Origin of the sequence: Methylovirgula ligni, from assembly GCF_004135935.1 — a bacterium.
In the GTDB taxonomy this organism is placed as follows: domain Bacteria; phylum Pseudomonadota; class Alphaproteobacteria; order Rhizobiales; family Beijerinckiaceae; genus Methylovirgula; species Methylovirgula ligni.
This window is the reverse complement of record NZ_CP025086.1, coordinates 1,375,380-1,433,050: the sequence shown is the minus strand read 5'-3', so window position 1 is coordinate 1,433,050 and position 57,671 is coordinate 1,375,380. Positions and strand designations below refer to the sequence as shown.

General features: G+C 59.6%; 52 protein-coding genes and 1 tRNA gene (2 of these 53 cut by a window edge). 19 read left to right on the top strand and 34 right to left on the bottom strand.

What is annotated here, in order from left to right:
- Window positions 1-1,127, top strand: the 3' portion of a protein-coding gene (locus CWB41_RS06950; RefSeq protein WP_115834964.1) for an MFS transporter. The gene continues 253 nt to the left of window position 1, outside the view; the window shows 1,127 of its 1,380 coding nt (coding positions 254-1,380); its start codon lies beyond the left edge, outside the window; the stop codon is at window positions 1,125-1,127.
- 61 nt (window positions 1,128-1,188) lie between these two features.
- On the opposite strand, the gene leuD is transcribed toward CWB41_RS06950, so the two are convergent.
- The 3 genes from leuD to CWB41_RS06935 form a co-directional block, all read right to left on the bottom strand.
- Complete coding sequence (gene leuD, locus CWB41_RS06945) at window positions 1,189-1,836, bottom strand: 3-isopropylmalate dehydratase small subunit (protein WP_115834965.1); 648 nt, start codon at window positions 1,834-1,836, stop codon at window positions 1,189-1,191.
- Window positions 1,833-3,239 carry a 3-isopropylmalate dehydratase large subunit gene (locus tag CWB41_RS06940; RefSeq protein ID WP_115834966.1) on the bottom strand — a complete coding sequence of 469 codons (1,407 nt, stop codon included), beginning with the start codon at window positions 3,237-3,239 and terminating at the stop codon, window positions 1,833-1,835. The genes leuD and CWB41_RS06940 overlap by 4 nt, the downstream gene beginning before the upstream one ends.
- Window positions 3,240-3,408: 169 nt before the next feature.
- Window positions 3,409-3,981, bottom strand: a complete 573-nt coding sequence (locus tag CWB41_RS06935; RefSeq protein WP_245411115.1) for a hydrolase — start codon at window positions 3,979-3,981, stop codon at window positions 3,409-3,411.
- Between the two features lie 318 nt (window positions 3,982-4,299).
- Between CWB41_RS06935 and CWB41_RS06930 the strand changes: the two genes are divergently transcribed.
- Window positions 4,300-5,847 (top strand): long-chain-fatty-acid--CoA ligase, encoded by a 1,548-nt coding sequence (locus tag CWB41_RS06930; RefSeq protein WP_165204098.1) that lies wholly within the window; start codon window positions 4,300-4,302, stop codon window positions 5,845-5,847.
- 4 nt (window positions 5,848-5,851) lie between these two features.
- On the top strand, window positions 5,852-6,643 hold the full coding sequence (gene paaG / locus CWB41_RS06925; RefSeq protein WP_207206646.1) for a 2-(1,2-epoxy-1,2-dihydrophenyl)acetyl-CoA isomerase PaaG: 792 nt from the start codon (window positions 5,852-5,854) through the stop codon (window positions 6,641-6,643).
- A 43-nt stretch (window positions 6,644-6,686) separates the two neighbouring features.
- Here the strand turns inward: paaG and CWB41_RS06920 are convergent, their stop codons facing one another.
- The 7 genes from CWB41_RS06920 to CWB41_RS06890 are packed head-to-tail and all read right to left on the bottom strand — an operon-like array spanning window position 6,687 to window position 13,209.
- Complete coding sequence (locus CWB41_RS06920) at window positions 6,687-7,556, bottom strand: HTD2 family dehydratase (RefSeq protein ID WP_115834970.1); 870 nt, start codon at window positions 7,554-7,556, stop codon at window positions 6,687-6,689.
- A 6-nt stretch (window positions 7,557-7,562) separates the two neighbouring features.
- A complete protein-coding gene (locus CWB41_RS06915; protein WP_115834971.1) occupies window positions 7,563-8,672 on the bottom strand; it encodes a CaiB/BaiF CoA transferase family protein in 1,110 nt (369 codons plus the stop codon).
- A gap of 8 nt (window positions 8,673-8,680) precedes the next feature.
- On the bottom strand, window positions 8,681-9,853 hold the full coding sequence (locus CWB41_RS06910) for an acyl-CoA dehydrogenase family protein (RefSeq protein WP_115834972.1): 1,173 nt from the start codon (window positions 9,851-9,853) through the stop codon (window positions 8,681-8,683).
- 36 nt (window positions 9,854-9,889) lie between these two features.
- Window positions 9,890-10,672, bottom strand: a complete 783-nt coding sequence (locus CWB41_RS06905) for a citryl-CoA lyase (RefSeq protein ID WP_115834973.1) — start codon at window positions 10,670-10,672, stop codon at window positions 9,890-9,892.
- Window positions 10,673-10,707: 35 nt separating this feature from the next.
- On the bottom strand, window positions 10,708-11,637 hold the full coding sequence (locus CWB41_RS06900) for an electron transfer flavoprotein subunit alpha/FixB family protein (protein WP_115835471.1): 930 nt from the start codon (window positions 11,635-11,637) through the stop codon (window positions 10,708-10,710).
- Window positions 11,638-11,656: 19 nt separating this feature from the next.
- Complete coding sequence (locus tag CWB41_RS06895; RefSeq protein ID WP_115834974.1) at window positions 11,657-12,406, bottom strand: electron transfer flavoprotein subunit beta/FixA family protein; 750 nt, start codon at window positions 12,404-12,406, stop codon at window positions 11,657-11,659.
- A gap of 2 nt (window positions 12,407-12,408) precedes the next feature.
- Window positions 12,409-13,209, bottom strand: coding sequence for a MaoC family dehydratase (locus tag CWB41_RS06890; protein WP_207206635.1), 801 nt, complete (start codon window positions 13,207-13,209; stop codon window positions 12,409-12,411).
- A 303-nt stretch (window positions 13,210-13,512) separates the two neighbouring features.
- Here CWB41_RS06890 and CWB41_RS06885 point away from each other — a divergent pair, with 303 nt between their 5' ends.
- Entirely contained in the window at window positions 13,513-14,949 is a 1,437-nt protein-coding gene (locus CWB41_RS06885) for an FAD-dependent oxidoreductase (RefSeq protein ID WP_115834976.1), read from the top strand.
- A 33-nt stretch (window positions 14,950-14,982) separates the two neighbouring features.
- Window positions 14,983-15,729: an SDR family NAD(P)-dependent oxidoreductase gene (locus tag CWB41_RS06880; RefSeq protein WP_115834977.1), complete on the top strand. Its 747-nt coding sequence runs from the start codon at window positions 14,983-14,985 to the stop codon at window positions 15,727-15,729.
- 34 nt (window positions 15,730-15,763) lie between these two features.
- Here the strand turns inward: CWB41_RS06880 and CWB41_RS06875 are convergent, their stop codons facing one another.
- Window positions 15,764-16,522: a GntR family transcriptional regulator gene (locus tag CWB41_RS06875; protein ID WP_165204095.1), complete on the bottom strand. Its 759-nt coding sequence runs from the start codon at window positions 16,520-16,522 to the stop codon at window positions 15,764-15,766.
- Between the two features lie 430 nt (window positions 16,523-16,952).
- Between CWB41_RS06875 and CWB41_RS06870 the strand changes: the two genes are divergently transcribed.
- Together CWB41_RS06870 and CWB41_RS06865 are read left to right on the top strand one after the other, a co-directional pair.
- Window positions 16,953-17,735, top strand: coding sequence for an enoyl-CoA hydratase-related protein (locus CWB41_RS06870; protein WP_115834979.1), 783 nt, complete (start codon window positions 16,953-16,955; stop codon window positions 17,733-17,735).
- A gap of 245 nt (window positions 17,736-17,980) precedes the next feature.
- Window positions 17,981-19,624, top strand: coding sequence for an electron transfer flavoprotein-ubiquinone oxidoreductase (locus CWB41_RS06865; RefSeq protein ID WP_245411116.1), 1,644 nt, complete (start codon window positions 17,981-17,983; stop codon window positions 19,622-19,624).
- An 84-nt stretch (window positions 19,625-19,708) separates the two neighbouring features.
- Here CWB41_RS06865 and CWB41_RS06860 read toward each other — a convergent pair whose 3' ends face one another.
- The 9 genes from CWB41_RS06860 to CWB41_RS06820 form a co-directional block, all read right to left on the bottom strand.
- Window positions 19,709-20,587: an alpha/beta fold hydrolase gene (locus CWB41_RS06860; RefSeq protein ID WP_165204092.1), complete on the bottom strand. Its 879-nt coding sequence runs from the start codon at window positions 20,585-20,587 to the stop codon at window positions 19,709-19,711.
- Window positions 20,588-20,609: 22 nt separating this feature from the next.
- Window positions 20,610-21,800 (bottom strand): acyl-CoA dehydrogenase family protein, encoded by a 1,191-nt coding sequence (locus tag CWB41_RS06855; protein ID WP_115834981.1) that lies wholly within the window; start codon window positions 21,798-21,800, stop codon window positions 20,610-20,612.
- A 12-nt stretch (window positions 21,801-21,812) separates the two neighbouring features.
- Window positions 21,813-22,595, bottom strand: a complete 783-nt coding sequence (locus CWB41_RS06850; protein WP_165204089.1) for an enoyl-CoA hydratase/isomerase family protein — start codon at window positions 22,593-22,595, stop codon at window positions 21,813-21,815.
- A 10-nt stretch (window positions 22,596-22,605) separates the two neighbouring features.
- Window positions 22,606-24,774, bottom strand: a complete 2,169-nt coding sequence (locus CWB41_RS06845) for an acetate--CoA ligase family protein (protein WP_115834983.1) — start codon at window positions 24,772-24,774, stop codon at window positions 22,606-22,608.
- 22 nt (window positions 24,775-24,796) lie between these two features.
- Window positions 24,797-25,927 (bottom strand): acyl-CoA dehydrogenase family protein, encoded by a 1,131-nt coding sequence (locus CWB41_RS06840; protein ID WP_115834984.1) that lies wholly within the window; start codon window positions 25,925-25,927, stop codon window positions 24,797-24,799.
- A complete protein-coding gene (locus CWB41_RS06835; protein ID WP_165204083.1) occupies window positions 25,924-26,469 on the bottom strand; it encodes a nuclear transport factor 2 family protein in 546 nt (181 codons plus the stop codon). The genes CWB41_RS06840 and CWB41_RS06835 overlap by 4 nt, the downstream gene beginning before the upstream one ends.
- Window positions 26,470-26,634: 165 nt before the next feature.
- Window positions 26,635-27,543, bottom strand: coding sequence for an SDR family oxidoreductase (locus CWB41_RS06830; protein ID WP_115834986.1), 909 nt, complete (start codon window positions 27,541-27,543; stop codon window positions 26,635-26,637).
- Window positions 27,544-27,580: 37 nt separating this feature from the next.
- Window positions 27,581-28,480 carry an isocitrate lyase/PEP mutase family protein gene (locus CWB41_RS06825; protein WP_115834987.1) on the bottom strand — a complete coding sequence of 300 codons (900 nt, stop codon included), beginning with the start codon at window positions 28,478-28,480 and terminating at the stop codon, window positions 27,581-27,583.
- A gap of 273 nt (window positions 28,481-28,753) precedes the next feature.
- Window positions 28,754-29,335, bottom strand: a complete 582-nt coding sequence (locus CWB41_RS06820; RefSeq protein WP_115834988.1) for a flavin reductase family protein — start codon at window positions 29,333-29,335, stop codon at window positions 28,754-28,756.
- A 532-nt stretch (window positions 29,336-29,867) separates the two neighbouring features.
- Here CWB41_RS06820 and CWB41_RS16490 point away from each other — a divergent pair.
- Both CWB41_RS16490 and CWB41_RS06810 read left to right on the top strand, forming a co-directional pair.
- Entirely contained in the window at window positions 29,868-30,023 is a 156-nt protein-coding gene (locus CWB41_RS16490) for a hypothetical protein (RefSeq protein WP_342633294.1), read from the top strand.
- Between the two features lie 239 nt (window positions 30,024-30,262).
- Complete coding sequence (locus CWB41_RS06810) at window positions 30,263-32,512, top strand: FAD-dependent oxidoreductase (protein ID WP_115834989.1); 2,250 nt, start codon at window positions 30,263-30,265, stop codon at window positions 32,510-32,512.
- Between the two features lie 1,008 nt (window positions 32,513-33,520).
- On the opposite strand, the gene CWB41_RS06805 is transcribed toward CWB41_RS06810, so the two are convergent.
- Window positions 33,521-34,117, bottom strand: a complete 597-nt coding sequence (locus tag CWB41_RS06805; RefSeq protein WP_129396428.1) for a MarR family winged helix-turn-helix transcriptional regulator — start codon at window positions 34,115-34,117, stop codon at window positions 33,521-33,523.
- Between CWB41_RS06805 and CWB41_RS06800 the strand changes: the two genes are divergently transcribed.
- A complete protein-coding gene (locus tag CWB41_RS06800; protein ID WP_115834991.1) occupies window positions 34,095-34,895 on the top strand; it encodes an SDR family oxidoreductase in 801 nt (266 codons plus the stop codon). The genes CWB41_RS06805 and CWB41_RS06800 overlap by 23 nt on opposite strands.
- A gap of 515 nt (window positions 34,896-35,410) precedes the next feature.
- Here CWB41_RS06800 and CWB41_RS06795 read toward each other — a convergent pair.
- Window positions 35,411-36,307 carry a LysR family transcriptional regulator gene (locus CWB41_RS06795; RefSeq protein WP_115835473.1) on the bottom strand — a complete coding sequence of 299 codons (897 nt, stop codon included), beginning with the start codon at window positions 36,305-36,307 and terminating at the stop codon, window positions 35,411-35,413.
- Between the two features lie 341 nt (window positions 36,308-36,648).
- Here CWB41_RS06795 and CWB41_RS06790 point away from each other — a divergent pair, with 341 nt between their 5' ends.
- Complete coding sequence (locus CWB41_RS06790) at window positions 36,649-37,383, top strand: SDR family NAD(P)-dependent oxidoreductase (protein ID WP_115834993.1); 735 nt, start codon at window positions 36,649-36,651, stop codon at window positions 37,381-37,383.
- A 207-nt stretch (window positions 37,384-37,590) separates the two neighbouring features.
- The gene (locus CWB41_RS06785; protein WP_115834994.1) at window positions 37,591-38,193 is read left to right on the top strand and encodes an NADPH-dependent F420 reductase; all 603 of its coding nucleotides are present in this window, start codon (window positions 37,591-37,593) and stop codon (window positions 38,191-38,193) included.
- 367 nt (window positions 38,194-38,560) lie between these two features.
- On the opposite strand, the gene CWB41_RS06780 is transcribed toward CWB41_RS06785, so the two are convergent.
- Together CWB41_RS06780 and CWB41_RS06775 are read right to left on the bottom strand one after the other, a co-directional pair.
- Window positions 38,561-39,301: a 3-oxoacyl-ACP reductase family protein gene (locus CWB41_RS06780; RefSeq protein ID WP_181902934.1), complete on the bottom strand. Its 741-nt coding sequence runs from the start codon at window positions 39,299-39,301 to the stop codon at window positions 38,561-38,563.
- 70 nt (window positions 39,302-39,371) lie between these two features.
- A complete protein-coding gene (locus CWB41_RS06775) occupies window positions 39,372-39,995 on the bottom strand; it encodes a TetR/AcrR family transcriptional regulator (RefSeq protein ID WP_245441076.1) in 624 nt (207 codons plus the stop codon).
- 168 nt (window positions 39,996-40,163) lie between these two features.
- Here CWB41_RS06775 and CWB41_RS06770 point away from each other — a divergent pair, with 168 nt between their 5' ends.
- From CWB41_RS06770 to CWB41_RS06755, 4 genes are all read left to right on the top strand, one after another.
- Window positions 40,164-40,583 carry a MarR family winged helix-turn-helix transcriptional regulator gene (locus tag CWB41_RS06770; protein WP_115834996.1) on the top strand — a complete coding sequence of 140 codons (420 nt, stop codon included), beginning with the start codon at window positions 40,164-40,166 and terminating at the stop codon, window positions 40,581-40,583.
- Window positions 40,584-40,682: 99 nt separating this feature from the next.
- Window positions 40,683-41,843, top strand: a complete 1,161-nt coding sequence (locus CWB41_RS06765) for an alpha/beta fold hydrolase (RefSeq protein ID WP_115834997.1) — start codon at window positions 40,683-40,685, stop codon at window positions 41,841-41,843.
- A gap of 150 nt (window positions 41,844-41,993) precedes the next feature.
- Complete coding sequence (locus tag CWB41_RS06760) at window positions 41,994-42,353, top strand: DUF302 domain-containing protein (RefSeq protein WP_245411119.1); 360 nt, start codon at window positions 41,994-41,996, stop codon at window positions 42,351-42,353.
- A gap of 167 nt (window positions 42,354-42,520) precedes the next feature.
- On the top strand, window positions 42,521-43,075 hold the full coding sequence (locus tag CWB41_RS06755) for a hypothetical protein (RefSeq protein WP_129396427.1): 555 nt from the start codon (window positions 42,521-42,523) through the stop codon (window positions 43,073-43,075).
- 39 nt (window positions 43,076-43,114) lie between these two features.
- Here CWB41_RS06755 and CWB41_RS06750 read toward each other — a convergent pair whose 3' ends face one another.
- The 3 genes from CWB41_RS06750 to CWB41_RS06740 all read right to left on the bottom strand — a co-directional run bounded on the left by CWB41_RS06750 (window position 43,115) and on the right by CWB41_RS06740 (window position 45,024).
- Window positions 43,115-43,738 (bottom strand): TetR/AcrR family transcriptional regulator, encoded by a 624-nt coding sequence (locus CWB41_RS06750; RefSeq protein WP_115834999.1) that lies wholly within the window; start codon window positions 43,736-43,738, stop codon window positions 43,115-43,117.
- Window positions 43,677-44,495 (bottom strand): SDR family oxidoreductase, encoded by an 819-nt coding sequence (locus tag CWB41_RS06745; protein ID WP_115835000.1) that lies wholly within the window; start codon window positions 44,493-44,495, stop codon window positions 43,677-43,679. Before CWB41_RS06745 ends, CWB41_RS06750 begins: the two co-directional genes overlap by 62 nt.
- 454 nt (window positions 44,496-44,949) lie before the next feature.
- A tRNA-Gln gene (locus CWB41_RS06740) sits at window positions 44,950-45,024 on the bottom strand.
- 226 nt (window positions 45,025-45,250) lie between these two features.
- Between CWB41_RS06740 and CWB41_RS06735 the strand changes: the two genes are divergently transcribed.
- The 3 genes from CWB41_RS06735 to hisG all read left to right on the top strand — a co-directional run bounded on the left by CWB41_RS06735 (window position 45,251) and on the right by hisG (window position 49,357).
- Window positions 45,251-47,134 (top strand): feruloyl-CoA synthase, encoded by a 1,884-nt coding sequence (locus CWB41_RS06735; RefSeq protein WP_115835001.1) that lies wholly within the window; start codon window positions 45,251-45,253, stop codon window positions 47,132-47,134.
- Between the two features lie 88 nt (window positions 47,135-47,222).
- Complete coding sequence (locus tag CWB41_RS06730; protein WP_115835002.1) at window positions 47,223-48,380, top strand: ATP phosphoribosyltransferase regulatory subunit; 1,158 nt, start codon at window positions 47,223-47,225, stop codon at window positions 48,378-48,380.
- Window positions 48,377-49,357 carry an ATP phosphoribosyltransferase gene (hisG, locus tag CWB41_RS06725; RefSeq protein WP_115835475.1) on the top strand — a complete coding sequence of 327 codons (981 nt, stop codon included), beginning with the start codon at window positions 48,377-48,379 and terminating at the stop codon, window positions 49,355-49,357. Before CWB41_RS06730 ends, hisG begins: the two co-directional genes overlap by 4 nt.
- An 11-nt stretch (window positions 49,358-49,368) precedes the next feature.
- Here the strand turns inward: hisG and CWB41_RS06720 are convergent, their stop codons facing one another.
- From CWB41_RS06720 to hflK, 7 genes are all read right to left on the bottom strand, one after another.
- Window positions 49,369-51,483 (bottom strand): ABC transporter ATP-binding protein/permease, encoded by a 2,115-nt coding sequence (locus CWB41_RS06720; protein WP_115835003.1) that lies wholly within the window; start codon window positions 51,481-51,483, stop codon window positions 49,369-49,371.
- A gap of 219 nt (window positions 51,484-51,702) precedes the next feature.
- A complete protein-coding gene (locus tag CWB41_RS06715; protein WP_115835004.1) occupies window positions 51,703-52,050 on the bottom strand; it encodes an integration host factor subunit alpha in 348 nt (115 codons plus the stop codon).
- A gap of 211 nt (window positions 52,051-52,261) precedes the next feature.
- Window positions 52,262-53,905 (bottom strand): chaperonin GroEL, encoded by a 1,644-nt coding sequence (gene groL, locus CWB41_RS06710; protein WP_115835005.1) that lies wholly within the window; start codon window positions 53,903-53,905, stop codon window positions 52,262-52,264.
- A 44-nt stretch (window positions 53,906-53,949) separates the two neighbouring features.
- Window positions 53,950-54,237, bottom strand: coding sequence for a co-chaperone GroES (gene groES / locus CWB41_RS06705; RefSeq protein WP_115835006.1), 288 nt, complete (start codon window positions 54,235-54,237; stop codon window positions 53,950-53,952).
- Between the two features lie 247 nt (window positions 54,238-54,484).
- Entirely contained in the window at window positions 54,485-55,930 is a 1,446-nt protein-coding gene (locus CWB41_RS06700) for a Do family serine endopeptidase (protein WP_245411120.1), read from the bottom strand.
- Between the two features lie 157 nt (window positions 55,931-56,087).
- Complete coding sequence (hflC, locus tag CWB41_RS06695; RefSeq protein ID WP_115835008.1) at window positions 56,088-56,993, bottom strand: protease modulator HflC; 906 nt, start codon at window positions 56,991-56,993, stop codon at window positions 56,088-56,090.
- A protein-coding gene (gene hflK / locus CWB41_RS06690; RefSeq protein WP_115835009.1) for an FtsH protease activity modulator HflK crosses the window boundary here: on the bottom strand, window positions 56,990-57,671 show its 3' portion. 431 nt of this gene lie beyond the right edge of the window; 682 of the gene's 1,113 nt are visible here — the last part of the coding sequence; the start codon falls outside the window, past its right edge; it ends in the stop codon at window positions 56,990-56,992. Before hflK ends, hflC begins: the two co-directional genes overlap by 4 nt.

Below are 57,671 nucleotides of genomic sequence, written 5' to 3'. Positions count from 1 at the left end.
CCGCCGCAGGTGTGGCTTTATGGGGCGCCGCAACAAGCTTCTGCGGGCTTTCGGGCAGCTTCGCTTCATTGCTCCTGAGCAGGATCGGCGTGGGCATAGGCGAGTCCACGCTCACCCCTGCGGCGCATTCGATGATCGGCGAAAGTTTTCCGCGAAAGATGCTGGCGACCGCTGTTTCGGTATTTACAACCGGTTCTGTTCTTGGGGCGGGTATTGCGCTCGTCGCTGGCGGCGCGATCATCAATCTAGTCAAAAGCTATAGCCATATTTCGTTGCCTCTGATCGGCGACATACGACCGTGGCAATTAGTATTCCTCATCGTCGGGCTCGTAACCCTTGTGGTCACACCGCTGATCTTCATCGTCCCTGAGCCTCCGCGCGCTACCGGAAAAGCCGGCGTGTCAACAGGTGACACAAGGGTAGGATTCGTCCCGCTTTTGAAGCGCCACTGGGATCTCTATCTCGCGTTGCCGGTTGGATTTGGCTGCACCAACATTCTCGTGCAATCGTACAACGCTTGGATGCCGACATTCCTCATGCGGACCTACGGCCTCAATGCGGCGCAAGCTGGTATGGCGCTCGGACTCTTGACCGTTTTCGCCGGTGTAGTCGGGCAGATCGTCAGTGCAGTCCTGACCGACAAGCTTTACGCGCGTGGAATGGGAGATGCGCACGTTCGCTTCCATTTGCTTGCGGTGACTGTCTCGCTGCCGCTTATGCTTATTGCACTGACGCGCGCGAACGTTTGGGAGTTCATCGCGGCGAGTTCTGTCTTCTATTGTTTTACCTGGACCTTCGTCGGCTGTTCCGGAGCGGCGCTGCAGCTCTATACTCCCTCCTATCTGCGTGGCCGCGTATCAGCGCTCTATCTCGCCATAATCACGCTGATAGGAACGCTCATCGGACCGCCAGCGACCGCCTGGATGACCGATCATTGGTTTGGCCGCGCGAGAATCGGTTCGTCGCTGATCGTCATGACAATCGCCACGCTCCCCCTGATATGGCTAGTGCTTTTGAGGGTCTGCAAAGCCATGCGCGTGCTTCACGCGAATCCCGTAATAGAGATCGTCGCGCCCGATTTGACTTTCACATCGCGGACAGGATCGGCCCACAACGTTTCCTCCTGACGACAGCAGAATTGGCCCGGCCACGTGCCGGGCCAATTCACCCCGTCGAGCTATCTTATTTTCACTCAAATTTACCTGACAGCCACAGTGCGTCATAGACCCATGGTCTCGCACGGCGATCTTGCTCGCGAAACGCCTCAATTTCTGCCTGCCGGAGGAGCGTAAGTTCAATTTCGTCGGCTCCGCTCAGCAACATCTCGCGGTCACGTTCGGCTATTTGGAAGTCGAACACGAGTCCGGTTGAGGTAATAACCGAACATGATTTCAAATCGGCCGTAAGCGTCGCATTTGCACTATTCAACTGGCTAATCTCTTCCAAAATCGTCTTTATTTCATTTTCTGCCAAGGTAATTGGCAGCAGGCCATTTCGTATCGCGTTGTTACGGAAAATAGCGCCATAACTTTCGCTGATGACGCAGCGAATGCCGAATTGAACCAATGACCAAACCGCGGCCTCGCGCGACGAACCGCAACCGAAATTCTGTCCTGCGACGAGAATCTCGGCGCGATCGTATGGAGCCTGGTTTAAAATAAAATTTGGATTTACTTCGCGGGTGCCCGGACGGTATCGCCAGTTTGCGAAGAGCTTCTCGCCATAACCGAATCTCGCTACGGACTGAGTTTCCCGCGATGGAATGATGGCGTCGGTATCGATATTGTCGATTGGCAAAGGGGCCGCTATGCCGCGGAGACTGACAAAAGACTTCACAGATTAAAACCCAATGCGCGCGGGTCGGCGATCGCGCCCCTAACGGCCGAAGCCGCAACAGTTACAGGGCTCGCCAAGTGCGACCGGACATTTGGGCCTTGCCGATTCTCAAAATTTCTATTTGTCGTCGTGATAACCCGCTTGGCGGCTCCAAAACTGTCGCCCCCCGCGAAGAAGCAGAGCGAACAGCCGGCCTCGCGCCACTCGAAACCAGCAGCCTTGAATACGTCGTCCAGGCCTTCCGATTCCGCCTGATGCTTGACCTGCGTAGATCCCGGGACGCAGATCGCTTTCAAACCCGGGGCAACTTTACGGCCAGTCAATATACCAGCAGCGAGCCTCAGGTCTTCGATACGGCTATTCGTGCAAGAGCCAATGAAAGCCGCCTCAATGCCGAGTCCGAGCAGAGGATCACCCGGTCTGAGATCGGCGTATTTGAGCGCCTTCTCCATCGAAGCGCGGGCGATATCGCTTCCAGCTTGCGCAGGGTCTGGTACTTGACCGGTAATGCCCATCACGTGCTCGGTGCTCGTTCCCCAGGAGACCTGCGGTTCGATGTCCTCACAGTCAACAACGATCTCGCTTTCAAATTTTGCATCGTCATCGCTCGCCAGATTACGCCAATAAATCTCGGCAGAATCCCAGCAAGTTCCTGTCGGGCGGTAAGGCCTTCCCGCCATGTATTCGATCGTCACATCGTCGGGGGGAACGATTGCAGTCCAGGCGCCGAATTCGACCATCATATTGCAAAGCGTCATTCTGCCCTCGACAGAGAGAGAGCGAATAACCGGCCCAACCATTTCGACGACACGGCCCTTTCCGCCGTTTGCGCCATAACGGCCGATAAGCCACAAGACCATGTCCTTAGCTGTAACGAACGGCGCGAGGCGGCCTTCAAAGCATACACGCATCTGCCCTGGCCGGCGGACAGCAAGACATTGAGTGCTCAGGACATGCTCGCCCTGCGTAACGCCAATTCCCCAAGCGAGAGCGCCAACGCCTCCAACGGTCGGCGTATGGCTGTCGCCACAAACTAACGTCATGCCCGGAGAAACGATGCCAAGTTCGGGCGCCATAACGTGGACGATTCCCTGTCGCGCGTCGCCGATGTCAAACACCTGAACCTCGGCAAGCGCTGCGCTATCACGAAAAGTCTTGATGAACTCGGCGCCGCCTGCAAAGAGCGTGCGGTCGCCCCGACCGGGCGTCGTGTCGATGATGTGATCAAGCGTGCCCACGACCATCGAGGGGTCATAGACGGTGCGGCCGGCATCCAGCACACCCTTCAGCATGCGGCCGCCTGAACGCTCATGCAGCATCAAGCGGTCAATGTGAAGCAAGGTCGTCGCGTCGCCGAGCTCGGCGACGCTATGTTGTTGCCAGATCTTTTCAGCGACGGTCATAGGCACGACAGAATCCTTCCTCCAGGTCTCCCCACAGAAGCGATATTGTATGTAATATATTTCACATACGACGATTTCGGGCAATCATAAAGGGATATTGCATACAACACCACGACGAAGCCCGACGCACAAAGATCGCGACTCCGCACCTATCAATCCCAAATCAGGCCTAGATGACGGCCAGCAATTCCGCAGTCGTGCGAAGCCTGCCTATGCGCGGAAAAATATTTGCGACAGCATAGGCATGCCCGTCGCCTAATGCCGACATCGCGTCCTCGACAAAGATCTGATCAAAGCCGCGTTCATAAGCATCGCGTGCGGTCGATTCCACGCCGATGTTGGTCGCGATACCAGTGACGATCAATGTTTGTATTCGACGCCGTCGCAGATGCAGATCGAGGTCGGTGCCGTAAAATGCACCCCATTGCCGCTTTGTTATTACGATGTCGTTTGGCTCTCGGTTGAGCGCAGGCACAAGCTCCGACCAGTCGGCTGGTCGCGAAGTGGGAGCCTTTACCTTGATGTCAACGCAAGGTGCGAGGGCATCGGACCCGTCGGGGAGATTCGCGACCCTGACGAAGATCACCGTACCGCCAGCAGCACGGAGCTTTTCGGCAATTTGCGCCGTTCGCTGAACGACGTCCGGGGCCGCGTGCGGACCAACTGGCAAGCCCACGATGCCATGTTGAAGATCGATCGAAACCAGCGATGTCGTTTTTGGATCAAGAAGGCGTTCGCTCACAAACTGTCTCCACTTCATTCCCGCAAGGCCATCTCGAAAGACCCCATCGACTAACGATATGCAATATCGCATGCAAAATTGCAAAACTAATTGGCGTGGCAGCATCTCCGTCGTTCGGCACATCATAGTTATTAACATCAAAATATCTAGCATAATCAGTAGTCTATGTGATAAATAATCGGGCCATTTCTGTTCCTCATAAATTTTCGCTTCAAAAATATTACATGCAATATTAGGTTGACCCTCATTCTGGGCAGCGGATTGCGCTGCCTTGCTTGATTTGGGGCCGCCCTAATGGCGCTACGATTGACACAGTCTTTGATCCGCGCCCGCGAGAGCCGGCGTCGAGACATCGGCCTGATCGACGGGCCAAATCGATTACAGTGGGAAACACTTTTCAATCGTATCCAGCATTTAGCCGGTGCATTGCGCAGCCATGGCATTAGAAACGGCGAACGCGTCGCGATTCTCGCTGTCAATAGCCACCGCGTTTTCGAATGCTTTTACGCTACGATTTGGGCGGGCGGGATCCTCGCCCCGTTAAACCATCGCCTGTCTGGGGCGGAACTCGCCGGGCAGATAGCCGACTCTGAACCTGATATTCTTTTCGTCAGTCCCGAATTTCTGTCTTTGCCGGCCGAGGTTCGCGCGGCCGCGCGTGACATTCCCATTATCGTATTCGACGACGTTGCGGCACCGGAGCCCTTCCTTTCGTATGAGGCACTCATCGCATCCGCGGACACCTGCGAAGAAACGCAGCGACAAGGGGACGACGGGGCGCTGCTCTTTTACACTGGCGGGACAACGGGCGAGCCTAAGGGTGTTCTGCTGAGCCACGAAAATATGGTCGCCAACTCCCTCAACTTCATCAGCCATATCGGCATGGACGAGCGAACTGTCCATCTCCATTGCGGGCCGCTCTTTCATGTCGCTGCCGCTGCGCGCCTGTTTTCCGTGACGCAGGCCGCCGCTACGCATGTGGTCCTGCCGCGTTTCGTGGTCGCCAACGTGCTCCAAACCATCGCCGCCGAGCGCGTCACCCTCGCGACCTTCGTCCCGACAATGATCCGCGCCCTTCTCGACGTGCCTGATCTCGACGATTTCGACCTTTCGAGCCTTCGCTACATCACCTACGGAGCGGCCCCCATTTCCGAAGCGCTTGTGCGCGAGCTGATGCGCCGCCTCCCTGACGTCCGGCTCGTGCAATCCTACGGCATGACGGAGACGTCGCCGATCGCCACCATGCTCGGCTACCGCGACCATATCGTCGATGGAGCGAACGCCGGGCGGTTGCGCTCGGCTGGCCGCGCGGCGCTTTTGGCGGAGGTCCGTGTCGTCGATAGTGACGGGAATGCGCAGCCTATCGGAGCTACCGGCGAGATCATCGTTCGCGGCCCTATGGTCATGCGCGGTTATTGGCGCAACGATGCAGCAACAGCTAAAGTGCTACGGCAGGGCTGGATGTATACCGGCGACATTGGCTACCTTGACGAAGACGGATATCTTTTCGTTGTTGACCGGCTAAAGGATGTGATCATCTCCGGCGGAGAAAATGTCTATTCGCAAGAAGTCGAAAACGCGATCAGCACCCATTACGCCGTATGGTCCTGCGCGGTGATTGGGCTGCCACACGAGAAGTGGGGCGAAATGGTTCACGCCATCGTGGTTCCTCGGGCCGGCCTCAACATCACGGCGGCGGAGATCATTACCTATTGCCGGAGCAAGATCGCGGCATACAAATGCCCGAAGTCGGTCGAAATTCGCTTTGAGGAATTGCCGATCAGCGGCGCGAACAAAGTGCTGAAATCCATGCTGCGCGCCGAAACCATGCGCCGCTCGACTGTCGGCGCGCCGGCAACGGACTAATCCCATCATGCAGTTTGAGACGATCTTATTTTCCCTTGAAGCGAGCGTCGCCCGTCTCGTCCTCAACCGACCGCAGCGGTTAAATGCTTTTACCGTTACGATGCATCACGAGGTCGCCGTGGCGCTCGACTCTCTGCTCGACGGCCACGACGCCCGCGTGCTTTTGCTCACTGGCTCGGGGCGCGGTTTCTGCGCCGGCCAAGACCTTTCCGAACGCAATCCCGAGTCTGCGGAAGCGCTGGACCTCGGCGCCAATATCGACGCATTCTACAACCCTTTGATTAAACGCCTAACCGAATTGCCGTTGCCTGTCGTCTGCGCCGTCAATGGCGTGGCGGCCGGCGCAGGGGTCAATATCGCGCTCGCCTGCGATATCGTTGTGGCGAGGAAATCGGCGCAATTCATTCAATCCTTCGCCAACATTGGGCTTTTACCGGACAGCGCCGGAACATGGATCCTGCCCCGCCTCATCGGGCCCGCGCGTGCCACGGCACTGATGATGACGGGCGATCCCCTTAATGCAGCGCAGGCCGCGGACTGGGGCATGATCTGGCAAGCGATCGACGATGAGGCGTTCGAAGAGCACGTCGAGTCGCTCGTCAGACGGCTCGCTGTCGCCCCGACGCGCGCGATGGTGGCGATCAAGAATGCGATTAAAGCCAGCAGCACCGCGTCGCTCGCGGATCAGCTCGATCGCGAACGCGACTTGCAGCGTATGCTGGGACGGACAGAAGACTATCGCGAAGGCGTCAGCGCGTTCAAGGAAAAGCGCAAGCCGAACTTTGTTGGGCGGTAGGCGGCGCCCCTCGCGCGCATAACTTCTCACCTGGAAGTCTTCCTCAGGCGAGATGCGTGACATTTGACGTGAGGCCGTCTGCCGCATCAGCGCACCAGAGTTGGCGCGCCCCTCGACCTCCAGCCGCGTTCAGTGTGAAATCAGAACTTGCGAACAAGGGCGCGATGCTTCGATGAATGATGCGCCGCGGCGGCCTACCGTCGAGACGCGCCGCGAAGTGCAGCAAGAGAGTCACCTGCAATGGACCGTGCACGACAATATCCGGATAGCCTTCCGCACCGCGCGCATAGTCGCGATCATAGTGTATGCGATGGGCGTTGAATGTTAGAGCCGAAAACCGAAACAAGAGGACGCTGGAGACTTTGACTGATTGCGTATGCTCCGCATGCGCGACCTCGCATGCACATGGCTCTTCGCGCGCGGAGGCGCGGTTGCTGCTTTCGTGCGTATGCAATGCGCTAATCTCGCCCTTGTAGACGATGTCCTGACGCTCGACGATTGCCACGCCGCGCGGCGTCGTAAGCTCATGCGCGACGTTCACGAAAACCAGTGGCCCCTGGCGGCCCGTTTTCGCGACTACGTCAATGACTCGTGACGTGCGTGTCACCACGTCCCCGGTCCGAAGCTGCTGATGGAATTCCAACTCTCCGCCAGCCCACATGCGTCGGGGAAGCGGCACCGGCGGTAAGAAATCGCCGCGCGTCGGATGACCGTCCTCGTCGAGATCCTCCTGCGAGACGGCAGCAGGCGCCAGACACCAGTGAATCGCAAGCGGCGCCGCGTCAGGCTCGTGATATACAAAGCTGCCAAACGTCGCCATAAACCGTTCAACAAGGCCGGGGGTGACGACATCCGTCGCCATTTTCGCGCGACCGATCCAGTTGCGAAGATAACCTATGTCGATTACAGCCATCGCTCGCTACCTTGCGAATTCCCGCCGTACAATTTCGGTTTGCGCACCAAGTTCTGGCACCGCGCCAATCTTGATTTTCTGCCGTACCGGAGAGCGCACCATACGGATTTCGCCGCCCGGTGTTTCCACCGGTATGCGGCGAAGCGCCGGGTGAGCGGAAAGATCGGCGACCGTCGATACGCGCGACCACGCGAGACCGTTGGCCTCAAGCCTCGTGATCGCTTCCGATCTGGTCAGGCGTCCGAATGCGTCCCGGATGATTCCAGCAAGTGCCTCGCGGTTGGCAACTCTCAGAGAATTGCTAGCGTATCGCGTATCGCTGATGATCTCCGGTCGCCGCAGAACCCCCAAACAGAACCTCTGCCATTCATCGGGGTTCTGAACCACGATGATTATATCGCCATCCAGACACTCCACCCGCCCGTAAGGATAAATGGATGCATGGGCGAGCCCCGTGCGCGGCGTTTCCCAGCGCGCGTAATCGTGGTGCAACAGCGGCACGCTCATCAGGTCCGCCACGGCATCGAACATCGCGATCTCCAACGCTTTACCACGCCCACTTTTCGTGCGCCCGATCAATGCTTCGAGCACCGCCATGTAAGCGTTCATTCCGGTCACCACGTCGGCGATCGATACGCCAACCTTAACCGGCTCTTCCGGTGTCCCCGTCACTGTGCACAATCCGGTTTCCGCCTGGATCAGCAGATCATAGGCACGCATATTCCGGTAGTCCGTATCTTGTCCGTATCCGACGATGTCGACAGCGGTCAGACCGGGATAACGTTTCACCAAATCGGTCGAGCCGAGCCCGAGCCGCGCGGCTGCTCCCGGCGCGAGGTTTTGGACAAAGACATCTGCGCGTGCCACCATGCGTTCGACAAGCCCGCGATCATCCTCATTTTTGATATCGAGGACGATGCTCTCCTTGCCGCGGTTGAGCCAAGCAAAGTACGCGCTCGTGCCCTTCACGGCGGAGTCATAATGGCGCGCGGTCTCCCCTTCGGCACGCTCGATCTTGATAACGCGCGCACCGGCGTCGGCGAGACGGAGCGTACACTGAGGTGCTGCGACCGCTTGTTCGATAGAAACGACGAGGAGGCCTTCCAGCGGAAGCATGTTTGTTCTCAATAAGAGCGCGGCAGATCGAGCACGTGCTCGGCGATGTAGCTAAGGATGAGATTCGTGGATATCGGCGCGATCTGATAGAGCCGCGTTTCGCGAAACTTGCGTTCGACATCGTACTCCTCGGCGAACGCGAACCCTCCGTGCGTCTGCATACAGGCTTCGGCGGCAGCCCACGACGCCTCCGCCGCGAGCATCTTCGCAATATTGGCCTCTTCGCCACAGCTTTCGTTGGCTTCGAATAAACTCGCGGCGTGGCGTACCATCAGCTCGGCGGCGCGCATTTGCCCGTAGGCTTTGGCGAGTGGAAACTGCACGCCCTGGTTTTGACCGATCGGGCGACCAAAGACCTTACGCTCACGCGCATAGCTGGAGGCTTTCTCGGTGAACCATTTGGCATCGCCGACGCATTCCGCCGCGATCAAGATGCGCTCGGCATTCATTCCGGAGAGGACGTAGCGAAAGCCTTTTCCCTCCTCGCCGATCAGATTTTCGGCGGGGACGGCGACATTGTCGAAGAAGACCTCGGTCGTCGAGTGGTTCATCATGGTACGAATCGGCTTGATCATCATGCCGGCCTGTTTGGCTTCGCGCATGTCGACAATGAAGATCGAAAGGCCGTCCGTGCGTTTAGCGATTTCTTCCCGCGGCGTTGTCCGCGCCAGCAAGAGCATGAGGTCGGAATATTCGGCGCGCGACGTCCACACCTTCTGCCCGTTGATGAAATAACGATCGCCTTCCCGCCGAGCGAAAGTCTTGATAGAGGAGGTATCAGTTCCGCTGGTGGGTTCAGTCACGCCGAAGGCCTGCAGCCGCAGGGCACCGGAGGCGATCCCGGGCAGGTATTTGCGTTTTTGTGCGTCGCTCCCGTGCCGCAGCAGCGCGCCCATAATATACATTTGCGCGTGACAGGCGGCGCCGTTCGCTCCGGCGCGCTGGATTTCCTCAAGCACGGCGGCCGCCGCCGAAAGCGGCAAGCCGGCACCGCCATATTCCTCCGGAATGAGCACGGAGAGATAGCCGCCACTGGAAAGCTTCTCGACAAACTCTGACGGATAGGCATGTTCACGGTCGAGCACGCGCCAATATTCAGGCGCGAATTCGGCGCAGAGCTTCCGGACGCTGGTTTTGATCTGGGCGATTTCGTCGCTGTCTGGGAGTTCTTTGAGGGGCATTTCGGCTGTCGTTTCGCGCGCTACGTGGCTATGCGGCTATGTGGCTTCGGGACGAATATGGCGGGTCGCCTCGTCTTCGACGCGCTGCCAGATCTCAATCGCCATCGGGTGTTCCGATTCTTCGAGGATGTGCCCAACAAGACCGATCGCGCGCGCCATCACTCCGAATCCACGTACGATCTTCCAGGGAAAGCCCAACTCGCAGCAGAGCGCGGCGATTGCGCCGGTCGCGTTGATCGGCAGCTCCTTACCGGAGGATTGCTCGGCCTCGCGCTCGATTTTCTTCATCAGCGTGACGTAACGTCCCGAATATCCGTTCTCTTCCGCGATCTGGAACAACCTTGGCGTCCGCGGGTCGACAGGCTTGTGAACCGGGTGCCCCAGTCCGGGGATGATGCGGCCATCGAATTCGGTCATTACGTGTTTCGCGAGCTGATCGAGATCGGCGTCCTGCGATCCATAAGGCAGCGCCTCTGTCAGCATGCGGGCCGCGCCCTCCATGCTGCCGACAAAAACGCTGCCCAAGCCGCAGAGGCCCGCCGCGACGGCGGCCTGCAACGCTTCGGGAGCGCCGACATAGGTCATGCGCGCGGCGATGGCCGACGGCGTAATCCCGTGCTCGACCAACGTGATCAGAATTGCATTGAAGACGTTCGATTGTGCCGGCGTCGGGACTTTCCCCGTCAATTGCAGGAAGGCGACATCGCCGAGATTGAAATGACCCAGAATCTCGTCAGGCAGGCTTCTGCCCCGCACCTCGATCCTGTCGCGTGTGCTCCAGGCGATGTCGGAGCGGATTTCCTTGGCTTGGCGCGTCATCTGGCTTCCTCTGGTGGCGTTTACGACGCGCTGATTCAAAGCGCTTTTTGAAGTTCTGGAAGGAGGACAAATAGATCGCCGACGAGACCGTAATCAGCGACTAGGAATATCGGCGCGTCCTCGTCCTTGTTGATGGCGACGATAATTTTTGAATCCTTCATACCCGCGAGATGTTGTATGGCACCTGAAATCCCAACGGCGATATAGAGCTCCGGCGCGACGATCTTTCCGGTTTGCCCTACCTGACAATCGTTTGGCGCATATCCGGCGTCGACTGCGGCGCGCGAAGCGCCGACGGCTGCGCCAAGCCGATCCGCAACCGGAAAAATCAATGCCTCGAATTTCTCCTGAGAACCTAGCGCCCGGCCGCCCGATATGATGATTTTTGCGGAGGTTAGCTCTGGCCGGGCGCTGTCGGAAAGGCGGTTCTCGACGAAGACCGACAGGCCGGGGTCGTCCGCCGCCTCGGCAAGTTCGACAGACGCCGTGCCGCCGACAGCGGTAGCGGGAAACGCGGCGGTGCGCACGGTAACCACCTTTTTCGTGTCGTTCGATTGAATGGTTTGGATAGCGTTTCCAGCATAGATCGGACGCTTGAACGTATCCGGAGACACCACGTCTATGATTTCGGAGATCTGCATGACGTCGAGCAGCGCAGCGACGCGTGGCATCACGTTCTTGCCAGTTGTCGTCGCGGCGGCGACGATCGCCTCATAGGCTTCCGCCAACGCGACGATCGTGGCCGCCATTGGCTCAGCGAGTTGATTCTCCAGAGAAGGCGCCTCAGCGAGCAGAACCTTGCGCACACCCCTCAACTTCGCCGCGGCGGCGGCGGCAGGCTGCGCCGCGCTACCGGCAACTAGAACATCTACAACGTCATCGATCCGCAAAGCCGCCGACAGCACTTTCGCCGTCTGATCCGAAAGAGCTGAATTGTTGTGTTCCGCGACGAGAAGAACGGCCATCTGCATCATCCTTTCTGCGTCAGAGCACACCGGCATCGTTTCGGAGCTTGTCGACAAGCTCCGAAACACTCTTCACCCTCACACCGGCTTTGCGACCGCCGGGCTCTTCAGTCCATAAAATTCTCAACCGGGGGGTAACATCGACGCCCAGATCCGCCGGAGTTTTTTCCTCCAGCGGCTTTCTTTTTGCCTTCATGATGTTCGGCAACGAGGCATAACGCGGCTGATTGAGCCGCAGATCGACAGTTATGACCGCGGGGAGCTTCAGTTTCACTGTCTGCAGTCCGCCGTCCACTTCGCGGGTGACCTTCGCGTGAGCGTTCTCGACAGCGAGCTTCGAGGCGAAGGTTCCTTGCGGCCAGCTGAGCAATGCCGCGAGCATCTGGCCCGTCTGGCTGGCGTCGTCGTCGATCGCCTGTTTACCCAGGATGACGAGACGTGGTTCTTCTGTCTCCGCTATCCGCTTGAGTATCTTGGCGACACCCAGCGGCTCGACCGAAACGTCGGTCTTGATCAGAATCGCCCGATCCGCGCCCATGGCAAGCGCCGTCCGCAGCGTTTCCTGCGCCTGTACAGGCCCGATCGATACGGCGACGATCTCTTGTGCCACGCCAGCTTCCTTCAGACGGATAGCTTCCTCAAGAGCAATTTCGTCGAAAGGGTTCATCGACATTTTCAGATTGACCAGCTCGACGCCGGATCCGTCGCCGTTCACGCGGATCTTTACGTTGAAGTCGACGACCCGTTTAACTGGGACAAGGATCTTCATTTTCATTGACTCCAGTCGGCCGGGCGGATTTCCGCGCGTCCATTGGTGACGGCCACGAGATCGCGCTCGATGGCTCGAAGGCGAAAGCTCGCGACGTCGCCATCCTGCCAGATTTCAGCTTGCAACGTGTCGCCGGGAAAAACCGGTGCGCTGAAGCGGCAGCTCAAACTGCGCAGCCGGCGGCCATCATAGCCGCAGACCGTCTTCAAGATCGCGCGAGCGGCGACGCCATAGGTCGCGAGCCCGTGAAGAATCGGCCGCGGGAAACCTGCTTTCGCAGCGACGTCCGGATCCGCGTGCAAGGGATTGAGATCGCCGTTGAGCCGGTAAAGAAGCGCAGCTTGCGGAGATGTCGGCATTTTGACGGTCATATCTGCCGGGCGTTCGGGCAAATAATGTACCGCCGGCGCGGGCCTTTGTGTTCCTCCGAAACCGCCGTCCGCCCGGCAAAAGATCGTCTGGCTGATCGTGGCGATGAGTGCACCGCTCGATTTATCATGAAGCATTCGCCGCGTGATCAGAAGCGCGCCTTTGCCCGCACCTTTATCGATAATGTCGACAACATTCGTTTTGCTGACGACCGTCCCCTCGGACGGAAGCGACCGGTGCATGACAAGACCTTGCTCGCCATGGACGACCTTCGAATAATCTATGCCGGTGGGGAGCTGCTCGATCCAGCGGCTGGGCTGCGCCAGTACGACAGCCATGGTCGGCACCGCCTGCAAATCCCGTTCGTAAACATAGCCGAGTTCCCGCCGCTCGTCGGGGTCGAGACCCATGCCGATGCTGAGAGCGTAGAACATGGTTTCACGGGGCCCGAAAGTTGCCTCGGTCCGGGGTATCTCCAATTTGAGGAGTGCGTCGTAATCGATTGGCATCGTTCGTCGTGTCAGACCGGGTCTGGGCAAATGCAAACGCTGCTGCGTTGCCGAAGACGCGGCGCGCTGTTGTTTGTGTCCTTCGACGGCGGAAGGGTTATCACCGCTTCTGCCGAAAATCAAATGTTGCATGCAATCATTGGCGCAGCTAAGGGATTAGCGGGCGACGGACGAGCGCTTCTGTCGTAATTTGTATGTAATTAGAAAAAGTGCAAGGGAGATCGATTCATGACCTTCGATGTGGCGGTCATAGGATGCGGCGTGGCGGGTCTCTCGGCGGCCGTTTCGGCCGTCGAAGCCGGAGCATCGGTTGTTCTGCTTGAGAGGGCGCCGAAGGCCGAGCGTGGCGGAAATTCCCGGTATACCGAAGCCTGGATGCGCATGAAGGACGAAACCGCCGTCGCCGATGATTTCGTCGACCGCATGCTTGCGGGGCACGGCGCCATCGGACCGGAAATGCTGCGCGAGGTCTCGCGCGACTACGACAACTGGCCGCCGAATGTAAAGGCTTACCCCTTCAACGATCCGGAACTTGTCCTGGCACTCGCCGAGGAAGCGCCGCCGGCGATGGCCTGGCTCAAAAGCCATGGGGTCAAATTCACCTTTCACAGTCCGATGCTGCTGCAAAAGGGGCCGGAGCGCATGGGACCCTCGGGCGGCGGCCTCGCTATCGTCGAGGCGCTGGCACAAAGCGCCGAGCGGCTTGGCATCGACATACGCTATGAAACAACCGGCCGGGCTCTCATCCTCGACGATGTGGGCACAGTTCGCGGCTTGCGATGCTGGGCACCGGAGAAGGGCCTTTTCGTGATCGCCGCCAATAATGTCGTCGTCGCATCAGGCGGATATCAGGGAAATCTCGAGATGATGACCCGTTACGTCGGCGCTAACGCGCATCTTACGCGACCGGTTTCTCCCGGCGGAGTCTACAACAAGGGTGAGGGCATCGAGATGATGCTGGCCGCAGGGGCCGCGGCGGCCGGCCAATACGACATGTTCCACGGCGAGCCTGTCGATCCTCGCTCGCCGCGCCACGAAGCGCTGATCGCTGTCGTCAACTACGGCATTCTCGTCAACAATCAGGGCGTGCGCTTCTTCGATGAGGGGACCAACCGGTACGAATTCATCTACGACGACATTTCCTGGACCATCATGCGCCAGAAGATGGGGATAGCACATCTTCTGTTCGACAGCCGTCTTTATGAGATCCCTAACATCAAAACGCGCATCAAGACGGACCAGGATCCCATCCGGGCAACATCGGCGCGTGAAATGGCGCAAAAAATTGGCGTGCCACCTGCGTCGCTCGAGGCGACACTGAGGAAATACAACGCCGCTGTGCGCGAAGGCCTCTATGACACCGCCGCTCTCGACGGAAAAGCCACCGAGGGCATCGTTCCGCCCAAGTCGAATTGGGCCCGCGAAATAAACGAGGCCGATCTTTACGCTTTCCCGATCATGTGCGCCAATACCTTCACCTGCGGCGGCGTGAAAGTGAACAGCAAGGCGCAGGTCGTCAACCGCGACGGATATCCCATTCCCGGCCTCTACGCCGCCGGCGAAACCGTCGGTCTCTTTTATAATCTCTATGTCGGTGCGACGTCGGTCCTCAGGGGGATCACGCTCGGACGTATTGCCGGACGGACAATCGCGTCCTCGAGATAAGGCAGCGGACGCGGCGATAAAAGGATACAATCTATGGCTGGGAACGGCGTGCGTCTGGCGGGCAGGAAGCTTCTCATTACCGGCGGCGGATCGGGGATCGGGGCTGCGACCTGTCACCTTTTCGCAGCTGAAGGCGCCCGGGTTGCCGTGCTTGACCAAAACGGCGACGCAGCGAACACGATCGCCGAGGAAGTTAATGGGATTCCGATAACCGTGGACGTTCGCGACGAAGCGAATGTGACCAGTGGCGTGCAAGCGGCCGCAAAAGCCCTGCAAGGCCTCGATGGCGTGGTCAATGTCGCGGGAATCAGCATTGCCAAGCCGTTCGAGGATACCGATCCCGCGCTTTGGGCTCTCGCTCTCAGCGTCAATCTCACCGGCCCTTACCTTGTTTGCCGTGCAGCACTTCCCTTTCTCCTCGAAAGCGGGAACGCAACGATCGTCAATATCGCGACCGGCGCCGCGCTCCAGCCTCTTCCCAACCGGAGCGCCTACGCGGCCTCTAAGGGGGGGCTTATCGCTTTTTCCAAAGTGCTTGCGGTCGAGCTCGCGCCAAAAGTTCGGGTCAATGTCGTATGTCCCGGCGGTGTCGATACGCCTTTTGTCCGCAATGAGTTTAAGACCGAGGAAGCGATAACCCGCATTACGTCACGCTATGCCCTGCGACGCCTCGCCAAGGCCGAGGAAATCGCGGCCGCCATTCTGTTCCTGACAAGCGACGAATCAAGCTATGTCACCGGCTCAACACTCAGCGTCGACGGTGGGCGGACGTTCCATTAGAACGGGAGACGGCACAGCATCTGGAGGTCGCTCGTTATGCCTCCGCTTTTCGACGCCGCTTCTTCTTGGTTTGCTCCAGAGCGCCGACTTCGGCTCCAAACATCTCTTCATAAGTCTTTCGCAGGAGATCGCGATTGACATAGACATGCTCGCGCATCAAAGCCTCCGCGCGCAACGCGTCGCGCACTCTCAGCGCTTCGACGATCTTAGTATGCTCACGATGCGATCTTTTTCGCTCTTCGTGCGTATAGACGCTGCGGAAGAAATCCGTATTGGGGCTCAGGCGGCTGTCGAACATGCGCGGGATTCGGCGCACCTGCCGCAAAATCTCCTCAAGCGACTTATTCCGCGTTGCGACGGCGATCGTTGTGTGAAACTCCGTATTGAGTTCGCTCCACGCCTGATGCTGGCGCGGCCCCCAGTCTGGCCCGTTAACGATCTCTTCCCCACGAGCGATCAATTTATCGAACTGCGCGAGCAAGGCGTCAGATATACCGCGCTCCGCGAGCAGGCGGCAGGCTAGCCCCTCGAGATTGGCACGCACGTCGTAGGCGTCGATAACATCCTGAAGAACAACATTACGCACCGCGTAGCCGCGGTTGGGCGCGTAAATGAGAAGCTCCTCGCTCGCAAGGACCCGCAGCGCGTCGCGTATCGGCGTCCGGGATACTTCGAGATCATTCGCCAGCGCAAATTCCTGCAAACGCGCGCCGGGCGCATAGGTGCCGTCGAGCACGCGCTCGCGCAGCCGGGCGATGACGTTCTCCGTGACGGTAACTGCTTCGCCCAACATAGAAAGATTTTCCTTAGGCAAATTCGTTGTTTCGCTATCGCATATTGCAAATGATCGCGTCATTCGGCGGGATTAGATAGAATCGGCAGGCGGATTTTGGCGCCTTTTCCAAAGATATCTCCGCTGCTCGATCGCGCATCTCCAGCCAGTCGCCGAAAGAGAGGCTTTCCGCTTGTTAGCATACAAAATATGCTGGAGATTCCCACTTGTCGAGACGGCCGGGACGTATATACACATATTGCATGCAAGCTCATCTTTTATAGCGCAGCGCCTGAAGGACGCTAGGTACGGCGTGCCGTGCTGCATCTATGAAAGCGCCGGCGCATGAAGCCGCACATGCGCGTCAGTCCGCTGGCGCATCAGTGTCACCGCCGCGCGTCAATAACGACGAACTGACGCGATACGTCCTCAACCACGCCGGGGAGCACAGATGTCTGCGAATATCGATGCGGGCGAGCTACTCGTCGAGACGCACGACAACATCCTATTATTGCGGATAAACCGGCCAAAAAATCGAAACGCGCTGAGTGCGCATTTGCGCAGATGCATGGTCGACGCAGTTGAAGGGGCGGAAGCGGACCAAGGGATACGCGCGATCGTCCTAACGGGAACAGATGATTTCTTCTGCGCCGGCGGCGACATCAATGAGTTCCAAAGCGTCACGGCCTCCACGCACCATGACCAGGAAAACTCGATCTGGAAGGTTTTGGCGGAGCGCAGAAAGACCATCATTGCTGCGGTCGAGGGATATGCACTGGGCGGTGGGCTTGAACTTGCTCTAATGACGGACATAATAGTTGCGGGTGAGACGGTAAAATTTGCTTTCCCCGAAGTCAAACTCGGTATTTTGCCCGGCGCCGGCGGCACGCAACGCTTTCCCCGGCATGTCGGCATGCCCCGCGCGCTGCGCTACCTGCTCACCGGCGACCGTTTCTCCGCGGTTGAGGCGCAGACGATGGGCCTCATCTCCAACCTCGCGCCCGCTGGCAAGGCTTTGGAAACTGCGCTTGGCATTGCCAGAACAATCGCCCGACATCCGCCGCTCGCGGTCGAGCAGATCCGGCGTGTTGTCCTCGACGGCGACGCGCTGCCCCTGCCTCGCGCGCTCGAGATCGAAGCCGCGGGATTGCGCCTGCTGCGCCAGACGCAGGATCATCGAGAGGGCGTCCGCGCTTTTCTCGAGAAACGGCCGCCCCACTTCTCCGGGCGCTGAACGATGCCGACCGGGGCTGTAACCAACGATGTCGGGGCGCGCCGATGTTCCCCGCGCATCCCTCGTTCTTTTATATTGCATGGAATATATCCTTAGTTTGTTTTGGCCATATTGCCATATGCCTCGGGCTGGTCGGCATTGGAGCGCGAGAATTTCTTCGTTTTAGCTGTATATTAACATCTGTCATGGGCCACGGCTGGCCGCCTCGGCGCTCGTTGCGCAATCGTCGAATATCTGATAATTGCATGCAAATTGCGCTCAACCGGGATTCGGACCGCATGAAACGTGAGTCAATGGACTTTGACGTCGTCATCGTCGGTGCAGGCCCGGCGGGCCTCTCGGCAGCGATTCGTGTCAAGCAGCTTGCACCCGAAATAAGCGTGTGCGTGATTGAAAAGGGCTCCGAGGTCGGCGCCCATATTTTATCCGGCGCAGTCTTCGAAACTCGCGCCCTGGACGAGCTTATTCCCGACTGGCGGTCGCGTGGCGCGCCGATCAATGTCGACGTCGAGCAGGACCGCTTTCTTTTTCTCACCAAGACGAAAGCATTCCCCTTGCCCGTGCCGCCGCAGATGAACAATCACGGCAATTATATCATCAGCCTGGGAAATTTGTGCCGCTGGCTGGCGAAGCAGGCCGAGGAACTCGGTGTGGAGATTTTTCCGGGTTTTGCCGCCGCCGAAGTTCTTTATGGAGAGAGGGGCGCGGTCGCAGGCGTGGCGACAGGCGATGTGGGAATCGGCAAGGACGGCAAGCCGACGGCACGTTTCGCGCCGGGAGTCGAATTGCGCGCGAAGCAAACGATTTTCGCCGAGGGTTGCCGCGGCTCGCTGAGCAAGGGCCTGTCCGCACGCTTCGATCTGCGCCGCGAATGCGATCCGCAGATTTACGGACTTGGCATCAAGGAGCTGTGGCGAATCGACCCGGCGCAGCACCGCCCGGGCCATGTTGTCCATACCATCGGCTGGCCGCTTGATAATAAGACCTACGGCGGCAGTTTCTTGTACCATCTCGACAATAATCAGGTATCCGTCGGCTTCGTGGTCGGACTAAATTACGCGAACCCTTATCTTTCACCGTTCGAGGAATTTCAGCGCTTCAAGACCCATCCGCGCGTGCGGGCCGTATTCCAAAACGGGCAACGCATTGCATATGGCGCGCGTGCGATTTCGGCGGGCGGCTTCCAATCGGTGCCGAAGCTCTCCTTTCCCGGCGGCGTACTGGTCGGCGACTCTGCGGGCTTCTTGAACGTGCCAAAAATCAAGGGCAGCCACACCGCGATGAAATCGGGGATAGTGGCAGCCGAAAGCATCGTCGCTCTTTTAAGAAAAAGCGGCGCCGAAGGGAAAGTAGCCGATCTCTACCAACCCGCGCTGGCGAAGACTTGGCTGTGGGATGAGCTCTATCGCGCGCGAAACATCAAGCCCGCATTCAAGTGGGGCCTGTGGAAGGCTGTCGGTTATGCGGCCTTGGACACTTTCATTTTTCGCGGCAACGCTTCATGGACTTTCCATCACAATCCCGATCACAAAGCGCTTAAGCCAGCGGCCAAATGCCAGCCAATCGTCTATCCGAAGCCGGACGGAATCATGAGTTTCGACAGGCTTTCCTCCGTCTTCCTCTCCAACACCAGCCACGAAGAAAACCAGCCGCCTCATCTCCGGCTAAAGAGCATGAGAACGGCGATCGACGTCAATCTCGCGCTCTATGACGCGCCCGAGCAACGCTATTGCCCCGCCGGGGTCTACGAGATCGTCGATGGCCCCGCATTGCGGATCAACGCGCAAAATTGCGTCCACTGCAAAAGCTGCGACATCAAAGATCTGACGCAGAATATCGACTGGAGCGTTCCCGAGGGCGGCGACGGGCCGAATTACCCGAATATGTAATTCAGCGAAGCCGCGTGATGCGACCGCTCGGCGACCGACATCGCCACGGTCACGGCCGGTTGGACGCGAACGGCAGGCCGCCGTTCATGCCGTTCCGCTAACAAAATCACGCAATATGGAATTAAAGCTATTCGCCTGCTCATACATGGCCCAATGACCGGCCCGCGCAATAATAGACGCCCGCGCGGACGGGCAGCGGCCGCGAAGCTCATCGATGCGTCGTGGGAGCACTCCTTTATGATACACATCTTCCTCGCCCCATATTGCCGCGATGGATCCGCGACGTGTCCTGAGCGCATTCCAGAATTGCGCATGAGCTGGCGCCCGCACGGCGATGGCAGCAAAAAATGTGTTTTTCATTTGTATGTAGATTGCGGCATCGTCGATCGCGGCGGGTGAGGCGAACATGATCGCGGCGAGGTTGTGCTTCTGCGCCGAGATCATTTCGTCAAGGTCGCGGATGGCGCGCCATGATCGTGGCTTCATCTGAGGCTCGACCCGCTCGGCGAAGGCATGCGGCCCAACAAGAACGAGATCACGCACGCGTGCGCCCAGTTCCGACGCCATATCCGCGGCAATCCTGGTCCCAAAAGAAAACCCAGCGATGGAAATTTCGCCTTCGCCGCCGGCGATCTCGCGGAACCCCCTGGCCAGAGAGACGCCCACTCCGTCCAAGGTCCGGTTCGCGGGATCACGTAATATCGAATCGCCAAATCCCGGCAGATCGGGAACCCAGACGGAATTCGCCGATGCAAGAGGCGCGATATTACGAAGCCAATGCAGCCACGAGCCATAGGCGCCGTGGAGCAGGACGACGGCGGGCCCGGCGCCCCACTTTCTCCATGTGATGCGTGCCGCCATATCTTCGCTCGTGAAATGCGTGGCCAAGCCCTCGATCACACCGATTTCCGCGCGGGCGGCGCCGAATCGTTCCGATTCGAGCATTTCCGTGAAGGTCAGCATCGTCAGAGCGTCGCGGCGGACTTCAGCGCGGTAGCCCGAGCACGCGCTCGGCGATGATGTTTCGTTGGATTTCCGACGTACCCGAATAAATGGTGGCCGAGCGCGAAAGCAGAAACTCGGCCTGAAACGAGCCATCGTCGATCGCATGGGGATCGTCGCGGACATAATTTGCCGCTGGCCCTTCGATCTCAAGGGCGAGTTCGGTCAGGCGCTGATACATGTGGCTCCAGTAGAGCTTGGTGAAGGTCGCTTCCGGCCCCGGATCCTTGCCTTGCAATACGCGGCTGAACGCACGTAGGAGATTTAGGCGCATCGCCTCCACGTCGATGTATATTTGCGCGAGCTTCTGCCGAATCGCTCCATCTTCGATTGCGGGGCAGCCGTTTCGCCGACACCGCGACGCGATTTCGACCATCTCCAGAACCTGCCTCTTGAACCGGACCTGCCGTGCAAGGGCCTCTTCCGGACCCCGCTCGAAAGCGAGTGTCGTCATCGCTATGCGCCAGCCCTCATTGAGACCGCCAACCAGATTTTCCCCGGGGATGCGCACGTCGTCATAAAAGACCTCGCTGAAACCCGCCCGACCGGTGAGACGCACAAGTGGTTTGACCGTGACGCCCGGAGTCTTCATGTCGAGGAGGAGGAAGCTCAGGCCCTTATGTTTTGGCGCTTCGGGATCCGTCCGGACCAGGAGCAACTGCCATTGGGCATGCTGCGCCATAGTCGTCCAGATTTTCTGTCCGTTCACGATGAAGTCGCCGCCATCCCGGCGCGCGGTCGTGCGGACGGACGCAAGATCGGAGCCCGCATTCGGCTCCGAGAACCCCTGGCACCATACCTCTTCGGCGCGCAGAATCGACGGCAGAAACCTCTGGCGCTGGGCCTCGGTGCCATGTTTTATAAGCACCGGAGCCGCCAGATAGCGGCCCATGAGGTTCAGTCCTTCCGGCGCATTGATTCGCGCAGACTCCTCCATGAATATGGCCTGCTCGACGAGTGTCGCGCCGCGGCCGCCATATTGCTTCGGCCAGTGGATACCGCTCCAGCCGCCTTGATAGAGTTTCCGCTCCCAGTCCAGTCGGAACTTTGCCCAGCTTTCCTCTTCTAAAGGCTCTTGCGACCTTGGCCCCCATCCATCGGGCAGATTTGCATAAAGCCAGTTGCGCACCTCCCTGCGAAACTCCTCCTCCGCCGGCGTAAATTGAAAATCCATCGCAGGTTCCCGTCATTCGCCGAATTTCGGCGGCCTCTTTTCAGCGAAAGCGCGCAACGCCTCGGCGTGGTTTGGATCGCTCGCGGCTATCGCCATATAGGCCGCTTCAAATTCGACCATTTCATCGAGTGTGGAACGCTCCGCGCGCCGGAGCAGCGCCTTGGTCAGACGTGTCGCGCCGGGCGCATGGGCGGAAATCTCGCGTGCAATGTTCAGGGCCTCGGTCATAAGATCGGCATCTGGAACGACACGACTGACGAGATTGACCTCTTGCGCTTCCAATGCGGAAATGCGCGCGCCACGCAGACACCACTCTCTCGCGCGCGCCGGCCCGACGCGTCGCGTCAGGAGATAGGCCGCGCAGGCATCGGGGATCAGTCCCACTTTCAAAAATGCCGGCGAGAAATAGCTCGATTGCGCGGCGATGATAATGTCTGCCGCCAGCGCAAGACTCATTCCCGCACCGACAGCTAATCCGTTCACCGCAGCAATAATTGGAACCTCGAGCTCAACTAAAGGTACGATGACGTCATGCAGAAAATTCCTCAGACGATCGCGGATAGTGGCAGGGCTGCGATGTGGCTCCATCTCCTTGATGTCCCCGCCAGCGGAGAAAGCCCTCCCGCGCCCGGTGAGAATGACACAATGCACGGACCGATCATTGCGGATCGTCGAAAACACGGACTTCATCTCCGCCCGCATAGCGCCATTCCAAGCATTGAGCGCCTCGGCGCGGTTGAGCGCGATAGTGAGAATGCCATCACGACGCTCGGTCGATAAGGTCGAATCCGCCATCTCGGGAACCTTAACTATATCGACGCACGACGAGAGCATCGACGGCGACCAGTTCGTCGCCGCTACAGATCAGCGGATTGATATCCACTTCGACGACTTGATCTTTGTGGTCTAGGAGGAACTCGCCGACACGGCAAATTACGTCCGCCAGCCTGGCCGTATCGGCGGCGGGCAGATCGCGAAAGCCCTTCAACGCCTTTGCCGCGCGAAGGTCGTGCAACATCTTCAAGGCCTGGGCGTGGGTCAGCGGTGCCGCCCGTGTCACCGAGTCAGAGAACAGTTCCACGAGAGTCCCGCCCAGGGAAACGACAACAACCGGCCCCAGCTCCGGATCAACACGACCTCCGACCATTATTTCGAGGCCGCGCCTTGCCATCTTCTGGACGAGCACGCCGTTACGGCGCGCGTTCGGGATTTTGCTCGCCAGCGCATCGAGCTCCCAAAAGGCCTGGCTGACTGTGCCGGTGTCGTTGAGCCCAATCCGAACGGCGCCATATTCCGTCTTGTGGAGGATGTCCGGGCTTTCGAGCTTCAGGACAACCGGAAAGCCGAATTGCTCGGCGGCTTCCACGGCCTCTTCCAGCCGAGTGGTCAGCCTTTCGGCGACGACCGGCACGCCATAGGTCACAAGAATTTCCTTCGATTCCCGTTCGGTAAGGGCCGAGGTGGTCGCCACTTTAAGCAATCGTTCCGCTTCCAAACGTGCGTAGCTTGGAACGGCGATCCGATCGCTCGCATCACTTCCCCGCGAGACCTCTTCCCGCCTGTGCCAGGCGGCAATCGCAGCGAAGCACCGATCCATCGAGCGGAACAACGCCAAGTTCCGACTTGCCTCGATCTGCCTAACGCCCGGCCCTTCGAGCCATTCGCTACACCAGACGTAGCAAATGATCTTGTCGTGATTTTCGCCGAGTTCTTTCCACATCTTCACGCGCTGCTCGCCGATTGCATCCGCAAAAGGATGCGGCACAACCGCGACACCATATTGTTGATCGTGAAGCAAGGCTCCGGCGCTCAGGCGGAGCGGAGTATCGTCATTCAAGACCTGCGCGGTGACATCGCATGGATTGCGGCAGGCCGCGAATTCGGGAAGGTTCTCTTTGAGTATTGCCAGCGTCTCACCCGTTGGCTGTGGCATCGGCACGCGCCAAGCCTCGCCCTTATCTGCGGCGATAACGCCGGCGCCGCCAGATGTCACGACCGCGATGGCGCCGCGCGCCTTGGGACGCCCGGCCTTGGCAAGAAAAAGCGAGACTTCGACAATCGCTTCGAAGTCGTCGACCATGACTGCGCCGCGCGCTTCGCAGGCGGCCTTCCAGATTGCGTAGTCTCCGGCGACCGACCCGGTATGGGAAAGTGCAGCTGCGGAGCCGGCGTTGCTGCGCCCCGCCTTATAGACGACTAGCGGCTTGCCGGCCCCGCGCGCGATATCAGCCGCCTCTAAAATCTGACGCGGCGTCTCGGTTCCCTCAAAGACGCAGCCGATCGAGTCGCAATTTGGATCCTCGGAAAGATAAGCAACAAGATCGGCGATGCCGACATCGGCGGAATTTCCCGCCGTCAGCATATGGCTGATCGCGACGCCCCGTTCCATCGCCTGCGCCAGTGCCATGCCGAGCGCGCCCGACTGGCTGACGAGACCAAGATTGGGCCGTTGAAGCGGATCGAAACGTGCGGCGACAGTCCGTCCGAAGGCGACGTTGGCGCCATTGAGAAAATTATAATAGCCATAGCAGTTCGGACCGAGAAGGCGCGTCGGGCTAGAGCTGACAAGGTCGGCAAGGCGCGCTTGCATCTCTTTGCGCTCCGCCACGCCCGTTTCGGCATAGCCTGACGCATAGACGATGACCCCGCCGGCACCCACCTCGACGCATTCGGCAACAGCCTGCTCGACTAGATCAAACGGCAACGCGACCACTACGCAATCGGGCCTCGCTGGTAACGCGTGCAACGAGGGATAAGAGAGCCGCTCGCCGATACGCTCATACCGCGCGTTGATGAGATCAATGGTGCCCGCGAACGCAGAAAGATTGTGCAACGTGCGTTCGCTAAACGCTCCGGCGCGCGGCGAGGCGCCCACAATCGCAATCCGCTCAGGGTGAAGTAGCCTTTGCAGATCCGCATGACGATAGACTGCACGAGGGAAAAGGCGCGACCTCTCCCCGATTTGAATATTCATCGCAATGTTCACATTTCGCTGGTTAGACTGCTCGGGCTTCCTCAATCGCGTGCGCGATCAACTGCTCTCTGTGCCAGGACGCATCGCCGTAAGCATATTCGAGGAACTTTCCGCGCTTGATGAAGAAATGAAGATCATATTCCCAGGTGAATCCTATGCCGCCATGTATCTGATGCGCCTCATTGCAGACGAGTCGGCAGGCATCGCCCGCGAGCGCCTTCGCCATGGAGGCCGCTGGGCCGGCGCCGGAATCGCCCCCGCTTAGAGCCCACGCGGCAAAATAGGCGGCGGAGCGCGCCGTTTCCAAAGCCATGAACATATCGGCGCATTTATGCTTTATCGCTTGAAACGATCCTATTGGCCGGCCGAACTGCTGCCGTTGCTTTGCATATTCGACCGCCATATCGAGCGCTGCAGACGCACAGCCAATCATCTCCAAGGCCGCCACAACGGCGCATAATTGATGGAGTTGCTGCGCCGCACCCGTGTCGCCGCGCTCTGGAAGAACGTCGGTCGGCGCGAGCCAGACATTGGAGAATGCGACGTCGTAAGCTCGGTAAGACGGATCGATCGTTTCGTTCTGCCGCAGGGTAACGCCTGCGGCTCGGGGATCGCACAAAAACACCCGTAGGTCGCCGGTGTCCGTCCGCGCTGCGACCAGCAGGTTCGCCGCGTAGCTCGCGTAAGGCACGAGTGTCTTTTGGCCATCGAGGCGCCACCCACCCGTCTCGGCAGTCGCTTTTGCGGCGATCTCTTCCGGCCCAAAGCCACGGTCTGGCTCCTGAAACGCGATTGCGAGCGCAGGCTGGCCGTTGGCCAATGTTTCCGCAATGCGCTGCTTTTGCGCGCCGTCACCGAAACGAAACGCAAGCTCCACTGCGAGGATCGTCTGCGCGATGTCGCCCGGCGCGAGCCGGCGCCCGAGTTCCTCGAACACAAGCGCGAAAGACAGGAAGTCAAGGCCCAGGCCGCCTTCCGCTTCCGGCACCGGAGCTTGGAAAAGGCCGAGTTCGGACAACGCGCCCCAGAGTTCCGCGTCATGACCGGAACCGCCGATGGCGCGGCGCAGCTTTGCGATGCTCCAATTCTGCGAGAGCACGCCGCGCACGGAGTCGCGCAGCAGATACTGCTCTTCGTCGAACTCGAAATTCATAGGGCCTCCGCTTGCGGGTCAACGCCAGCCGAGGCGAGCTCGTCCAATTGCCGCACAACATTGACCATTACGTTTGGGCCGTCGGCACCGCCGATCGCGCGGCGACGGCGGCGGCGGACGCGCCAGTGACCGTTCTCCCTTGCGAGATCCCAATGGTTGAAACCGCAGGTAAGGATTTGATGCTCTCCGCGGCGCAGTGCCAGAACCGCCGAATAGCCTTCGGCGCTTGCCGTGTCGCCGCTGATCTCGACCGCCAGACGCCCCGAAACGTGCAGCGCTCGGTAGCGTGGCACCGCGGGAGCCGGCCCCACCGATTCATCGAGGAATAGGCGGGCGCCATCGCGACCGCGCCATTGGGCTCCTGCCTCGTCGCCAAGATCGATCACACAATCCGCTGTCAGATTGCCAACGAACGCATCGTCCTGTCTGAGATCGACCGCCATACAATATCGATTGATGCAATCGAGGACTGCTTCTTTCTCTTCCAACGAACGAAGCCGCCGCTCGATTTTTTCAATGCGGGCTGCAAGCGCGTCCTCCATCGACCGTTTCCTCATATATTGCATTCAATTCGCCTATACTAATTGGCGCATCGCCTGATGGTCAAGGCAAACCATGAGAGTATCGAAGCATATTGCATGCAATATATGTTGACAGACAGAGATTTGGCCGCTCGGCCCCGCAGATGCTCATTCAGCTGTTTGCGCTCACACCGGATCCCAGGTGAAGACCTCGCTGGATTGTTCGAGCGGCGTGAAGGCGCTTCGCAGTGCCGGCATCATTTCGGTCAGCGAAGCTGGCGCCCAGCCCTGCGCGGTATGAAGCGTGCGTATCGGGCGCGGCTGATTGAAGAGATAGATTTCATTGTTGCGCACGCCAAAAATCTGCCCGGAGATTTCGGCCGCGGCATCCGACACGAGATAGGCGACAAGCGGCGCGACCTTGTCCGGCGACATGCGCTGCAGACGCTCGACCCTCAACTTCTCCGCCTCCGTCTGCGTCGGTAGGGAGCTGATCATGCGGCTCCACGCTAAAGGCGCAATGCAATTCGACCGGACATTGAAACGCCGCATGTCGAGCGCAATGCCGCGCGCAAGACCGATCAAGGCCATCTTGGCCGCCATATAATTTGCCTGACCGAAATTGCCGATCAACGCCGACGTCGACGTGGCAAAGACATAGGCACCACCGTTCTGCTGCCGAAAATGCGGCGCGGCGGCCCTGGCGATCGCATAACCGCCGTTCAGATGTACGTCGAGAACGGACGTCCAGTCCTCCCAGGTCATTTTGTGAAAAATGTTGTCGCGCAGAATACCGGCGATGTGGATGACGCTGTGGAGCCCGCCAAGTTCGCCAAGAGCCTGCGCCACAATCTTTTCCGCGTTTCCGAGATCGGAGGCCGACAGCGTGCTCACGGCGGCCCTGCCGCCGCCGGCGATGATTTCCTCAGCAACTCTCTTGGCGGGTCCTAAATCGCGTCCAGTGCCGTCCAGAGTCGCGCCGATGTCATTGACCAGCACGGCCGCGCCCTCGGCCGCCAGCCCGAGGCTGACGGCGCGCCCGATCGCGCCGGCACCTCCCGTCACGATTGCGACCTTGCCTTCAAGAAGCCCCATCTTATTCTCCCGATTGAGCCGCCGCTATGCTGGCCCTTTACGCGCCGGCCTTGTTGTTTAGCAGTGGCGCCAGATAGCGCTGCTCCAGCTCCCTAATTTCTTCAGCGCCAACGAGGTTCTGGGAGATGCCGAAGCCCGCGAGCATATCGCCATAGCCGCCGATACCGCCCTGCTCGCGCATACGGCCCAGGACCGCCTTCACGGCGTGGATGGACGCTTGCATCAATGTCGAAGGCAAGCTGACGCGCGCGACGCCGGCATCCTGCAAGTCGGCGAACGTCGTGGATTGCGCCGATTTCCCGCCTTCGACGAGGTTGACCGCGACGGGACCGTGGATCAATCTAACCGCCTGACGAATTTGTTCGAGGGAGGACGTGCCTTCGACGAAGACCATCGTCGCCCCGGCTTCGAGGAAGGCATTGCCGCGTCGGACCACGCCCTCCAGACCCTCCGTGGCGAGCGCGTCCGTGCGCGCGTTGATGATGAAGTCCTGATCCCGGCGCGCTTCCGCCGCCGCCTTTACCTTCATAACCGCTTCGTCGAGCGGCAAAACGGTCTTGCCATCGAGATGGCCGCAGCGCTTGGGGAATATCTGATCCTCGATATTAATACCCGCGACCCCCGCCGCCTCAAAGGCGCGAACCGCCAAATAGGCGTTCACCGCATTGCCAAATCCAGTGTCGGCGTCGCCAAGAACGGGAATGTCGAGCGCCCGTGCGATCCGGCCGCTATGCTCGATCATCTCTCCCAGCGAAACGATACTGTAGTCCGATACACCGTAATGGCATGCCGCCAAGTTCGCGCCGGAAACCTGCGCCGCCTCGAAACCCGCCTGCTGAACCAGCTGGCCGGAAATGACGTCGTAGACGCCGGGCATGACGAGTATCTCGGTTCTGGTGATGAGATGTTTTAAGCGCGTCGTTTTCGCGGCCGCCATGGATGCATTCCATATGAACTGCACATCCGCGGGCGGCGCCCTTAGCGAATGAGGCCCCCGCAGCTCGATCCGGCAAACCGCTATCATCCCCATTCGTAAAAGGCAACTTTTTGCATGCAATATGCGGGGATTTGATTTAGTTCAGTTACACACTCTCCTTTGCGCTCATGGATAATGCATGTAATATAGAGCACAAAAGCCTTCTCGTCGACTGCGCAGCCTGACCGTCACAACCCTACTGGGCACCCGCGATCAGAAGCGTCGCCAGGGGCGTCAGACGACGGTTATCTTCCCCAGTTCCGCGTAAAACGGGCCCCCGATCCGGGCGATGGGGTTGAGAGCTGCCGTCTCTATCTTGCCGTCAACCATCAGCCCGTCTCTAATGTGAAAGACAAGGATCTCGCCGACGACGAAGACGTGCCAACGGCCGAAGGAAATCATATCCGCAGCCCGGCACTCGAAGCTCACGGGCGCGCCTGCAAGCCGCGGCGTGCGAAGCCGCAGACTGTCGGCAAGTTCGAGCTCCAGAAGTTCAACCTCGCTCACCTCGATCGGCAGCGCCTCGCTGCTCTTGTGAAGCGCCGCCAACATGCCTGTATCAGCAATGTTCACCGCAAACTCACCGTGGGAGCGGATGTTGCGCTCGGTATCTTTCACTCTGCCTTCCCGATGCGTAACGCCGAAGCCGATCATCGGCGGCTCGGTCGAAAGAAAGGTGAAAGCGCTGAACGGAGCAGCGTTGACCTTTCCATTGGGCGAGAGCGTTGTCACCCAAGCAATCGGGCGCGGCACGACAACGCCGGACAGCAGTCGGTAGGCTTGCTCTGCCGAGAGACTTTCTGCGGAAATTTGCATTCTTCCTGCCCCGTAAACTTACATTCCGCCGATGCGCCCATAGGGAGACACCAAATTATATTGCATACAATAACAGCGAAAGGTAGATTGGCCCGTGTCGATTCTTCACATTTTGCACGCAATATGAGTGAAAATTGCCGAGGCAGGGAGTACCTGCGGCTCCAGTCAACGAAATATACATTCAGCTCTCCCGCGGCACTACGACTGTGCGCGTGTCACTTTCGCGGGTCGCAGCCGAAGTGCGTGAGACATCTACCTTCGGCCCAATGACATCGTGACATTAATTCGCGATCCCCAGACGTTCATCGCCTACGGCGCGACAGGCCGCAGGCGGAAATTCCATTTGGTGTTGAGGCATTAATCTCGCACAAGCTCTGGCGAAAACTGACGGACTTCTGGATTATCGCGGCGCGCGGCCTGAGCCAGTCACCGATCGACGACATCGAGAGACCTATTGGTCCCCCTTGGAAAAGGCGCAGGCCATGAAGATGCTGGCCCGTTCGATCATTAGGTCACCTGATGCGGTGCGTTCATGCATCCCGCGCTCACCGTCGAAACCAGCGCTGACGATCTCATGATCGTCTCCGATGTTTACGATTCTGCCACGCGGCTGCGTTCCTTCAAACTCATCGCGGATGCCGCCTGCCTCGCGGTCGAACGGCCGGCGTTCTCCAGCGAGACCATCTGAGCAAGCACCTCGGAGATTGACGTATCGTATAGACGTGTCAGCGGCGCCCAGAACATTAACTACAGGCCTTAGCCTCGCGGCGTTCAAAGGAACGTGCGCAGGTGGAGATGCTAACGGGAGGCCTTGGCCTTGACGCTCGCAGCCAATCGGCGCTGACAATCCCATAAGATCCTCTCACGTCTTTAGCATGCGGCTTGCCGGAGCAACGCGCGGCGCTTCGGTCGTAGAAGGAGAATTTCATGACATTACGGGAAGTTGATCATCTCCTTGTCGGTGGCGGTGTTGCGAGTGCCGTCGCTGCTGAAACACTCCGGCTCGAAGGGGCCGGCTCCATTCTAATTTTGTCCTCTGAGGGCTTGCCTCCCTATTACAGGCCGCCGCTCTCCAAGCAATTTCTGCTTGGCACACGCGATGAAACGCAAATTCTCGTCCGTCCCAAAAGCTTCTACATTGAGCAGGCGATAGAGCTTGGGCTGAACACTGAGGTGATTGCAGTCGATCCTATCGAACAGATAGTGACGACAGAGACGCGGGAGCAGATTCACTATCAAAGGCTCCTGATCGCGACAGGCGGCAAGCCGAAAACTTTATCTGTTCCCGGCATCACGCTCCCCGGTGTCCATCAACTGCGCACTAAGAACGATTGCGATGAGATCCGCGGCACGATCGCGGCCGGCGCAAAACATGCCATCGTGCTCGGTGCGAGCTTCCTCGGCATGGAAATCGCCATGTCTCTCGCCGATCTGGGCCTGCAAGTTACGGTTATCGAGCTTGGCGACCAAGTCCTCCCGCACCTCGAAGCCCCAGTCGTATCCGAATATTTCCAGCGGCATGCCCAGGATAGAGGGGTTGCGTTTCTGCTTCACGACACCGTTGCTGCGGCGCATGGCCAAGACAGAGTTCGCGAGGTTGAGACGATATCCGGCCGTCGGCTGGCATGCGATCTCCTGATTGTGAGCATCGGCGTTGAGCCCACGACAAATTTCCTCAAGAGCAGCGGGATCGTGCTGAACGACGGACTCGTTGTTGTCGATGACTTACTACGGACAAGCGCAGCGAATGTCTTCGCCGCCGGAGACGTCACAAGCTTTTATGATCCGGTATTCATGAGACACCGCCATATCGAGCATTTGGATAACGCGGTCAAGCAAGGGTCACTCGCGGCTAAAAATATGCTTGGGCGTAGATTACGATCCGACACCGTATCCTATTTCTTCTGTGATATCGGCGACCTCAGTTTCAACGTCCTCGGTGCGCCCGAGGAGGCCGATGATCAGATCGCGAGGGGAGCGCTCGAAGCGAGTTCTTTTGCTTTGTTCTATCTCAAGAATGACGTGCAGCGCGCTTTGTTGTCGATTGGCCGTCCCACCGAGGAAACCCGCGCGGCCGAGGGTCTCATTCGTTACCGCGTCAATCTGCGCGGGATAAAGGAGAGACTGGGAGATACGACTTTTCTTCTCGATCAAATTCCCACTCAGACTGTACTAATTCTGCAGGGCGGCGGTGCGCTCGGAGCCTTCGAATGCGGTGTCGTAAAGGCGTTGGAGGAAGAACAGGTTTTCCCGGATATTATTGCGGGAATCTCGATAGGAGCCCTGAACGGCGCGATCGTCGCTGCTCATCCGCGCCACGCAACAGAGGCCCTCGAATCTTTTTGGACCGACCTCTCGGTCAAGTCGATTTCGACCCCTTTGCAGGAAGCAGGCCGCGCGGCTACCTCGATGGAGATCCTGATGTTCGGGGTGCCAAATTTTTTTAGGCCGCGGTGGATGTCGTCCTTCTTCAACCCCATGACAACGCCATCAAACTGGATCAGCTATTACGACACGGCACCGATGAGGAAGCTGATTTCTCAATATGTCGACTTCCCGGCACTCAAGTCGAGCCCGGTACGCCTGCTGGTTGGCGCAGTCAACGTGACGAGCGGGGAGCTCCAAATCTTCGACAGCTACGTCGACGACTTGACAGCGGATCATATTATCGCCAGCGGCAGCCTGCCGCCGGGATTTCCATGGACAATTATCGATGGCAAAGCCTACTGGGACGGCGGAATTATCAGCAATTCGCCGCTTGATCTGGTCATTGATCGCTGCGGTCCGGACGGCAAGCGCGTCTTTATCGTCGACCTTTTTGCGGGGCAAAGGCCACTGCCCACGAACCTGATGGAAGTAATGGCCAGGCGCGATGAGATTGTCTATTCCGAGCGCATTCGCAGCGATCTAAAGCACCGGGAAACAGTCGCCGCGTATCGAGCGTTGATCGACGCTATTTTGACCTATGTCGAACCGACCTCCGTCGCAAAGATCAAACAACGTCCACTTTACATCGAGTTGATGGGTGACGGGGCCGCGATGAAGATCACGCGCTTTGAGCGCGCGGGTGTGGCGGGGGAACCATCTTCGCGGGACTACGACTTTTCGGATACGTCGATACGGCTCAACCAATCGGAGGGTTTTGAGCTCGTCAAGAAGACGCTCCAAGGTGGATAATCTGCTGAGCGAGTTCTTGGACGCCCATCTAACAACGGCTGACCTACGATCGATGAAATAAAATATCAAACCCCCGATATCGCCTCGGTTGGCAACACCTCCCGATAGTGCTCCTGCGGCCATTAGGAGTCGCCGGTCATACGGCGTAAATTGCCCTCTGCGGCCGTCCAGTGGGATCGTAGGCTCGAACTACTTCATAATCTTGGAAGCGCCGCTCTAACTATGGGAGCTTTCAGGCGCTCCGGATGCGCGTTCTTGCGCGAGCGAGCACTCCCAACCGCGCGGTGTTACCCGCGTTCGGTAGTTTTTCGATATATGGTTGCCGGCCAAGCCAACGCCGTTGGTATTTCACTTGCAATCGACGTCACGAATTGGGAGGTGGAGCCTGTGTTCCACTTTGCTTTGACCGTGGGCGCCAAGACGACACCAACGCCGACGAGATAAACGACTACTAAAAGAGCGATAAGCATGCGCATGGGTCATCTCCGTATGGCGTAGACCAGTAGAACCGCGTCGCGTCGGGATAGTGAAATTACCGCGCCCACGTCGAGTCCTTCGCTAAGGCGAGGTCCGCCTCATCGGGAACGGCCCTGACGACATTGAGTTCCGTGCATTTGGACTTTGGAGCGACCGTAACCGCGCAGAAGTTGCCGACCGCGCTCCATTAGGTATGGGGCGATTTCTAAATGATTGTGCGCATGAATCCTCTGTTCGAGTTCGCCGCGACCGTGGGAGAGTTGGTTCGCCGGCCGCGGAAACCCTGCGCCATGTCTCGCGCGATCTCGACCACGGCGCGCCGGCGACGGCAGAGAACTGGCACGTCGTCGGCATTCGCCACTAGGCGGAGTGAGTAATCCAGATATCGAAGCCGACCAAGGAGCAATTCTTTTGGTCCGCTTTCAAGCACCGTGGATATTTACCTAGACGACAACGGGCCGAAAGCAGCCGTTCCGCTCTCGGATGCGCAAAGGCAAGTACGGACATTGAAGCCCTAGAGGCCAGTAACGGCTACAAATCAGGACGGAAACGTTTCATTACATTCTTTTGAGTGCCATCGACTTCCATTCGGACAGTGTCGGTATCTTCCTCGGCCGGTTTCACGCATTTCCGCAATAGTTCGCCATATTGCTCTCTTTCTCGCGGGCTGAGCCGGCTGAGACTGATGTCAAAGGCATCGCTAAGAGTTTTACGACCTCGTTCGCACACTTTGCGTCCAAGCGGAGTCAGCTGGATTTCAAATCGCCGCAAATCTCCCGCTACCGTTTTTCTTTTCACATACTGGGCCTGTTCCAGTTTCTTGATCAAAAAGGTCACCGTGGGCTTCGGCAAGACCAGACGTTTTGCAAGCGCAGCCGGATGCTTCAGTTCTTCAATTGCTGCCAGCACAAAAAAGCCTTTGACGTCCAACTTATCCTCTGCCAGCGCACGCTCCGCATTTTGCGTGATGCGCTCGAAGAACTGATGGTGCAGCTGAAGAAGGTCCCAACTGTTCATATTTTTCCTTGACGGGCAAGCGATATAGTTTAATATGGAACTATTCCATATGGAATAGTATTGTAGCCCGACTGGAGGATCGTTGCCATTGGCTAAAACAATCTTGATCACAGGGGCCTCCAGCGGCATCGGACGCGCTACCGCGCTCTATTTCGCTGCAAAAGGCTGGAATGTCGCCGCAACCATGCGCGATCCACTCAAGGCCGATCTCGCGCTTAAGCATCCACAAATCAGCTTGTTCGCCTTGGATGTGACGAATGAAGGTTCAATTGCGCAAGCCCTGACCGAGTCGTTGACTCGTTATAAAAAGATCGATGTGCTGCTGAACAATGCAGGCTACCCCTTGTTCGGCCCGATCGAAGCGGTCGACGATCGTCAAATCCAACAGCAATTTGCGACGAATGTATTTGGCTTGGTCAGTGTTACGCAACAAATACTTCCCGTCATGCGTAAAGCGGGCGAAGGTTTGATCATCAACGTTTCTTCCGTCGTTGGCCGTATGGCTCTCCCCTACGCGGCGTCGTACATCGCGACAAAATTCGCTGTAGAAGGATTGAGCGAATCTATGCGCTATGAGCTGGAGCCATTTCATATCCGAGTGAAATTAATCGAACCCGGCAGCGTCAATACCGAATTCGGCACAGGCAGTATGCAAACAGCGGTGAGTGACCCTTATCGAGCCAGCGTGACCAAATTCTTGGCCTTATTTGCGAAAATAAACGCTAAGGCGTCCGAGCCAGAGGCGATTGCGGAGGTAATCTACCGTGCAGCAAATGATGCAAGCAATCGGTTGCGTTACCTAGCCAAACCCGGCCTATTCTTTTGGTTGAATCGGCTTTTGCCCGACTTCGTGTGGCGCCGGATGTTGGTGAAGGCGATGGTCAAATAGAAAAAGGAGAGCAACGTCGCGTCTGCTTTCACGCAGACCGAGGCTCATCTTAACGACCGAGATGGGCGCAAAGCGATCCATCGAGCATGTTCGCGGCGGAAAGCTTCCAGCTTCATAATAGAGACGTGCTTTACGTCTCCAATGCACCGATCACAAGCGTCCAGAAAGTGCTCGGCATAATGAATGGCGTGACGGGTCCTGGCGCATCGGCAGCGAGCACTTGCATTTCTGCTGGATGTTGACCGATCGCCTGAGAACGGCTTCTGCATTCTCCGCTATCTGATCCATCCCTATCGCGCCGAACGGCCGGCCTTCTCCAGCGAAGCCATCTGAGCAAGCACCTCGGATGATCGGAGCTGGCCGTGAGGAGACGGTCCGGTTTCGGAAACGGGGAGGACGAAGCGGACGCAGGGTTGTGCCGAGGCTTCGGGCAAGATCTGACCCAAGTCGTACGCCGGGGATGTCCGCTTGCAGGTATTTTCCACTGCAAGCATCGCCGGCGACCTGCCCACGCGTCAGTCGCGCGATATGGGCAGCCCCGCGAGAAGGGGAGCGTACGCGGCAAGCCTGCGGGATACGAACTCAGTGAAGAGCCGCACGCGCTTCGTCTTGCGTGTCTCCCCCTGTGTGAGAAGCCAGAGCGTTCCGTACATGTGCAGGTCGGTGCCCGGCACCCTTTCCAGTAGGGGGTCGGCATCGCCGACGAAACACGGCAGCGTGGTCATCCCGATCCCTTGCCGTGCTGCAACGATCTGCGCCTCGGCGTCCGGGGTCCTGAACGGAACCTTCGTGGTGCGAATCTCACCCTCGCGGGCCCAGTCCGGGAATCCATGAAGGCTGATGACGATCCGCCGGATGGGATCACGCGCGCCCGCATGCCACGTGGCCAGTCGATCGCTGGCCATGTAGACGCCGCCGAATAGCTCCGGTCCCTTCAGGCCGTGAAGATTGAGCGGCAGGGTTGCGCGATCGGGGACGACGCGGATGGCGATGTCCGCCTCTCGGTTGGTCAGATTTGCCCGCTCGCCCGATGGCGAGATTTCCATCTCAATGTCCGGATGCAGACGAGCGAAATCGGCGAAGTCTGGCATGAGCAGGTGCGTCGCGAGGAACGGTGCCAACGTCACCCGCAGAAGCCCGCGCACGCTTTGGTCGCGGCCGAAGACGCGCGTCTCCAGCCGGTGCGACGACGCTTCCATCTGCTCCGCGAGCTCGAGGATCTCCTCGCCCGCAGCCGTCAGGCGGTAGCCCGAAGGCAGCTTTTCGAACATGTGCGCCCCAAGGCGTCCCTCGAGCTGAGCGATGCGTCGCAGCACGGTCGAGTGGTTCACCCCGAGGCGCTCGGCGGCAGCCCGCACCGAGCCTCCGCGCGCGACGGCAAGAAAGTAGCGAACGTCATCCCAGTCGATCATGGTGCGATCTGGCGCCGCGCGGTGCGCCTTCCAAAGTCCGTGTCCAACAACATCGAACAGCATCTCGTCGGTGGGTAGCAGGGCGGTGATCATAACCCATGCCGGCAAGCGCGGCCCAATCCTGAATAGCGGACATCGATCGTCGCGGCTGGCGTCAGTCGTCCAGCCGGATCGATTTCGCACCACCGATGTGCGCGCTTCCGCACTCAACGCCTGACGCCGGCGGACCCATCTCGAGGTTCTCGGGGGCCTCCCCGGACGAGCCAAAGATGGAGCCGGAAGGAAGCATCATGTCCCAAATGGGAACAGAGACGCTGCCCGACACGACAAAAGGAGAAGTCATGGGAAAGCTTGAAGGAAAGGTTGCTGTCATCACGGGTGGATCGAGTGGCATGGCGCTGGCGAGCGCCAAGCGGTTCGTTGAAGAAGGCGCCTATGTTTTCATCACGGGCCGGAGGCAGGAGGCGCTCGACGAGGCCGTTAAGCTGATTGGCCGGAACGTGACCGGCGTGCGCGGCGACGCGGCCAATCTCGACGACCTCGACCGTCTGTTCGACACAGTCAAGCGGGAAAAGGGCGAGATCGACGTCCTGTACGCAAGCGCCGGCACGGGCGAAGCCGTCCCGCTGGGCGAGATTACCGAGCAGCATTTCGATGCGGCCTTCGGCCTGAATGCGCGCGGCACGCTGTTTACGGTCCAGAAGGCGCTGCCGCTGTTCAACGACGGCGGATCGATCTTCATGACCGGCTCAGTTGCTTCGATCAAAGGTTTTCCCGGTTACAGCGTGTATGCGGCGAGCAAGGCGGCGCTGCACGCATTCGCACGCGGATGGCTCAACGAACTGAAGGGCAGGAATATCCGCGTGAACGTGCTGCACCCGGGGCCGATCGCTACACCGATGCAGGACCAAGTTCTCACCGAGGAGGCGAAGCGGATGTTCGAATCCCTCATCCCGCGGGGAACGATGGGTCGTCCCGAGGAAATCGCGGCGGTCGCTCTGTTTCTCGCTTCAGACGATTCGAGCTTCGTGAATGGGGTGGAGTTGTCTGTCGACGGCGGCTTCTCGGCCATCTGAAGTCGTGCCGGATCGCGGGAAGTGGCTGACCGTCCGGCCACGCGGAGTTCACGGCAGGACGTCTACGCGTCAATTCAGAAATCGAACCGATGACGCGCATCGCTTGAGGCGGTCCGAAGATCTCGCGAAGGTCGCCATGCAGCGAAACGGATAACCTAGTGCCGTTAAAGGCCGAGAATCAATATCAACACGGATCGGAGAAGTATTATGAGCTATGCGATTGTAGGATTCGGTGCGATAGGCCAAGCCCTCGCCCGGGCCTTCGCCCGTAAGAACATCAAGGCGGCCGTCGCGAGCCGACGGCCGCCCGAGGCGTTGGCGCCGCAGGCTCGGGCGATTGGACCCACGATCGTCGCCAAGTCGCTGCGGGATGCACTCGAGGCCGATACAATCATCCTGGCGGTCCCGTTCCGGGAGCATCGCGAGGTTGCGAAGGTCCTGCCGAGCTGGGAAGGCAAGACGGTCATCGACGCGACGAACGCGTTTGGAGTTCTCCCTGAAGAGTTGGACGGTCTCCCGTCTTCCGCCTTCGTCGCGAAGGCGTTCACCGGCGCCAAGTTCGTGAAAGGCTTCAATCACCTGATTGCGGCCACCCTGGCTGCCGATCCGATCGTCGAGGGCGGCCACCGGGTTATCTTTCTGTCGAGCGACGACGAGGATGCGACCGCTCCCGTGGCGGCTTTGGCCAAACAACTCGGATTCGCGCCCGTCGAGCTAGGAAAGCTCAACGAGGGTGGCGCGCTGGTGCACGCGCGCGGCCGGACTTGGGGCCAGCTGATCTTCCAAGACCTGTTCAAGAAGGAGCAGTAACGGATTTACAGGGTCCAGAAGACTTCTCGTTAGCTTCTATTGCCGGTTGCGGGAGTAGTAGTCGGGACGACCAAGCCCGGCTCGTGTCGGGGACCTCCTGTTCCACGTGGAGGTAGTTGTAGGCTACGTCTTTGCGGTCGAATTCGATGACCCGCTGCATGATCCATGAGCGACCACGCTATCGCGACATCCAAGAAGGGTCCGCTGCGATTCCAGTGGCCACGGCTAAATCTAGCTTGAGCCTTGGCTTTTAGTTGGCCGCGAGTCCCTGGTGAGCTGTGCCAAGGGCATCCAGCGACGCCCTTATAGACTCCGTTAACGTAGCTACGGCATGGGTTATCTTTTTGGACGTCGGCCTTTTCCTTGGTCACAGTACGAACCCGCCGTCGATCGTAAGACTCGCTCCCGTCATATAGCCGGCCTCTTCGCTGACAAGGTAGGATACCAGCGCCGCGATCTCGGCCGGCTGCCCGACGCGATGCAGCGGCACCATTTCCGTTAAGCGCGGGATCATTGCGGCTGTCATGTCCGTCTCGATCGGGCCTGGCTGGATATTATTCACCGTGATCCGGCGCGGTGCGAGGTCAAGCGCAATTCCCTTCACCATGGTCGCCACCGCAGCCTTGGTCATGGCGTAGACGCAGGTTCCTGAATTGCTCGATCGGACAGCCGTGTTACTGCCGACCGTGATGACCCGGCCGCTATCGCGCATGTGTGGCACGGCAGCCTGAATTGACAGGTAGACACCGCGGACGTTCACTGCGAGCATCCGGTCTAGGTCTTCGAGTTTGAATGTCTCGATCCCGCCCACGCGAATAATTCCGGCATTGACCACGACGGCATCGATCGGGCCAAACCGCTCCACTGTCCTGACGACGGCAGCTCGGATCGCGCCGGGATCGGCGCTGTCAGCCTGGATGTCTAAGGCATGCCCCCCGAGCGCCTCGATCTCAGCAACCACCTTTTCGGCCTTGTCTGGCTGGGAGACATAGGTCAGCGCAACAGTGAAGCCATCCTTTGCCAGACGCAACGCCGCCGCGGCGCCGATACCCCGCGATCCGCCAAAAACCAGCGCCGTCTTTTGCTCTGCCGCTCTTTCACTGCTCATCGCTCTGCTCCGTTGTTGATCGATCGGTCCATAATTGTTGGCACCTTCACCCTTGCGGATTGGCGAATTGCTAGATGGCCTTCAGGCGATCGACAGCGAATCGCGCCATCGTGCGAAGGTCTTTGGCTGCTACACCGCCACGTGCGGCAAGTTGGATTCCGGACATCGTCATCTGGATGAACGCGGCGGCCTCTGTCGGGCTCGTGCCTTGATCGAACTCTCCGACGGCTTGGCCCTCGCGGATTCGATCGGTCAACCGCTTCCGGAGAAGCGCAGCGACCTTCGCCCGCAGGGCAGTGAGTTCGGGATCTGACGTGCTAAATTCAGCGATGGCACCGACACCCATGCAGCCCATGGCGCGCAAACCATCGTCTTCAACAATGAGGCCGGAAAGCAGATCTCGAACGCCTTCCGTAGGCGAGGCCGGATCGTTCAAACGCTTCAAATGGCCCGCCGTCGTGCGTCGTTGATAGGTCTCAAGCGCTTCCAGATAGAGCCGTCGTTTGTCGCCGAAAGCATTGTACAGGCTCTGTCGGGCGATCCCCATCGCTTCGACCAAATCCGCGGTCGAGGTCGCAGCAAACCCCCTTGCCCAGAACACGCGCATCGCCTGTTCCAGTGCCGCATCACGATCGAATTCACGGGGCCTAACCATAAACAGCCCATAAACGATTACGGATCGATCAGTCAACAACAGGCCATTTTCACCTCGCTGCCCTCTCGCCTTCGCGATGAAGGGACTGCAAGACTCGACAAGACCAGCTTGTCGTGACGGTACGGTAATGACGTCCCATCAGAGTCCGACTCTTCCTTCCACCCGTCCGGGCTTGACTATATATGTGCAATTGCACTACTAGGACGCATGCAAGAACCCCTGGAGCTTTGCTATTGTCAAGCCGCGCGGCGGAGCGCGCGCTTCCTGTCGCGGATGTATGACCGCCATCTGGCTCCGGTTGGAATCAATATTCAGCAGCTTTCAATCCTGGGAGCTATCACACACAATCCAGGCTTACTGATTGCCGATCTTGCGGATCGCATGGTGATGGAGCGGACGACGCTCGTGCGCGCGCTCAAGCCTCTGCGGGAAGCTGGTTTAGTTATGAGCGGGGCGTCTGGCACCAGTCGTAGCTTGGCGCTGACCGTTTCGCGGCGCGGTCATAAGGTAGTTGCGGATGCAATGCCTTTGTGGGAAGCGGCGCAGCACGAGTTCGAAACGCAATTCGGATCGGGCAACGCAGCGACCCTGCGAAAAGAAATGCAAAAAGCTTCTGCTCTAGCCTAGAGAACAGTCGAGATTCATAAATCTGGCGCTTAGATATGTGTAATTACACTGATTTAGAGCGAACACCCGAAAGCAGATGTCAAGCTGAAGGAATGAAGGATGTTCGTTAAGACGAAAGTATCTACGCCTCGGACCGCGGCCGGGAAGCCGGGCAAACTTCAAACCCTGGTGCTCACGACGATTGCGGCGCTTGGCGTCATGGCGCAACCTGCCGGCGCTCAGACGAGCGAAACTTCAACAAATGCCGCCGCGCAACCCACGGCATCCACCCAGCGGGAGGCAGATGCATCCTTTGCTGATTATAAATTCCGGGACGGTGAGACGCTACAGAACCTGCGGCTTCATTACGTGACGCTCGGCCGTCCACATAAAAATGCGAGCGGATCCACCGACAACGCAATCCTTCTGCTTCACTGGACGGGCGCCAACAGCCGGGCGCTTTTATCACCGCAATATCAGACTGCCCTCTTTGCACCCGGCGCGCCTTTAGATCCAAGGCGGTTCTTTATCATCATCCCCGACGACATCGGCCATGGTCAATCGAGTAAACCGAGCGACGGATTGAAGGCGCAGTTTCCGCATTACGGCTACGGCGACATGGTCGATCTGCAACATAAGCTGGTCGTAGACATACTGGGCATCAGCCACCTGCATGCCGTTATCGGAATGTCGATGGGTTGCATGAATGCATGGCAATGGGCCGAAGCTTACCCGAAAGCAATGGACGGCGTTATGCCGATCGCCTGTTTCCCCGCCGCCATCAGCGGCCGCAACCTGCTATGGCGGCGCATGTTCGTGCTCAGCGTCAAATACGCTCTTTCGAGCGGAAACTTTCAACATCAGCCACGCCCGCCGGCCGTGCCCGCAGCGCTGATCCGAATGATGATCGACGGCGTGCCCCACCTTCAAGCCGAAGTGACGACACCTGAAAGCGCCGACGCCTTCATCGAACAGGCCGGGAAACAATCCGCCGGCCAAGACGGGAACAACGCCGTCTACGCGTTTCAGTCCTCGGAAGACTTTAACGCTGAGCCCAGCCTCAAGAAGATAAAATCCAAGGTCTATGCGCTCAATTTCGCCGACGATGAGTTTTATCCCGACAGCCTCAAAATCCTGCAGCGTGACGTTCCGAAGGTGGCGCGAGGACGGTATGTCGTGCGTCCGACAACGGCGGGATCCGCCGGCCACTTCTCAATGGCGTTCCCGACGCTATGGAAGCGCCAGGTCGCAGAATTTATCGCGTGGCTAGACGCACGTTGACTCTCGGGAGATCGCCATGACGAACGAGAGCAAGATCGAGACTGACGTTACCGTCAAGCATGTGAAGGTCGAAAGCACCCGCTCGTTCGAAAGCGCGCGGCATGCCTTGAATCAATCATTCCGAAGCTCGATCCCTCGGTCCTTGCTCTATTGAGCGAGGGGCGCGCCGAACGCGCCAAAAGCCTACTGGAAAGTGGCCCCGAACTCTCGATCTTTCGGAGCCGGGATCACGGCGGCGTTCTGCAAATGGCTGGGCTTTTCAGGAAGGCTTTGCAGTATGACGTCGGTAATCCACTGACGGCTTCTAAAATGACGCGTCATCGTCTTTCCGCGGCGCTCTACGCACCTTTTCGGGTCTTGCTCTACGAGAATGAACGGGGAAAGGCAGTCTTTGAATACGACAAGCCTTCGTCCCTCTTCGGACAGTTTGGCGATGAAACGGTCACCGAAGTCGCACGGGGGCTTGATACAGCAATCGAGCGTGCTTTGAAGCAGGTAGATAACAGATAAGGTTCCGGCGTTGGGATTAGCGCGACGGTGACGATCTGGACGGCTGTGCAATTATGTCAATGACGGCGGCATTCGCCTTTAACTCCTACAAATTGGCCGATGACCAATAGGCATTTCGTCAAGAAGGTCTCGATATGCAAATGCGAATAGACCGCCCGGCAATTGTCATGGGCCACCTTCTATTGATGGCCATGCCGTCCGTCGTTCTCGCCAGCGCGTCTATTGAAAGCTTCGATCCAGGACCCGCAGCACCATTTTCAGTCGAGTGCGACCGAAACGAAAGTGGGATAGGAGGGTATTTGGTTCGGGTACAGAGCAGAAGCAATGCATCAATAAAAATATATGAAGTCCTTATAAATAATCGCCCCGAGTGCAGCACAGTGCAGGTTATCGAAGGTGGAGAATTAGCTGGCAATCAAATCCAGAGCACCGAAGATTGGGGCAGCCCGAGCGTTATGCACGCAATTTGGCTCCGCTCCGGTAAGGCAATCATCGACAGGAACACGACCTATAACGCCGACGTCGATCTCGTCCTGGAGTCTGGAAAGCGGTTCCTCTGGCAAACCGCCTGTGCGCCGATAGACGTCAAGATGACGACGAGCGCTGGGTATGCGGAATTCCAATTCCATACCGTCCTGCCACCAAACCCGAGCGTCTACTTCGAGGCTAACGCCCGTAAGATTCCCAAACGCGTTGCGCTCAAAGGCAACCTCGGATGGTGACAATCATTCGTGGAAGCAAGGGAGACAGCTCAGAAGGGACTACCGCGCCTCCGACTGGGTGAGCCCAACAATCAATGTGTCGATTATTGCGACCAGCCGGGCGCGGTAGGATTTCTCCGCGAGGCTGCCTGTCTTCAGTGATCCAATAGCTGCTGCCAGAAACATGTCGGTCACGCCAGGCCGCGCTATTCCGGCTTCATTGAGCAGGCCCGTCAGCATGGAACGCATGCGCCGATTGTAGTCATCGTAGATCCCCGCCGCAATAGCATCCTTGGACGCGGCCAGTTCAGAGAGGTGCGGTGAATGCGCGACAAGCCGGTTCACTTTGCCGATATAACAATCGAGAAAATCGACAACGCGTTCATTCAACGGCTTCTCTGCAGCGATGACGTCTCGCGCCGCGACAAAGTTTTCCGCACAGATACGCTGCGCTAAAGCCGCGAAGAGGTCGTTCTTCGATTCGAAGTAGAGATAGACCGTGCCCTTCGCGATGCCTGTTTCGCTCGCAACATCGTCGATGGACGTGCGCTTAACCCCGTATTGCAAGAAGAGGCGTTGAGCTGCATCCAGAATCCGGACGCGCTTTTCCTCGGTGTCGGGTTCAGTGGGCTTGCGGGAAGGATTTGCGCGGGCCGACGAGGATTTCCGAGACGCTAAGATCATGGGGTTGCGTTACCGTATAAAGCACCGCCCGGGCCATATCGTCAGCAGACGCGAAGATAGCGGAGGCACGAGCGTGAAGGATTTCGAGGGTCTCGTCCGAAAGGACGTCGCCAGTTTTGAAGTCTGACGCAATACCAACTGAGTTCAAGATGCTGTTTACGAACTCAGCTGGGAAGTGCCGGCCAAAATTGGTGGCGACGGCGCCTGGCATGATGGTGACCGATCGAATCGGTTCATTTTCCAGTTCGGCGCGCAAGGTCGCGCAGATCGAGTTCACGGCCGCCTTGGTCGCTCCATAGACACGGAAGCCATCGCCGCGCCCTGCATAAGAGGAAATCGTTACAATGTGGCCCGCGCTTTTGGTGGCGCGCATCGCTCGCACCGCTGCCTGGCTCCCCACGAGCATTGCGATGACATTGGTTTCGAACATGTCACGCCAATCAGTCAGTTTTCCTTCAATAATGGAACCGGGATAATCGACGCCGGCGGCGTTGACCATGATGTCGAGCCGTCCGGTCCGATCTACCGCTTCGTCCACGAAAGCTCGAAGCTTTTCGTAATTGTGCACGTCGAAGGCGCCGATGCTGGCCCTGCCACCGGCGCGCTCAATCACTCCGGCAAGCGCTTGAAGTCGGTCGCCGCTTCGGCCGGCAATGAAGACATGGCTTCCCTCTTGCGCAAGCAGCTGAGCTACGGCCTTGCCTATCCCGGATGAGGCACCCGTGATGACGGAAGTTTTTCCGCTAAGCATGACCATCCGCGAATTCCGATGAGAATGACCGAGTAGTATAAACAAGTCATCTGGTCAATCACTTCATACGCGCGGCCGTTTCGATGCCGCCGAATGCCTTTCTCTCTTCGGCTTTGCTGTGGGGCATTCCGGCTTTCAAGCCGAAGGCACGTGAGAACAGCTTCCAAGAGACGTCCCGCCGACGCGATGTCCGCTTTCGAGAAGCCGATTAACCTACGGAGAACGACCGACATGGGCGCAAAGTAGCCATTCAGGCTTGTCCCCGCACAGTCTCGGCAATTTCTTGGTACCGCACACCAGGATTGAGAAATCACGTGTGCAGACCGCTGCCTAGAATACGGGACGGAAAGCTGAAAATGGCACTAGGCGGCGTCGCCAGAGCCTGCACCTTGCGCTCAACCTTCGGAAATGTCGTACCTTCTGCGGCGAGGCGCATTTCGCGTTGAGAAACCGAACTGTCTGGCTGGGGCGGGAGGATTCGAACCTCCGGATGGCGGAATCAAAATCCGCTGCCTTACCACTTGGCGACGCCCCAAAACCTGCGGCGCGCTTTCCGCCCGGATGAAATCATCCGGCCAATAAAAATCGCGCCGATTCATAGTGTTAGAGCGGAATCCCGCTCCTGGAGACTGGCCCTGGCGTTGAATGCGCCGCAGGGCCGACGGCGGCGCGACCATAAAGCCAGCTTTTGCGGGTCGCAACCTCTTCCGCCGGGGCCGAGAGTTGATAAATAGCCGGAAAGAGTTCTCCATCGAACCGCCATGCCGGCTTCCGCCCTCCCAAATCAACGACCTGTCGATCTCGGCCCGCTCGATATCGCGCTCACACCCGGCGGCGACGGTGTGCTCTACGCCCGCTCGCCCATTGAACTCGGCAGCTACGAGGACAGGGTCACCCTCTGGCTCGATCGCTGGGCGGCGCTGCGGCCGGACCAGATCTTTCTCGCCGAGCGCGAGGCTAGCGGCGTCTGGGCGAGGATCACGTATGCGCAGGCGCGCGCCAAGGCGCGCCGGCTCGCCAGCGCGCTCCTCGCGCGCGGCCTCAGTGCCGAGTGGCCGCTCGTCATTCTCTCCGGCAACAGCATCGCCCATGCCCTGCTCGGCCTCGCGGCGCTTTATGCCGGCATCCCCTATGCGCCGATCTCGCCCGCTTATGCGCTCGCGGCACCGGATTTCACGCGCCTGAAAAGCATCTTCGGCTTGCTGACGCCGGGCCTCGTCTTCGCCGAGGATGGCGCGGCCTATGCGCAGGCGCTTGCCGTGGCGCCGGAGACGGCCACGCGCCTTGTCGCAAGTGCGCCGCCGCTTGGCGCGGAACTTTTGTCCGACCTGCTGGCAACGCCCGAAACCGCCGCGCTCGACCGTATTGAGAGCGACGTCGGGCCACGGACGATCGCCAAATTCATGTTCACTTCCGGCTCGACCGCCGCACCCAAGGCCGTCATCACGACACAAAGGATGCTCTGCGCCAATCAGGCGATGATCGCCCGCGCGCTGCGCTTTCTCGCGAGCGAGCCGCCGGTGCTTCTCGATTGGCTGCCCTGGAGCCACAGCTTTGGCGGCAACCAGAATTTCAACCTCGTCCTGGCGCATGGCGGCACGCTCTATATCGATGCCGGGCGGCCGACGCCCGACGGCATCGCGGCGACGCTCGCCAACCTGCGCGAGATTTCGCCGACGCTGCATTTCAACGTCCCCGCGGGCATCGAAATGCTGCTGCCGCATCTCGCCCGCGAAAAGAAGCTCGCGACAAATTTCTTTCGTCATTTGCGGCTTACGTTCTTCGCCGGCGCGCCGATCGGCCGCGCGACCTATGAGACGTGGAACGAGGCCGCCGCGGCGGCGTGCGGCGAGACAATTCTGGCGATGAGCGGCTATGGCGCGACCGAATCCGGCCCGGCGACCACCTTCTGGACGCCGGCGATCCGCGCCGAAGGTGGCGTCGGTCTGCCCCTGCCCGGCGCCGAATTGAAGCTCACGCCGCGCGGCGAAAAGCTGGAAGTACGTGTCAAAGGACCGAACGTGACGCCCGGCTATTGGCGCGACCCGGACGCAACGCAACAGGCTTTCGACGACGAAGGCTTCTTCCGTCTCGGCGATGCCTTGCGGCTCGCTGACGCCGCCCAACCGCGCCAGGGCTTTTGCTTCGACGGGCGCGTGGGCGAGGATTTCAAGCTGGCGACCGGAACCTGGGTCAGCACCGGCCCGCTGCGAGAAGCCTGCCGCGCCGCCCTGGCCCCTTTCGCGCAAGATGTTGTCCTCACCGGCGCCGGCCAGCCTTTCGCCGGCGCATTCGTCTTCCCGAATTTCGCGGCTTGCAAAAGCCTCGGTCTCGATCCCGCGGCGACACCCGTCGAAATCGTCGCCCATCCCAAGGTCCGCGCCAAGTTCCAGGCTCTGCTCGACACTTTCGCAAGCGCGACCGGCGGCTCATCGCGGCGGATCGCGCGCCTGATCCTGCTGAGCGAACCGGCTTCGGCGGCAGCGGGAGAGCTGACCGATAAGCAGGCGTTGAATGCAGAGGCGGTCCTGACCAATCGCGCCGATTTGCTCCCCGGTCTTTTTTCCGCCACGCCGCCGGCGCAGGTCATCATCGCCGCGGCGACACCCGCCGAACATCGACAAGACTTTGTAATCGCAAAATGAATTGACGTTTGCACGCCATTCACCTTGCCCGCCGAAAGAGATCGCGCCACCGGCGCGCAATTGCTAAAGAGAAGCGCAAATTCGAGAGATGCCCGTGAGCGCCGATCAAAATTCCGCTGCCGCCAAGCGCGCCGCGTCCGCGGCCCTTGTCGCGCATCTCGAAGCTTCCGGCTATCCGCTCTACGAGCCGCCGATCCTGCAAAAGGCGGCGTTGTTCTTCAATTCGGGCGAGGATATCCGCAGCCGCCTCTATCTGACGAGCGACCTGTCCGGCGCCGAATATTGTCTGCGGCCGGAATATACGATCCCGGTTAGCCAGCATTATCTCGCCTCGGATGTCGCCGGGCGCGCTGCGACCTACAGCTATTGCGGCCCGGTGTTCCGCTATCGCACCGATGGACCCAACGAGTTTCTGCAAGCCGGGATCGAGAATTTCGGCCATCCCGACCGGGAGGCCGCCGATGCCGAGATTCTCGGCGTCACGCTCGACGCCGTCGCTGCGCTCGGCCAAATCAATCTCGACGTGCGCTTCGGCGACAACGGCCTGATCCGCGATCTCGTTGCCGCGCTCGACCTCTCGCCGCAATGGCAGCGGCGCATCCTGCGCGGCCATGCGCAGGACAAATCGCTCGACGCCATTCTCGCCCAGCCGGCGAACGGCAAGGCCCGCGACCACACCGGCGTGCTCGCAGCGCTCCAAGGTGCGGACAAGCAGGGCGCGCGTGCGCTGGTCGAAGACCTGCTCTCGATCGCTGGCATTTCCAGCGTCGGCGGCCGCAGCGCGGCGGAGATTGCCGAGCGGTTCCTCGAACAGGCGGCGCTGAAATCCGGCCAGGATTTCCCGGACGAGGCGCGCGCCATCCTGAACGAGTTTCTTTCTATCGAGACTGACCCGGATCAGGCTTCTGCCCGGCTGCGCCAGATTGCGGCGATGACGGGCGTCGATCTCAATGCCGCGCTCGATCGCTTCGACGCGCGGCTCGGCTTCATGGCCGCGCGCGGCCTCGATGTCGCCGATTTCACCTTCTCGACCCGTTTTGCCCGCGATCTTGAATATTACACTGGCTTCGTCTTCGAGGCGTTCGAACGCGGCCGGCCGCGCAATGAGCCCATCGTCGGCGGCGGTCGCTTTGACGGCCTGCTCAAATCGCTCGGCGGCGAGGCTGATATTGGTGCCGTCGGGGCGGCGATCTGGATCGAGAGATTGAAGTTGCCTGAGCGCGGTCAGACGGATTGGTGGCGATGAGCGAACTCGAAAAGCCTCAGCTCATTCTCGCCGTACCGTCAAAAGGCCGGCTGCAGGAGAATGCCGCCGCGTTCTTCGCCCGTGCCGGGCTGCAATTCGTGCAAGGCCGCGGCGCGCGCGATTATCGCGCCAGGATCGCCGGCCTCGACAATGTCGAGGTCGCCTTCATCTCGACTTCGGAGATCGTGACGCACCTTGCGGCCGGCACCGCGCATCTCGGCATCACCGGCGAAGATCTGGTGCGCGAGAGCATCCCGGATGCCGATGCGAAATGCGAGCTGCTGGCGCCGCTCGGTTTCGGCTATGCCAATGTCGTCGTTGCCGTCCCGCAGGCCTGGATCGACGTCAAGACCATGGCCGATCTTGAAGATGTCGCGCTCGCTTTCCGCGCCAAGCGCGGCGAGCGGATGCGGGTCGCGACCAAATATGTGAATCTGACGCGGCGCTTCTTCGCTGAAAGTCATGTCACCGATTACCGCATCGTCGAAAGCCTCGGCGCAACCGAGGGCGCGCCCGCTGCGGGCACGGCGGAGTTGATCGTCGACATCACGACGACGGGCGGCACACTCTCGGCCAATGCGCTGAAGATTCTCGATGACGGCGTGATCTTGCGCTCCGAGGCCAATTTCGTCGCCTCGCTCGCCGCACCCTGGACAGAGGAAACACGAGAGGCGGCGCGCATCATTCTTTCGCGCATCGCCGCGGAGGAAATCGCGCGCACGACGCGCGAGGTGTCCGCCCGCATCGCCCAGGCGGATGTCGAGCTTTTCGCCCATGCCGAAGTGCTCTTTTCGGCGCGGCCGCGTCGCCATCTCGCCGACGGATGGCTGACGCTGACCTGCCCGAAGGACAAAGTGCCGGCGCTTGCCGATTGGCTTCTGGCGCAAGGCGCGGCGGAAGTCAGCGTCACGCAGCTCGACTATGTCTTCGACGAGAAGAACAAGCTTTACGAAAAGCTCGCGGCGCGGCTTGCATAGAGTGGCGGAACTTACTCCGCCGCCTTCCCCACATTGTCCTTCGGCGTGAAGATTCCGCTGCCGCCCGACGGCTGCATTTCGAGCCGGCGTTCGTGGTATTGCTCGATGGTCGCGCGATGTCCGATCGAGACGATCGTGGTCCTGGGCAGTCTTTCGCGCAGCGCCTGATAGATGCCCGCTTCCATCGGCTCGTCCATCGCCGTCGTCGCCTCGTCGAGAAACAGCCAATCCGGTTTCTCGAGCAAAGCGCGCGCGATCGACAGGCGCTGCTGCTCGCCGCCGGACAATTGCTGCTGCCAGACGCCTTCGACATCGAGCTTGTCCGCCAGATAGCCGAGTTGGGTCGCTTCGAGCGCGTCGCGCAATGTCGCGTCGTCGTAGTGCTCCGGCGCGCCGGGATAGGCGAGCGCGCTACGCAAACTGCCGATCGGGATATAGGGCTTTTGCGGCAGCAGCATCAGCTTCGCAGACGAAGGCAGATCGATCTTGCCCTGGCCATAGGGCCAGATACCGGCGATAGCGCGGAACAAGGTCGACTTTCCGGAACCCGAGGGGCCGACGAAGAGCGCCGGAATCTCCGAGACGAGATCGAGATTGGCGTCCTCGACGATCGTGCGGCCGTCCGGCAGGCGCAGCGTGACTTCCGCGAGGCTGACATTCGACGCTCCGGGCGCGACCCGCGCGGGCTGCGGACGCAGTTCGTAGGCATCCGCCTTTTCGATCGACTGGTCGAAGGATGTCAGACGATCGAGGACGGATTTATAATCGGCGAGATAGACATAATAGCTGACGACGAACGTCAGCGCGTTGTTGACATTGCTGAAGGCGCTCGCCGTCTGCGTCATGATGCCGAGCGTGATCTTGCCGGCGAAATAGAAGGGCGCGGAGACGATATAGGGAATGAACGGACTGATCTGCGAATAGGATTGGGTGAAGGCCGTCAGCCGTTTGCGGCAGGAGATGATCTCGAAATAATTCGCCACGATCGCGCCGAACCGCGCCTTGAGCGAACGTTTTTCCGTCTCCTCGCCCGAGAGGAGCGCGACCTGTTCCGTATATTCGCGCAGACGCGCGAGCGAAAAGCGGAAATCGGCCTCATAGCGCTGGCGTTTGAACGAAAGCAGCGCGAGCGGGTTGCCGATCCAATGCGTAAGCCACGTGCCAACCGCAGCATAAATTAGTGCGGCCCAGAAGAGGAAGCCGGGTACGGCGATATGAGTCCCCGGCAGCGTGAAATTGGCCGAGAGAAGCCAGAGCAGGATGGCGAAGGACACCAGCGAGCTCAGGTTCGAGATGAGCAGGATCGAAAAGGAATAGATGCCGTAGCCGATATCGCCGCCATCGATAAAGCGGTTGATATCCTCGGAGATGCGCTGGTCCGGGTTATCGGCCGGCGAACCGGCGAGCGACATGCGGTAATGGCGGTGATTGTCGAGCCAGCGGTCGAGATAATAGCCGGTGAGCCAGCGCCGCCAGCGGATGACCATTGTCGAGGTGACCACATATTCGACGACGGCCGCGAAAATATAAAGGAAGGCCCACACCAGGAAGACAGTGAAAAGCTGATACCAGAACGCCTTCGCATCCTTGTTCTGGATCGCATTGAACCAATCGCGCGAGAAGAACGAGAGGCGGATGTTGATGCCGACCTCGGCCTGATTGATGAGGACGAGGAAAACCACCATCGCCGCGCCGATCTTGCGCTCGGCGGCACGATAGGACGGGAACGGCCAGATCCTGGCGTCGGCGACATCGCGCGAATCGAAATAGCGGTCGGCGATCCGCATCATCGCGCGGACGAGCGGCACGAAGGAGATCGCATAAACGCCGATCGCGAAGAACGCGACGCTCAGCGGCAGGCTCTCGGGAATCTCATAGTCGGCCCATTCGCGGGGCCATTCATGAAGCTGCGCCGCGAGGCAAAGAACACCGAAGACGATGACCTCGATCGCGAAGATTGCGACGAAAATCCGCAAATAGCTCGAAATATGCTGCGACCGGAACGTCGTATAGGCGCAGATGAGCGAGGTTGCAGCCAGCAGGCCGGTGGTTGTGTCGCCGATCCTGACGGCGACGAAAGCGGCGGCGGCGGCGAAAAGCGCGACGAGAATTGCAAGACTTTTCATGGAGACCGTTCAACTAGAGCGAAGGACGTCGGTATTGAATCGTCATGGCGCCCTTATGGCTTTTTAAGCGCATCGGATTCGCTCGAAAACCGCCTGCGCTCGGCGCGATCAAACACGCTTTAGCGCACAGGCGCAAATCGCAGCCTAGTTACAGCTTTGTAATCTTCGCGGCTTTTCCGTGAATGCGCGGAAGGGGAGGATTTCGCCGCGCTGGCCGGCCTAGTCCTGCAATTCCTGTGCGGCTTCGGCGCTTTCGCCGTTGATGATCGCGACAAGAACCGGCGACGGCCGGAAGGTGAGAACCCGCCGGGGCTTGATCGGCACTTCAATGCCGGTGCGCGGATTGCGGCCGATACGCTCGCGCTTGGCGCGGACTGAGAACAGGCCGAACGAGCGAAGCTTGACGGTCTCGCCGCGAACCAGCGCGGCCGAAATTTCTTCCAATGTCATTTCAAAAATATCGCGTGCCTGGGCGCGGGAAAGACCCTTGCAGGAGTCATAAACGGCATTCAACAGATCAGCCCGGGTGGCTGTTTTCTTGTTTTCCGTCGGCGTCTCCTGCCCCACTTTTTCTCACTCCTAATCCAGGCTTCGGAAGCGCGAGGTCAGCCATTCGGCTCCGAATGTCGAACGGCCCGCGCCGCGCGATGCAGTTCTAGTCAGTGATCCGCGCGCGAGAAACGTATATTCTCGTCCCATGCACTAGGCCGCACAAGTTAAGTAAACAAAAAGCCCCGGAAACCCGGGGCTTTTAAGTGTCGTTTCGCACAAATGAGAATTAGAAGTCCATGCCGCCGAAGCCGCCGGCACCGCCGCCACCGGGGGCGGGAGCCGCTTCCTTCCGCGGCTGCTCGGTCACGATCGCCTCGGTCGTGATGAGGAGGCCGGCAACGGAAGCCGCGTCCTGCAGTGCGGTACGGACAACCTTCGTCGGGTCGATAATGCCAAGCTTGACGAGATCGCCATATTCCGCCGTCTGGGCATTATAGCCGTAGGTATAGCTGCTGTTTTCAAGCAGCTTGCCGGCAACGACAGCGCCATCAGCACCGGAATTGTCGACGATCTGCCGTGCCGGCGTCTGGATGGCCTTGCGGACGATGTCCACGCCTGCCTTCTGATCGGCATTCGCGGTCTTGAGGTTGTCGAGCACCTTGGACGCGCGCAGCAGCGGCACGCCACCACCCGGCAGGACGCCTTCCTCGACCGCGGCGCGCGTTGCGTTCAGCGCATCGTCGACGCGATCCTTCTTTTCCTTCACTTCGACTTCGCTCGCGCCGCCGACGCGGATCACGGCAACACCACCCGCGAGCTTGGCGAGGCGCTCCTGCAGCTTCTCACGATCGTAGTCCGAGGTCGTGTCGGCGATCTGCGCCTTGATCTGGGCAATGCGCGACTCGATGTCGGCCTTGGCGCCAGCGCCGTCGATGATCGTCGTCGCTTCCTTGTCGATACGCACCCGCTTCGCGCGGCCGAGCAATTGCAGCGTGACGTTCTCGAGCTTGATGCCGAGGTCCTCGGAGATGAGCTGGCCACCAGTGAGGATCGCAATATCCTCCAGCATGGCCTTGCGGCGGTCGCCGAAGCCCGGAGCCTTGACGGCCGCGACCTTGAGGCCGCCGCGCAGCTTGTTGACGACGAGCGTGGCAAGCGCCTCGCCCTCGACGTCCTCAGCCACGATCAGCAGCGGCTTGCCGGTCTGCACCACAGCCTCCAGCACCGGCAACAGCGCCTGGAGCGAGGAGAGCTTCTTCTCGTTGATCAGGATATAGGGATCTTCGAGCTCGGCGATCATCTTCTCGGCATTGGTGATGAAATAGGGCGAGAGATAGCCGCGGTCGAACTGCATGCCTTCGACGACGTCGAGTTCGGTTTCCGCAGTCTTGGCTTCCTCGACGGTGATGACGCCTTCATTGCCGACCTTCTGCATCGCCGTGGCGATGATCTGGCCGATCGACGTATCGCCGTTGGCGGAAATGGTGCCGACCTGGGCGATCTCGTCGTTGGACGTGACCTTCTTGGTGTTGGCCTTGAGGTCGTTCACAACCGCTTCGACCGCGAGGTCGATGCCGCGCTTCAGATCCATCGGGTTGAGGCCGGCCGCAACGGCCCGGGTGCCTTCGCGAACGATCGCGGAAGCGAGGATCGTCGCCGTCGTCGTGCCGTCGCCTGCAATGTCGTTCTGCTTCGAGGCGACTTCGCGGATGAGCTGGGCGCCGAGGTTCTCGAACTTATCCGACAGTTCGATTTCCTTGGCGACGGTCACGCCATCCTTGGTGATGCGCGGCGCACCGAAGCTCTTCTCGATCACCACATTACGGCCCTTGGGGCCGAGCGTGATCTTCACCGCATTGTTGAGAATGTCGACGCCGCGCAACAGGCGGTCACGGGCATCGGAGGAAAAACGTACGTCTTTGGCTGCCATTTGGGGGAACTCCTGATTTTTTGGGGGCGCTAGGGCCGGGACATTCAGCCGACGATGCCGAGAATGTCGCTCTCTTTCATGATGAGGAGGTCCTGGCCGTCGACCTTGACCTCGGTGCCGGACCACTTGCCGAAGAGGATGCGATCGCCGGCCTTGACATCGAGCGGGACAAGCTTGCCGCTTTCGTCGCGTGCGCCGGGCCCGACGGCGACGATCTCGCCCTCCTGGGGCTTCTCTTTCGCCGTATCGGGAATGATGATGCCGCCCTTCGTCTTTTCTTCGCCTTCGAGACGCTTGACGACGACGCGGTCATGGAGAGGTCGGAAAGTCATTGCGTTACTTCCTTGAACGTTTCGCGGACAACGCCAAAAGCCGATCGGCACTGGCGCTGAACGGATTGAAAAATGACTGGCCGTTAGCACTCAAGGCTGGTGAGTGCTAACGGCGACTTGGACATAGGCGGCACGCCGAGGGCTGTCAAGGAGAGCCCTACCCGACATTCGCAAATCCGGCCCGCGAAACTGGGTCCGATCAAGCGACTCGGTTAATGGACTCGGGCGGGGCGCGAGCGCGGAGGCTCTAGAGATTGATCGCGACGAAGCGCACTTCGCCCTGGGGCGTCGAGACGAGCAGCAGCGCCAACTTCTTGCCGGCGCCCTTTAAGGCGCGCATTTTACGCGCCACGTCGGCGGGAGCCCGTACCGGATCCTGATTGACTTCGAGGATTACCTCGCCGGGCAGGATGTTCTTCTGCGCCGCCGGGGAGTTCGAATCCACCCCAGTCACAACGACGCCCGCCGTGACCGAATCCTTGATCGCATATTTCAGCCGCGAGGTCTCGTCGAGGCTGGAGAGCGCCATGCCCAGAGCCTTCTCGCCCGGGGGCGCCACCAGTTTTCGGCTCTCCCCGAGATCGCCAGCCGCGAGCGAGGCCTTCTGCTCGCCATCTTCGAGCCGGCCAAGCTTGACCGTCTTGGTCAGTTCCTGGCCCTTGCGGACGACGACGATCGCGACATCCTTGCCGACCGGCGTGGAGGCCACGAGTTTGGGCAGATCATGCGACTCGGCGACATCGACACCGTCGAACTTGACGATCACGTCGCCGGTCTCGATCCCCGCCTCGGCCGCCGGACCGCCGGCGTCCGTGCCGGCGACAAGCGCGCCGCGCACCTTGCCGAGATCAAGGCTCTCGGCGATCAAATCGTCGATCGACTGAATACGCACGCCGAGCCAGCCGCGCCGCGTCTCGCCAAATTTGCGCAATTGATCGATGACCGGAATAACCGTGTCCGAGGGCGTCGCGAAGCCGATGCCGATCGAGCCGCCGGAGGGCGAGAGGATGGCGGTATTGATGCCGATGACCTCGCCGTCCATGTCGAACAGCGGGCCGCCCGAATTGCCCTTGTTGATGGCCGCGTCGGTCTGAATGAAATTGTCGTAGGGGCCGGAATCGATGTCGCGGTGGCGCGCCGAGACGATACCCGCCGTCACGCTGCCCCCAAGACCGAAGGGATTGCCGACCGCAATCACCCAATCGCCAACGCGCATCTTGTCGCTGTCGCCGAATTTGACCGCCTTCAACGGATGATCCGTATTTACCTTGAGCACGGCCACGTCGACCTTCGTATCCTTGCCGATGACCTGCGCCTTCAGCTTCGTGCCGTCGGTGAAGATCACCGTCACCTCGTTCGAATCGGCGATGACGTGATTGTTGGTGATGATGATGCCGGACGAATCGATGACGAAGCCGGAGCCGAGCGAATTCGAGCTGCGCGTATGACGGCCCGCGTCGCCGTCGCCGCCCTGCTGATGGCGGCGTAGAAATTCATCGAAAAGATTGTCGAACGGCGTTCCGGGATCGACATTCGGACCGCCTGCGGAATCCTTGTCCTCGTAGGTCTGGGTCGCGGAAATATTGACCACCGCATCGCTGACCGAGGCGGCGAGATCGGCGAAGGAATCCGGCCGGTCGCCAGCGGATGCCGGGAGCGCTTCAGCGAAGCCCCAAAGCAGAAGGCTGCTCATGGCGCCCGCCGCCAGAATACGCCGCGCGCGGGGAAAAGCAGACGCCACTTGCCGGAACAAAATCATCCACATCTCCTGCTCGCGCGAAAGCTAGCCCATTGCGTGGACGAGTTCACGCGGATTTTGAGGCACCCATAAAGCCCCACGCCGCCGCGGTTCAATGCGCGGCAGAGGACGGCGGCGTGCTCGTCTCACCCGAGAGCGTGAAGTAGCGGAAAAAGGCCGACTTCGGACTGAGCACATAGCGCGTGTTCGAGGGCTTCAACCCCGCGACATAGGCCTGCATCGAGCGGTAGAAGGCGAAAAATTCCGGATCCTTGCCGAAGGCTGCCGCGAAGACGCGCGCGCGCTCGGCATCGCCGGCGCCGCGGACCTGATCGGCATCACGCTGCGCGTCCGCCTTCAGGACCACTGCGTCGCGATCGGCCTTGGCGGTGATCTCCTGCGCCTGCTCTGTTCCTTGCGCGCGAAAAAGCGCCGCCTGGCGCGCCCATTCGCTTTGCATGCGGCTGAACACTTTTTCGGAAATCTGCTGCGGCAGGTCGGTACGCCGGATGCGCACATCGACCGCGGCCACGCCGAGCTTGGAGGTCTGCTGATTGACCTGCTCGCGGATGGCGCCCATCAGGGCTTCGCGCTGGCCGCTGACGATCTGGCTGAGGCTGGCGTCGCCGAGAACCCGGCGCACTGCCGAATTGAGGATATAGCCGAGCTGCACGTCGGCGCGGTCTGTGTCGCCGACCGTCTGATAGAATTTCAGCGGATCGGCGATCCGGTATCTCAGGAAAGAATCGACTTCGACCCGGGTATTGTCGGCCGCGAGCACTTCCTGCGTCGGCGTCTCGACATCGAGAATGCGCTTGTCGAGCAGGACGACATTCTCGATGAAGGGAATCTTGAAATGCAGCCCCGGCTCGGTGACGAGGCCGCGCCCGGCAACCGGATCGCCGAAGCGCAGGACCAGCGCCTGCTCGGTCTGGCCGACGGTGAAGATCGACGCAACCGCGACGACGACGGCCACGACGGCAACAAGGACGATGAAAAAGCCTGTCGCGCTCTTCATTTCGATCCTCCATTGGTATCGGAATTTGGCGCAAGCTGCGGCAGCGGAAGATAGGGCACGACGCCCGGGCCGCCGCCCTGATCGACGAGCACCTTGTCGCTGTCGCCCAGAATTTTCTCCATCGTCTCAAGATAGATGCGCTCACGCGTCACGGCCGGCGCGTTCTTGTATTGCGTCTCGACCTGGGAGAAGCGCGAGGCCTGTCCGGTCGCCTCGTCGACGGTCTGCAAGCGATAGCCTTCCGCCTGCTGGCGGATCGCCGCCGCCTGGCCGCGCGCCACCGGCACGACGCGATTGGCATAGGCATCGGCCTCGTTGCGCGTCCTGTCGCGATCCTGCTGCGCCGCGGTCACATCGCGGAAGGCGGCAATAACCTCCTGCGGCGGATCGACCGATTGCAATTGCACCTGCAGGACGAGGACGCCGGCTTTGTAACTATCAAGGATCGCCTGCATCTGATCCTGCACTTCCGGCTCGATCACCTTGCGCTCGGCGGTCAGGATATTCTGGATCAGGCTGTGGCCAATCACGGCGCGCATGGCGCTCTCGGCGACCGCCTTCACCGTGTCGTCGGGATCGGCAACATTGAAGGCATAATTCTCGGGGTGCACGGGGTCGATCTGCCAGATCACCACGAATTTTACGTCGGCGATATTCTGGTCGTCGGTCAGCATCAGG

Coding starts and splice junctions, on each gene's coding strand:
- hisG (WP_115835475.1), top strand. CDS start 48,377: ATGAGCGAACTCGAAAAGCCTCAGCTCATTCTCGCCGTACCGTCAAAA.
- CWB41_RS06845 (WP_115834983.1), bottom strand. CDS start 24,774: ATGAATATTCAAATCGGGGAGAGGTCGCGCCTTTTCCCTCGTGCAGTC.
- CWB41_RS06745 (WP_115835000.1), bottom strand. CDS start 44,495: ATGGTCATGCTTAGCGGAAAAACTTCCGTCATCACGGGTGCCTCATCC.
- CWB41_RS06885 (WP_115834976.1), top strand. CDS start 13,513: ATGACCTTCGATGTGGCGGTCATAGGATGCGGCGTGGCGGGTCTCTCG.
- CWB41_RS06755 (WP_129396427.1), top strand. CDS start 42,521: ATGGGCCACCTTCTATTGATGGCCATGCCGTCCGTCGTTCTCGCCAGC.
- CWB41_RS06860 (WP_165204092.1), bottom strand. CDS start 20,587: ATGCTGACCTTCACGGAAATGCTCGAATCGGAACGATTCGGCGCCGCC.
- CWB41_RS06810 (WP_115834989.1), top strand. CDS start 30,263: ATGACATTACGGGAAGTTGATCATCTCCTTGTCGGTGGCGGTGTTGCG.
- CWB41_RS06915 (WP_115834971.1), bottom strand. CDS start 8,672: ATGCTTCCGCTGGAAGGCCTCCTCGTCGTTTCTATCGAACAAGCGGTC.
- CWB41_RS06780 (WP_181902934.1), bottom strand. CDS start 39,301: ATGAGCAGTGAAAGAGCGGCAGAGCAAAAGACGGCGCTGGTTTTTGGC.
- CWB41_RS06795 (WP_115835473.1), bottom strand. CDS start 36,307: ATGATCGACTGGGATGACGTTCGCTACTTTCTTGCCGTCGCGCGCGGA.
- CWB41_RS06820 (WP_115834988.1), bottom strand. CDS start 29,335: ATGCAAATTTCCGCAGAAAGTCTCTCGGCAGAGCAAGCCTACCGACTG.
- CWB41_RS06700 (WP_245411120.1), bottom strand. CDS start 55,930: ATGAGCAGCCTTCTGCTTTGGGGCTTCGCTGAAGCGCTCCCGGCATCC.
- CWB41_RS06835 (WP_165204083.1), bottom strand. CDS start 26,469: ATGGAGGACGCGCTTGCAGCCCGCATTGAAAAAATCGAGCGGCGGCTT.
- CWB41_RS06875 (WP_165204095.1), bottom strand. CDS start 16,522: ATGTTGGGCGAAGCAGTTACCGTCACGGAGAACGTCATCGCCCGGCTG.
- hflC (WP_115835008.1), bottom strand. CDS start 56,993: ATGAAGAGCGCGACAGGCTTTTTCATCGTCCTTGTTGCCGTCGTGGCC.
- CWB41_RS06825 (WP_115834987.1), bottom strand. CDS start 28,480: ATGGCGGCCGCGAAAACGACGCGCTTAAAACATCTCATCACCAGAACC.
- CWB41_RS06790 (WP_115834993.1), top strand. CDS start 36,649: ATGGGAAAGCTTGAAGGAAAGGTTGCTGTCATCACGGGTGGATCGAGT.
- CWB41_RS16490 (WP_342633294.1), top strand. CDS start 29,868: ATGCATCCCGCGCTCACCGTCGAAACCAGCGCTGACGATCTCATGATC.
- CWB41_RS06910 (WP_115834972.1), bottom strand. CDS start 9,853: ATGCCCCTCAAAGAACTCCCAGACAGCGACGAAATCGCCCAGATCAAA.
- CWB41_RS06785 (WP_115834994.1), top strand. CDS start 37,591: ATGAGCTATGCGATTGTAGGATTCGGTGCGATAGGCCAAGCCCTCGCC.
- CWB41_RS06855 (WP_115834981.1), bottom strand. CDS start 21,800: ATGGATTTTCAATTTACGCCGGCGGAGGAGGAGTTTCGCAGGGAGGTG.
- CWB41_RS06865 (WP_245411116.1), top strand. CDS start 17,981: ATGCAAATTGCGCTCAACCGGGATTCGGACCGCATGAAACGTGAGTCA.
- CWB41_RS06895 (WP_115834974.1), bottom strand. CDS start 12,406: ATGAAGATCCTTGTCCCAGTTAAACGGGTCGTCGACTTCAACGTAAAG.
- CWB41_RS06730 (WP_115835002.1), top strand. CDS start 47,223: ATGCCCGTGAGCGCCGATCAAAATTCCGCTGCCGCCAAGCGCGCCGCG.
- CWB41_RS06765 (WP_115834997.1), top strand. CDS start 40,683: ATGTTCGTTAAGACGAAAGTATCTACGCCTCGGACCGCGGCCGGGAAG.
- CWB41_RS06735 (WP_115835001.1), top strand. CDS start 45,251: ATGCCGGCTTCCGCCCTCCCAAATCAACGACCTGTCGATCTCGGCCCG.
- CWB41_RS06880 (WP_115834977.1), top strand. CDS start 14,983: ATGGCTGGGAACGGCGTGCGTCTGGCGGGCAGGAAGCTTCTCATTACC.
- CWB41_RS06840 (WP_115834984.1), bottom strand. CDS start 25,927: ATGAATTTCGAGTTCGACGAAGAGCAGTATCTGCTGCGCGACTCCGTG.
- CWB41_RS06890 (WP_207206635.1), bottom strand. CDS start 13,209: ATGTTCTACGCTCTCAGCATCGGCATGGGTCTCGACCCCGACGAGCGG.
- CWB41_RS06720 (WP_115835003.1), bottom strand. CDS start 51,483: ATGAAAAGTCTTGCAATTCTCGTCGCGCTTTTCGCCGCCGCCGCCGCT.
- CWB41_RS06830 (WP_115834986.1), bottom strand. CDS start 27,543: ATGGGGCTTCTTGAAGGCAAGGTCGCAATCGTGACGGGAGGTGCCGGC.
- CWB41_RS06770 (WP_115834996.1), top strand. CDS start 40,164: ATGCAAGAACCCCTGGAGCTTTGCTATTGTCAAGCCGCGCGGCGGAGC.
- CWB41_RS06920 (WP_115834970.1), bottom strand. CDS start 7,556: ATGGCTGTAATCGACATAGGTTATCTTCGCAACTGGATCGGTCGCGCG.
- CWB41_RS06750 (WP_115834999.1), bottom strand. CDS start 43,738: ATGATCTTAGCGTCTCGGAAATCCTCGTCGGCCCGCGCAAATCCTTCC.
- CWB41_RS06905 (WP_115834973.1), bottom strand. CDS start 10,672: ATGACGCGCCAAGCCAAGGAAATCCGCTCCGACATCGCCTGGAGCACA.
- CWB41_RS06870 (WP_115834979.1), top strand. CDS start 16,953: ATGTCTGCGAATATCGATGCGGGCGAGCTACTCGTCGAGACGCACGAC.
- CWB41_RS06900 (WP_115835471.1), bottom strand. CDS start 11,637: ATGGCCGTTCTTCTCGTCGCGGAACACAACAATTCAGCTCTTTCGGAT.
- CWB41_RS06940 (WP_115834966.1), bottom strand. CDS start 3,239: ATGACCGTCGCTGAAAAGATCTGGCAACAACATAGCGTCGCCGAGCTC.
- groL (WP_115835005.1), bottom strand. CDS start 53,905: ATGGCAGCCAAAGACGTACGTTTTTCCTCCGATGCCCGTGACCGCCTG.
- CWB41_RS06850 (WP_165204089.1), bottom strand. CDS start 22,595: ATGGCGGATTCGACCTTATCGACCGAGCGTCGTGATGGCATTCTCACT.
- groES (WP_115835006.1), bottom strand. CDS start 54,237: ATGACTTTCCGACCTCTCCATGACCGCGTCGTCGTCAAGCGTCTCGAA.